Annotated in this window: 54 protein-coding genes, 1 pseudogene and 1 riboswitch (2 of these 56 only partly in view); of the genes and pseudogenes, 29 read left to right on the top strand and 26 right to left on the bottom strand. The window is 72.6% G+C overall.

Annotated features, from left to right (window positions below; genetic code table 11):
- The 3 genes in view from ACFY8W_RS14070 to ACFY8W_RS14060 are tightly spaced (at most 5 nt apart) and all read right to left on the bottom strand, a layout consistent with a single transcriptional unit that may run on beyond the window.
- On the bottom strand, window positions 1-251 hold the 5' portion of the coding sequence (locus ACFY8W_RS14070; protein ID WP_391104434.1) for a hypothetical protein. 175 nt of this gene lie to the left of the window's left edge; only the first 251 of its 426 coding nucleotides appear in the window; its start codon is at window positions 249-251; the stop codon falls past the left edge of the window.
- 5 nt (window positions 252-256) lie between these two features.
- Complete coding sequence (locus tag ACFY8W_RS14065) at window positions 257-523, bottom strand: DUF397 domain-containing protein (protein ID WP_391104431.1); 267 nt, start codon at window positions 521-523, stop codon at window positions 257-259.
- Window positions 498-1,334 (bottom strand): Scr1 family TA system antitoxin-like transcriptional regulator, encoded by an 837-nt coding sequence (locus ACFY8W_RS14060; RefSeq protein ID WP_391104428.1) that lies wholly within the window; start codon window positions 1,332-1,334, stop codon window positions 498-500. Before ACFY8W_RS14060 ends, ACFY8W_RS14065 begins: the two co-directional genes overlap by 26 nt.
- A gap of 190 nt (window positions 1,335-1,524) precedes the next feature.
- On the opposite strand from ACFY8W_RS14060, the gene ACFY8W_RS14055 reads away from it, so the two are divergent.
- On the top strand, window positions 1,525-1,953 hold the full coding sequence (locus ACFY8W_RS14055) for an ATP-binding protein (protein WP_391104425.1): 429 nt from the start codon (window positions 1,525-1,527) through the stop codon (window positions 1,951-1,953).
- Here the strand turns inward: ACFY8W_RS14055 and ACFY8W_RS14050 are convergent.
- Window positions 1,839-3,104: a hypothetical protein gene (locus ACFY8W_RS14050; RefSeq protein WP_391104422.1), complete on the bottom strand. Its 1,266-nt coding sequence runs from the start codon at window positions 3,102-3,104 to the stop codon at window positions 1,839-1,841. The genes ACFY8W_RS14055 and ACFY8W_RS14050 overlap by 115 nt on opposite strands.
- Window positions 3,101-4,144 (bottom strand): hypothetical protein, encoded by a 1,044-nt coding sequence (locus ACFY8W_RS14045; RefSeq protein WP_391104419.1) that lies wholly within the window; start codon window positions 4,142-4,144, stop codon window positions 3,101-3,103. The genes ACFY8W_RS14050 and ACFY8W_RS14045 overlap by 4 nt, the downstream gene beginning before the upstream one ends.
- A 137-nt stretch (window positions 4,145-4,281) precedes the next feature.
- Between ACFY8W_RS14045 and ACFY8W_RS14040 the strand changes: the two genes are divergently transcribed.
- Window positions 4,282-4,920, top strand: a complete 639-nt coding sequence (locus ACFY8W_RS14040; RefSeq protein WP_391104417.1) for a class I SAM-dependent methyltransferase — start codon at window positions 4,282-4,284, stop codon at window positions 4,918-4,920.
- Here the strand turns inward: ACFY8W_RS14040 and ACFY8W_RS14035 are convergent.
- Window positions 4,917-5,843 (bottom strand): alpha/beta fold hydrolase, encoded by a 927-nt coding sequence (locus tag ACFY8W_RS14035; protein ID WP_391104414.1) that lies wholly within the window; start codon window positions 5,841-5,843, stop codon window positions 4,917-4,919. The genes ACFY8W_RS14040 and ACFY8W_RS14035 overlap by 4 nt on opposite strands.
- Window positions 5,844-5,964: 121 nt before the next feature.
- Here ACFY8W_RS14035 and ACFY8W_RS14030 point away from each other — a divergent pair, with 121 nt between their 5' ends.
- Window positions 5,965-6,498, top strand: a complete 534-nt coding sequence (locus ACFY8W_RS14030; RefSeq protein ID WP_391104411.1) for a helix-turn-helix transcriptional regulator — start codon at window positions 5,965-5,967, stop codon at window positions 6,496-6,498.
- A 30-nt stretch (window positions 6,499-6,528) separates the two neighbouring features.
- Here the strand turns inward: ACFY8W_RS14030 and ACFY8W_RS14025 are convergent, their stop codons facing one another.
- Entirely contained in the window at window positions 6,529-7,131 is a 603-nt protein-coding gene (locus tag ACFY8W_RS14025) for an RICIN domain-containing protein (protein ID WP_391104408.1), read from the bottom strand.
- 159 nt (window positions 7,132-7,290) lie between these two features.
- Complete coding sequence (locus ACFY8W_RS14020) at window positions 7,291-9,096, bottom strand: hypothetical protein (RefSeq protein WP_391104405.1); 1,806 nt, start codon at window positions 9,094-9,096, stop codon at window positions 7,291-7,293.
- Between the two features lie 258 nt (window positions 9,097-9,354).
- Here ACFY8W_RS14020 and ACFY8W_RS14015 point away from each other — a divergent pair, with 258 nt between their 5' ends.
- The 3 genes from ACFY8W_RS14015 to ACFY8W_RS14005 all read left to right on the top strand — a co-directional run bounded on the left by ACFY8W_RS14015 (window position 9,355) and on the right by ACFY8W_RS14005 (window position 12,330).
- Complete coding sequence (locus ACFY8W_RS14015) at window positions 9,355-10,233, top strand: N-acetylmuramoyl-L-alanine amidase (protein ID WP_391104402.1); 879 nt, start codon at window positions 9,355-9,357, stop codon at window positions 10,231-10,233.
- 103 nt (window positions 10,234-10,336) lie between these two features.
- Complete coding sequence (locus ACFY8W_RS14010) at window positions 10,337-11,200, top strand: hypothetical protein (protein WP_391104400.1); 864 nt, start codon at window positions 10,337-10,339, stop codon at window positions 11,198-11,200.
- A gap of 119 nt (window positions 11,201-11,319) precedes the next feature.
- Window positions 11,320-12,330 (top strand): LLM class F420-dependent oxidoreductase, encoded by a 1,011-nt coding sequence (locus ACFY8W_RS14005; RefSeq protein WP_391104397.1) that lies wholly within the window; start codon window positions 11,320-11,322, stop codon window positions 12,328-12,330.
- Window positions 12,331-12,346: 16 nt separating this feature from the next.
- Here the strand turns inward: ACFY8W_RS14005 and ACFY8W_RS14000 are convergent, their stop codons facing one another.
- A complete protein-coding gene (locus ACFY8W_RS14000; protein ID WP_391104395.1) occupies window positions 12,347-12,907 on the bottom strand; it encodes a hypothetical protein in 561 nt (186 codons plus the stop codon).
- Between the two features lie 256 nt (window positions 12,908-13,163).
- On the opposite strand from ACFY8W_RS14000, the gene ACFY8W_RS13995 reads away from it, so the two are divergent.
- The gene (locus ACFY8W_RS13995) at window positions 13,164-13,994 is read left to right on the top strand and encodes a helix-turn-helix domain-containing protein (protein WP_391104393.1); all 831 of its coding nucleotides are present in this window, start codon (window positions 13,164-13,166) and stop codon (window positions 13,992-13,994) included.
- A 121-nt stretch (window positions 13,995-14,115) separates the two neighbouring features.
- Here ACFY8W_RS13995 and ACFY8W_RS13990 read toward each other — a convergent pair whose 3' ends face one another.
- From ACFY8W_RS13990 to ACFY8W_RS13975, 4 genes are all read right to left on the bottom strand, one after another.
- Window positions 14,116-14,970, bottom strand: a complete 855-nt coding sequence (locus ACFY8W_RS13990) for a DUF2690 domain-containing protein (protein ID WP_391104390.1) — start codon at window positions 14,968-14,970, stop codon at window positions 14,116-14,118.
- 98 nt (window positions 14,971-15,068) lie between these two features.
- On the bottom strand, window positions 15,069-16,127 hold the full coding sequence (locus tag ACFY8W_RS13985; RefSeq protein WP_391105522.1) for a prenyltransferase: 1,059 nt from the start codon (window positions 16,125-16,127) through the stop codon (window positions 15,069-15,071).
- A 14-nt stretch (window positions 16,128-16,141) separates the two neighbouring features.
- Window positions 16,142-16,966, bottom strand: a complete 825-nt coding sequence (locus ACFY8W_RS13980) for a methyltransferase domain-containing protein (protein WP_391104388.1) — start codon at window positions 16,964-16,966, stop codon at window positions 16,142-16,144.
- Between the two features lie 61 nt (window positions 16,967-17,027).
- The gene (locus tag ACFY8W_RS13975; RefSeq protein WP_391104385.1) at window positions 17,028-18,353 is read right to left on the bottom strand and encodes a glycosyltransferase; all 1,326 of its coding nucleotides are present in this window, start codon (window positions 18,351-18,353) and stop codon (window positions 17,028-17,030) included.
- Between the two features lie 274 nt (window positions 18,354-18,627).
- On the opposite strand from ACFY8W_RS13975, the gene ACFY8W_RS13970 reads away from it, so the two are divergent.
- Window positions 18,628-19,254 (top strand): TetR family transcriptional regulator, encoded by a 627-nt coding sequence (locus ACFY8W_RS13970; RefSeq protein ID WP_391104382.1) that lies wholly within the window; start codon window positions 18,628-18,630, stop codon window positions 19,252-19,254.
- 164 nt (window positions 19,255-19,418) lie between these two features.
- Here the strand turns inward: ACFY8W_RS13970 and ACFY8W_RS13965 are convergent, their stop codons facing one another.
- The 4 genes from ACFY8W_RS13965 to ACFY8W_RS13950 form a co-directional block, all read right to left on the bottom strand.
- Window positions 19,419-19,940: a hypothetical protein gene (locus ACFY8W_RS13965; protein ID WP_391104379.1), complete on the bottom strand. Its 522-nt coding sequence runs from the start codon at window positions 19,938-19,940 to the stop codon at window positions 19,419-19,421.
- 189 nt (window positions 19,941-20,129) lie between these two features.
- Window positions 20,130-20,759, bottom strand: coding sequence for a hypothetical protein (locus ACFY8W_RS13960; protein WP_391104376.1), 630 nt, complete (start codon window positions 20,757-20,759; stop codon window positions 20,130-20,132).
- 77 nt (window positions 20,760-20,836) lie between these two features.
- Window positions 20,837-21,070, bottom strand: coding sequence for a ferredoxin (locus tag ACFY8W_RS13955; protein ID WP_386865446.1), 234 nt, complete (start codon window positions 21,068-21,070; stop codon window positions 20,837-20,839).
- Window positions 21,070-22,539 (bottom strand): aldehyde dehydrogenase family protein, encoded by a 1,470-nt coding sequence (locus ACFY8W_RS13950; protein ID WP_391104373.1) that lies wholly within the window; start codon window positions 22,537-22,539, stop codon window positions 21,070-21,072. The genes ACFY8W_RS13955 and ACFY8W_RS13950 overlap by 1 nt, the downstream gene beginning before the upstream one ends.
- 120 nt (window positions 22,540-22,659) lie before the next feature.
- On the opposite strand from ACFY8W_RS13950, the gene ACFY8W_RS13945 reads away from it, so the two are divergent.
- The 7 genes from ACFY8W_RS13945 to ACFY8W_RS13915 all read left to right on the top strand — a co-directional run bounded on the left by ACFY8W_RS13945 (window position 22,660) and on the right by ACFY8W_RS13915 (window position 30,947).
- On the top strand, window positions 22,660-23,712 hold the full coding sequence (locus ACFY8W_RS13945; RefSeq protein WP_391104370.1) for an MBL fold metallo-hydrolase: 1,053 nt from the start codon (window positions 22,660-22,662) through the stop codon (window positions 23,710-23,712).
- A 200-nt stretch (window positions 23,713-23,912) separates the two neighbouring features.
- Window positions 23,913-23,984, top strand: a riboswitch (cobalamin riboswitch).
- Between the two features lie 94 nt (window positions 23,985-24,078).
- Window positions 24,079-25,374, top strand: coding sequence for a prenyltransferase/squalene oxidase repeat-containing protein (locus ACFY8W_RS13940; RefSeq protein WP_391104367.1), 1,296 nt, complete (start codon window positions 24,079-24,081; stop codon window positions 25,372-25,374).
- The gene (locus ACFY8W_RS13935; RefSeq protein WP_391104364.1) at window positions 25,371-26,072 is read left to right on the top strand and encodes an SCO2322 family protein; all 702 of its coding nucleotides are present in this window, start codon (window positions 25,371-25,373) and stop codon (window positions 26,070-26,072) included. Before ACFY8W_RS13940 ends, ACFY8W_RS13935 begins: the two co-directional genes overlap by 4 nt.
- Window positions 26,073-26,254: 182 nt before the next feature.
- On the top strand, window positions 26,255-27,526 hold the full coding sequence (locus ACFY8W_RS13930; protein WP_391105520.1) for a CbiQ family ECF transporter T component: 1,272 nt from the start codon (window positions 26,255-26,257) through the stop codon (window positions 27,524-27,526).
- Window positions 27,523-29,286 (top strand): ATP-binding cassette domain-containing protein, encoded by a 1,764-nt coding sequence (locus ACFY8W_RS13925; RefSeq protein ID WP_391104361.1) that lies wholly within the window; start codon window positions 27,523-27,525, stop codon window positions 29,284-29,286. The genes ACFY8W_RS13930 and ACFY8W_RS13925 overlap by 4 nt, the downstream gene beginning before the upstream one ends.
- 41 nt (window positions 29,287-29,327) lie before the next feature.
- On the top strand, window positions 29,328-30,239 hold the full coding sequence (locus ACFY8W_RS13920; protein ID WP_391104358.1) for an ECF transporter S component: 912 nt from the start codon (window positions 29,328-29,330) through the stop codon (window positions 30,237-30,239).
- Window positions 30,240-30,545: 306 nt separating this feature from the next.
- The gene (locus tag ACFY8W_RS13915; RefSeq protein ID WP_391104355.1) at window positions 30,546-30,947 is read left to right on the top strand and encodes a transglycosylase SLT domain-containing protein; all 402 of its coding nucleotides are present in this window, start codon (window positions 30,546-30,548) and stop codon (window positions 30,945-30,947) included.
- Window positions 30,948-31,522: 575 nt separating this feature from the next.
- Here the strand turns inward: ACFY8W_RS13915 and ACFY8W_RS13910 are convergent.
- Entirely contained in the window at window positions 31,523-32,119 is a 597-nt protein-coding gene (locus tag ACFY8W_RS13910; RefSeq protein ID WP_391104352.1) for a TetR family transcriptional regulator C-terminal domain-containing protein, read from the bottom strand.
- A 106-nt stretch (window positions 32,120-32,225) separates the two neighbouring features.
- Between ACFY8W_RS13910 and ACFY8W_RS13905 the strand changes: the two genes are divergently transcribed.
- A complete protein-coding gene (locus ACFY8W_RS13905; RefSeq protein WP_391104349.1) occupies window positions 32,226-33,455 on the top strand; it encodes a nitronate monooxygenase in 1,230 nt (409 codons plus the stop codon).
- 260 nt (window positions 33,456-33,715) lie between these two features.
- Here ACFY8W_RS13905 and ACFY8W_RS13900 read toward each other — a convergent pair whose 3' ends face one another.
- Window positions 33,716-34,885 carry a steroid 3-ketoacyl-CoA thiolase gene (locus ACFY8W_RS13900; protein ID WP_391104346.1) on the bottom strand — a complete coding sequence of 390 codons (1,170 nt, stop codon included), beginning with the start codon at window positions 34,883-34,885 and terminating at the stop codon, window positions 33,716-33,718.
- Window positions 34,886-35,112: 227 nt separating this feature from the next.
- Between ACFY8W_RS13900 and ACFY8W_RS13895 the strand changes: the two genes are divergently transcribed.
- The 3 genes from ACFY8W_RS13895 (at window position 35,113) to ACFY8W_RS13885 (ending at window position 38,503) form a co-directional block, all read left to right on the top strand.
- A complete protein-coding gene (locus ACFY8W_RS13895; protein WP_391104343.1) occupies window positions 35,113-36,357 on the top strand; it encodes a cytochrome P450 in 1,245 nt (414 codons plus the stop codon).
- A 356-nt stretch (window positions 36,358-36,713) separates the two neighbouring features.
- Window positions 36,714-37,826, top strand: coding sequence for a DUF2330 domain-containing protein (locus ACFY8W_RS13890; protein ID WP_391104340.1), 1,113 nt, complete (start codon window positions 36,714-36,716; stop codon window positions 37,824-37,826).
- Complete coding sequence (locus ACFY8W_RS13885; protein ID WP_391104337.1) at window positions 37,823-38,503, top strand: class I SAM-dependent methyltransferase; 681 nt, start codon at window positions 37,823-37,825, stop codon at window positions 38,501-38,503. The genes ACFY8W_RS13890 and ACFY8W_RS13885 overlap by 4 nt, the downstream gene beginning before the upstream one ends.
- A gap of 425 nt (window positions 38,504-38,928) precedes the next feature.
- On the opposite strand, the pseudogene ACFY8W_RS13880 reads toward ACFY8W_RS13885, so the two are convergent.
- Window positions 38,929-39,441 (bottom strand): annotated as a pseudogene (locus tag ACFY8W_RS13880) (IS5 family transposase); the annotation flags it as partial.
- A gap of 90 nt (window positions 39,442-39,531) precedes the next feature.
- Here ACFY8W_RS13880 and ACFY8W_RS13875 point away from each other — a divergent pair.
- On the top strand, window positions 39,532-39,948 hold the full coding sequence (locus ACFY8W_RS13875) for a hypothetical protein (protein WP_391104334.1): 417 nt from the start codon (window positions 39,532-39,534) through the stop codon (window positions 39,946-39,948).
- 137 nt (window positions 39,949-40,085) lie between these two features.
- Here ACFY8W_RS13875 and ACFY8W_RS13870 read toward each other — a convergent pair whose 3' ends face one another.
- Complete coding sequence (locus tag ACFY8W_RS13870; RefSeq protein WP_391104331.1) at window positions 40,086-41,510, bottom strand: recombinase family protein; 1,425 nt, start codon at window positions 41,508-41,510, stop codon at window positions 40,086-40,088.
- Between the two features lie 208 nt (window positions 41,511-41,718).
- Between ACFY8W_RS13870 and ACFY8W_RS13865 the strand changes: the two genes are divergently transcribed.
- Together ACFY8W_RS13865 and ACFY8W_RS13860 are read left to right on the top strand one after the other, a co-directional pair.
- A complete protein-coding gene (locus ACFY8W_RS13865) occupies window positions 41,719-42,060 on the top strand; it encodes an antibiotic biosynthesis monooxygenase (protein WP_391104328.1) in 342 nt (113 codons plus the stop codon).
- 29 nt (window positions 42,061-42,089) lie between these two features.
- Complete coding sequence (locus ACFY8W_RS13860; protein WP_391104325.1) at window positions 42,090-42,575, top strand: GNAT family N-acetyltransferase; 486 nt, start codon at window positions 42,090-42,092, stop codon at window positions 42,573-42,575.
- Window positions 42,576-42,887: 312 nt separating this feature from the next.
- Here the strand turns inward: ACFY8W_RS13860 and ACFY8W_RS13855 are convergent, their stop codons facing one another.
- A complete protein-coding gene (locus ACFY8W_RS13855) occupies window positions 42,888-44,396 on the bottom strand; it encodes a hypothetical protein (RefSeq protein WP_391104322.1) in 1,509 nt (502 codons plus the stop codon).
- A 327-nt stretch (window positions 44,397-44,723) separates the two neighbouring features.
- Here ACFY8W_RS13855 and ACFY8W_RS13850 point away from each other — a divergent pair, with 327 nt between their 5' ends.
- The gene (locus tag ACFY8W_RS13850; RefSeq protein WP_391104318.1) at window positions 44,724-45,080 is read left to right on the top strand and encodes a peptidase inhibitor family I36 protein; all 357 of its coding nucleotides are present in this window, start codon (window positions 44,724-44,726) and stop codon (window positions 45,078-45,080) included.
- 273 nt (window positions 45,081-45,353) lie between these two features.
- Here the strand turns inward: ACFY8W_RS13850 and ACFY8W_RS13845 are convergent, their stop codons facing one another.
- Window positions 45,354-47,408 (bottom strand): DHA2 family efflux MFS transporter permease subunit, encoded by a 2,055-nt coding sequence (locus ACFY8W_RS13845; protein WP_391104317.1) that lies wholly within the window; start codon window positions 47,406-47,408, stop codon window positions 45,354-45,356.
- A gap of 154 nt (window positions 47,409-47,562) precedes the next feature.
- Between ACFY8W_RS13845 and ACFY8W_RS13840 the strand changes: the two genes are divergently transcribed.
- From ACFY8W_RS13840 to ACFY8W_RS13820, 5 genes are all read left to right on the top strand, one after another.
- On the top strand, window positions 47,563-48,888 hold the full coding sequence (locus tag ACFY8W_RS13840) for a peptidoglycan-binding protein (protein WP_391104314.1): 1,326 nt from the start codon (window positions 47,563-47,565) through the stop codon (window positions 48,886-48,888).
- A gap of 182 nt (window positions 48,889-49,070) precedes the next feature.
- The gene (locus ACFY8W_RS13835) at window positions 49,071-49,742 is read left to right on the top strand and encodes an HAD-IA family hydrolase (RefSeq protein ID WP_391104311.1); all 672 of its coding nucleotides are present in this window, start codon (window positions 49,071-49,073) and stop codon (window positions 49,740-49,742) included.
- A 739-nt stretch (window positions 49,743-50,481) separates the two neighbouring features.
- Window positions 50,482-51,132, top strand: coding sequence for a DUF1524 domain-containing protein (locus ACFY8W_RS13830; protein ID WP_391104309.1), 651 nt, complete (start codon window positions 50,482-50,484; stop codon window positions 51,130-51,132).
- A gap of 213 nt (window positions 51,133-51,345) precedes the next feature.
- Window positions 51,346-51,810 carry a DoxX family membrane protein gene (locus ACFY8W_RS13825; RefSeq protein ID WP_391104306.1) on the top strand — a complete coding sequence of 155 codons (465 nt, stop codon included), beginning with the start codon at window positions 51,346-51,348 and terminating at the stop codon, window positions 51,808-51,810.
- 122 nt (window positions 51,811-51,932) lie between these two features.
- Window positions 51,933-52,619: a VTT domain-containing protein gene (locus tag ACFY8W_RS13820; protein ID WP_391104303.1), complete on the top strand. Its 687-nt coding sequence runs from the start codon at window positions 51,933-51,935 to the stop codon at window positions 52,617-52,619.
- Here ACFY8W_RS13820 and ACFY8W_RS13815 read toward each other — a convergent pair.
- On the bottom strand, window positions 52,579-52,836 hold the full coding sequence (locus tag ACFY8W_RS13815; protein ID WP_391104301.1) for a DUF2277 family protein: 258 nt from the start codon (window positions 52,834-52,836) through the stop codon (window positions 52,579-52,581). The genes ACFY8W_RS13820 and ACFY8W_RS13815 overlap by 41 nt on opposite strands.
- Before the next feature lie 370 nt (window positions 52,837-53,206).
- A complete protein-coding gene (locus ACFY8W_RS13810; protein ID WP_391104298.1) occupies window positions 53,207-53,431 on the bottom strand; it encodes a hypothetical protein in 225 nt (74 codons plus the stop codon).
- A gap of 243 nt (window positions 53,432-53,674) precedes the next feature.
- On the opposite strand from ACFY8W_RS13810, the gene ACFY8W_RS13805 reads away from it, so the two are divergent.
- Window positions 53,675-54,442, top strand: a complete 768-nt coding sequence (locus tag ACFY8W_RS13805; RefSeq protein WP_391104295.1) for a UTRA domain-containing protein — start codon at window positions 53,675-53,677, stop codon at window positions 54,440-54,442.
- A gap of 154 nt (window positions 54,443-54,596) precedes the next feature.
- Here the strand turns inward: ACFY8W_RS13805 and ACFY8W_RS13800 are convergent, their stop codons facing one another.
- Window positions 54,597-55,107, bottom strand: partial view of a DUF4231 domain-containing protein gene (locus ACFY8W_RS13800; RefSeq protein WP_391104292.1) — the 3' portion only. Its footprint extends 32 nt past the window's final position; 511 of the gene's 543 nt are visible here — the last part of the coding sequence; the start codon falls outside the window, past its right edge; the stop codon is at window positions 54,597-54,599.

Raw genomic sequence — 55,107 nt, 5'->3', positions numbered from 1 at the left:
CCCGCGTTGAACCAGCACGCGTCCTCGGGGAAGAGGAACGGCAGGTACGAAAGGCCGTACACGTGGACGGCCCCTCCCGCGAGGAAGGCCAGCACGGCGACGGCGACGGCCACCCTGGCGGGCGAGGGCCGGCTCCAGGACCCTCGTCCCGGCCGGTCGGCTCCACGGCCCCGTAACCACCCGACGACCGTGGCCCCCGCCCAGGCCGCGAGGGCCACGACGAGGACCACCATCCCGAAGAGCGCCGCCACGACCGTCAGCGCCCGAGGCGGCCCTCGGCGGCGGCGCTCACGAAGGCCGTGAAGGCCGCCGGGGAGGCGAGGAAAACGGGGCCTGCGGGGTTCTTGGAGTCGCGGACGGCGATGTGGGCGGCGAGGTCGGCGACTTCGATGCAGTCGCCGCCATTGGGGCCGCTGAAGGATGACTTACGCCAGGCGGCGGAGCCGAGGGGCGCGCATTCGATGCACTCGCCGCCGGTGTCGCTGCTGTACGACGACTTACGCCATCGCGTGTTGGTCCCCATAACGTTCCTCCATCACCCGGGCGATCAGTCGGGCTGAGTCCTCCACGGAGAGGCTGGCAGCCTGAATGTGATCGTAACGGAGCGAGCCCTCCCGGAAAGCGGCCGGATCGGCCGTCATATGTCCTCGGACGAAGTCCTCGGTGTAGACGAGGTCTGGGTTGTCCTCGAAGCGCAGCAGAGTGAACGAACCTGGCATGCCCGCGTGAGCGCCCGAGGTGAACGGCAAGATCTGGATCTTCACCCACTCTCGCTCCTGCATACGCAACAGGTGGGCCAGTTGGGCTCGCATGATCTCGCGCCCACCCACCTCCTGGTGCAGTACTGCCTCGCTCATCACCACCCAGATCAAGGGCGGCGTGTCCCGGTCCAAGATGCGCTGGCGTTCCATGCGGGCCGCCACCTTGGCGTCGAGGTCCACTCCCTCGTTCCGAGCGCCCAGGATTTCGCGGGCGTACTCCGGCGTCTGGAGCAGGCCATAGATGACCTGAGCCTGGAAGGTCGAGATGTACGTCGCCTTCGCTTCCATCTCGGCGTACGGCTGGAACCAGTTCGGCAGCTGGCTCTTCAGCACCAGCCCCACCAGCCGCGAGAACAGCCCTCCCGTCAGCAGCGCCGCGTCGACCCGTTCCGAGAACTCCCGCGTCGGGACCTTCCGCGCCGTCTCGATCTGGCCCACCAGCGAGCCCGTGCAGAAGAGAATCGCACCCAACTGGTCCTGGTTGAGTTTTGCCTCCTCCCTCAACCGGCGTAATTCGGAGCCGTAGTAGTCCAGCGGCGAGGCGCTGGGATCGAGGTTGCGGATGTTGGCCACGGCGAGGTCACCCCCCAAGCTGACGCGTGCGTGCGTTGCTTCCAGTCCGTAGCCGAGCGTAACGGGAGCGCTCCATTCTGGTGACGTGAATCACGCAACAGACCTCTGCCCTGCGGAAGTTACCGACAGCTACCGGATGGGCTTCACCGTCGGTGAGCACTCCGCCGGTCACATGCGTCGCATCCTCCGCATGTTCCTCACGCGTTGGCGGCTCGACCGCCTGGCCGATTCCGCCGCCCTCGCGCTGACCGAGCTCGTCGCCAACGTCGTCCGGCACGTGCCCGGCCGCCGCTGCACCGTCCTCATCCTCCGGGAGCCGTTCGGGCTGCGCGTGGAGGTCTCGGACGCGGTTCCGGGTCCGGTGATCGCCAAGGCGGCGGATCCGCTTGCGGAGGCGGGGCGAGGGCTCGTCCTCGTGGAGGCGGTGACGGACCGGTGGGGGTGCACGGAGACGGCCCTCGGGAAGACGGTGTGGTTCGAGTGCGACGCCCAGGCGGTGCCGGGTCAGCCGTGCGAGGAGTCCGCCTCCACCTTCTCCGGGCCGCAGCCGATGCGTTCCGCCTCGGCCGCCACGTACGCGGGCAGCAGCTCGCGCGTGAGCCGGGTCGCGTCGTCGTAGAGGGGGCGGTCCTGCTCCACCATGAACAGCACGCGCCCGGTCTGGCACTCCGCCTGGTACACCGCCCGGGTCGCGTTCACCCTTCCGTACCCCTTGGTGCCCTTGACTCCCGTTCCGCCGCGGAGCACGTCCTTCCCGAACACCTCGGTCAGCCCGCGGTCGACCACCGTCGTCAGCCGCATCGTGGGCCCCAGACTCCGGTAACCCGCCTCGCACACGCGCGCCGGGCCGCCGTCGCCGCTCGACCTGGACCACGTCAGTGCCTCGCGGGTGCCGGTCGGCGTCTTCAGCCCCTTGAGCCCGCAGAAGGAGGTGGCCGAGACGGGGCCGCGCTTGGGGAGGGCGGGCAGGCGGTCGGGGGTGCGGTAGGCGCCGGAGCAGCCGAAGTCGCGCATGACGCCGTTGGCGGCGGCGACGACCGCGCGGGTGAGGGCGGCGCGGTCCTCGTCCTCGTACTCCCACTCGACCTCGAGCGCCGCCCCGATCGAGACGTCGACCACGGTCGCCGCCTCGTTCTCCCCCACCGCGCCGGTGCAGCTCTCCGGCAGGGCCAGCCAGGCCCGTTCGGCCGAGGTCATGCCGGGCAGGCCCTCGCCGAGCGGGACCATCCTGGACGTGAGGAACTCCCCGGGCCAGCGGTGCGCGTCAGTGCCGTAGAGGCCGTCGAGGCGGTGGACGGCGACGTTCAGCCGGCGCCTGAGCATGTCGTCCTTGTAGCTGGTGACACGGCACTCGCCGTAGTTCATGCCCCGGACGTCGCGGTGGTCGCTCTCCAGGGCCTGCTCCTCGACCTTGGTCTCGCGGTCGCCGAACAGGGCCTTCATCGTTTCCTCGTCGAAGGAGTCCCAGCAGGGAGCGTGGCCGCTCACCAGCGGCAGCGTGTCGGTGCGCCAGGCGACGGTCCCGGCGCCGAGCAGGGCGCCGACGACGGCGGCGACGGTCGCGGTACGGGCGGTACGGCTCCGCAGCAGACGCCGCAGGCGGGAGGACGGGGCGGCGGCGGGAGTCTCGCCCGTGGCGTCGGTCTGCGCCGTCTTGTTCGCCGTCTCCTTCGCCGTCTCGTTCGCGTTCGCGTTCTCGTTCTCGTTCGCGTTCTCGTTCGCGTTCTCGTTCGCGTTCTCGTTCTCGTTCTCGTTCTCGTTCTCAGTCATCGTGCCTCTCCCCCGGTCGCGCATCCGATGCGCTTGCTCACGGACGTGACGAAGTTCCGGAACACCCGCTTGTCGTCCGGCTGTCCGTGTCCCTGCAGGCCGGGCCGCACGTCTCCGTAGAAGACCGTCTCCCGCCCGTCGCACGTGGCGCGCACCAGCCCCTTGTCGGCGCCCTCGGGCAGGCCCGCGAAGAGCGCCGCCAGGCGCGGCTCGCCGGCCATCACGAACTGGGCGGCGGGCTCGTCGGGAAGCCGGCGGGCGCTGAACCACGCCGAGCAGGTCTGGAGCCGGTCCCCGACCGTGCCCACCTGCTGCTCGTAGTGGGCGCTCCTGTCGTACGTGAAGGTCACGCCCGGTATCCGGCACAAGGGCGTATCAGCGGGGGAGCTCCGCTCCGCGACCCTCACCATCGGGGAGGTGAGGCGCATCGCTTCCTCCGGCGCGCAACCCGCCTTCTCCATCAGCAGGTTGGCGGCGTCGACGAGCAGGCGACCGACGGCCGACCGCGGTCCCATGGTCAAGCCCTCGCTCCGGACCGTCACCGTCACCGGCCTGCCGTCCGCGCCGTCCGCGCCGCACGCGGCGGGCAGGACGAGCATGCCCCGGTCGCCCGCGACGAGCCCCGGGAGGCCGTCGGGCAGCGGGGACGCGGAGCCGTGGAGGTACTCGGAGATCCAGCGGCGGCGTTCCTCGGCTCCGGCGGGGACGGCCCCGTACTCCAGCGTGACCGTGCTCTCGTCGTCTCCGCCGCCGTCCCCGTCGTCGGGCGCGACCACTTCCACCGTGCAGGTGGCGTACGGCCGGCCGGCGGCGGGCGGTGCGGACTCGGTGGCCCACCGCTCGGAACCGGCCTCGGCGAGCACCTCCCCGCCCAGGAAGTCCGCGCCGCTGTTCTCCTGCCAGGCGCCCCAGCAGTAGTCGTCCCGGAACGGCCCGGTGTCCGTGGCCCACAGTCCGATGCCCACGCCCGAGAAGATCATCGCGCCCGCGATCACGGTGACGAGCACTCCTCGCCGCCGTTTCCGCCTCTCGTCGTCCACGCCGTTCCCCCCTGCGAAGCGTCCACATCGAAGCAAACGCACCGATGCTACGGCTCCAGGGGCTCCGGGTGGGACGCCGGGCGGGCCATGGGGCACGATGGGCGCCCACACGTCGTACCCACCAGTAGGAGTGGTCCATGGCCGCCACGGAGCCCAGCCCCGAGATTCTCGCCGCCTTCGAGGCGGCCAAGGGCTTCATGCCCGTCAAGGAGGGGCTGGCCCTGTACGAGGCCGCCGCCGAGGCGGCGAAGCTGGGCCTGCCGCTCCTGGAGGTCGGTACGTACTGCGGACGCTCGACGATCCTGCTCGCGGACGTGGCGCGGCGGGCGGGCACGGTGGCGGTGACCGTGGACCACCACCGGGGCAGCGAGGAGCAGCAGCCGGGGTGGGAGTACCACGACCCGACCGTGGTCGACCCGGAGGTCGGCGTGATGGACACGCTGCCGACGTTCCGCCGGACCCTGCGGAAGGCCGGACTCGAGGAGCACGTGATCGCGGTCGTCGGCCGTTCCCCGCAGGTCGCCCGGGTGTGGGCCGGGCAGCTGGGCTTCGTGTTCGTCGACGGCGGTCACACGGACGAGCACGCCACGAACGACTACGAGGGCTGGGCCCCGAAGGTCGCGCCGGGCGGCGTCCTCGTCATCCACGACGTCTTCCCGAACCCGGAGGACGGCGGGCAGGCCCCGTACCGCATCTACCTCCGTGCGCTGGAGTCCGGCGACTTCGAGGAGATCTCGGTCACCGACTCCCTCCGCGTCCTGCGCCGCCGCTCCTAGACCGGGGCGCCCGCCGCCCCCGTGCCCGCCACCGCGCGCGTGAAGGCGTCGGGGTTGTCGAACATGACGTTGTGCCCGGCGCCGGGGACGGTCACCACGGCCACGCCGGCGGCCCTGAGGCCGTCGGCACCGGGGAGTTCGCCGCTGAGTTCGCCCTGGAGGTAGACCCGCTCGACGCGGGACTCCCGGAACATCTCCCGCATCACGGGTTCGGTGCCCAGCACCAGATGGGCCGCCGTGCGGTGGAGCGCGAGCGGGTCCGCCAGGCGCATGGTGGCCGCCCAGGCGGGGCCGACGCGCTCCAGGACGCGGGCGAAGCCGTCGCCCCTGACGAACTCCTCCTCCGTGTACGAGGCGATGCCGCTGCTGCCCGCCTTGGGCGGGGGGAACGGGTCGAGGTTGCCTTCGGTGACGACCAGGCGGGACACGAGGTCGGGCCTGCGGTGGGCGAGGACGATGGCGACCGCGCCGCCCATGCTGTGTCCCGCGATCACTCCGCCGCGCACCCCCGCCTCGTCGAGCGCGGCGGCCAGCGCGTCCGCGTGGTCCTCCAGGCTGTAGCCGAAGTCGGCGGGCCGGTCGCTGATGCCGTGCCCGGGCAGGTCCACGAAGAGGATCCTGCGCCCCGCGAGTTCCGGGCGGGCCGCGATGTGCGCGTGGTAGACGGTCGAGGCGGCGCCGAGGCCGTGCACGAAGACCGTCGCCGGCCTCTCGCCGGGTCCCGCCTCGGCCGTCACCGGCCCGCCCGGGACCGCCTCGCCCGTCTCCGACCTGCCCGGGACCGCCTCGGCCGTCACCGGCCCGCCCGGGACCGCCTCGCCCGTCTCCGACCTGCCCGGGACCGCCTCCCGCCGGCTCTCCTCGCCCTGCGCCTCGGTCCACCTGATCATGCTGCCCCGCGCGTCGAATCGTGCCTCACGCACCGTCCGCCCCCCGTTTCCGTGTCCACCTCGGTCTGCCACCGGCGTGGCGACGACGGGACCATACCTCGCTGACGCAGTACTACGCCACCGAGGTACAACGGTGATGCGGGAGAATGGGCCCATGCTGGAACTGTCGATCCTCGGATTCCTCCACGAAGCCCCGCTGCACGGCTACGAGCTGCGCAAGCGCATCACCGCGCTCACCGGTCACGTGCGCCCGGTCGGCGAGTCCACGCTGTACCCGGCGATCAAGCGCCTGGAGAAGGCCGGGCTCCTGGCGCGCGAGACCCGGCAGGGCCCCGCCGCCGCGCCGCGGCACGTCCTCAGCCTCACCGCGGACGGCGGGCGGGAGCTGCGTCGCCGGCTCACCGAGGCCGAGGGCACCGACATCACGGACGAGAACCGCTGGTTCACGCTGCTGGCGTTCCTGCGCCACCTGGACGACCCGGCCGCACAGGCCACCGTCCTGCGGCGCCGGCTGGCCTTCCTCGACGAGCCCGCGAGCTTCTTCTACGACGGCGAACGGCCGTTGCGGGCGGAGGAGTTGGACGATCCCTTCCGGCGCGGCGTGCTGACCGTGGCCCGGGCCACCAGCGAGGCGGAGCTCGCCTGGCTGCGGGCCACGGTCGCCGATCTGGAGGCCGCGCGGTCCTAGGGCGCGTCTCCTCCGGACACGCCCCGGCCGTCAGCCGTTCGGGGTGCCGCCCAAGCGGATCACCCAGCGGCGGGAGTTGTCGGAGTCGCAGGTGAACTGGACCATCCGCACGTTGTTCTCGGTCGACCGGCCACCGGCCACCGTGGCGCACTTGCCCGTCTGGACGTTCACCAGCTTGTAGGACGTGCCGCCCCAGTCCGCCAGGCGCCAGCGGCGCGAAGGGTCGGAGTCGCAGGTGAACTGGACGAGAGGAACGTTGTTCTCGGTCGACCGACCGCCTGCGACCGTGGCGCACTTGCCGCTCTTGGCATTCACCAACTGGTAGGAATCGCCGTTCCAGTTGGTGATCCGCCATCGGCGCGACGGGTCGGTGTCGCAGTCGAACTGGAGCAGCTCGAGGTTGTTCTGGGCGAGTGTGCCGCCGCTGAAGGTCATGCACTTGCCGGTCTGGAGGTTCCTGAACTGGAAGGTGCCGCCGGAGATCCGGGCCTCGGAGGAGGAGAGGGAGGAGTCGGCGGTGTTCGCCGCGGGGCGGGCCACCGCGGGTACCGGCAGGAGCAGGGTGCTTCCGGCCAGGAGGATCGTCGACGTCGTCAGAAGACGACGGGAGCGCGTTTCCTTGCGTGGACGCATGGGACCGCTCCTCTCTTGCAATCTTGGTCGCGCGTTCGAGTTCGTGCCTTCGAGGTCGCGCGTTCGAGGAGGGAGGGGACGACGGCGCCTTTACCACTATCAGCGGGTCCGGTGCCCCGCGCAAACGCGGGGCACCGGACCCGTTGCACGGTCAACTTGTCAGCCGAACAGCGAGGTCACGTAGAGGCAGTTGGTGTAGGTGTAGCCCGACTCGATCTTCGCCGTGCTGCCCTTCTTCACCTCCGCCGACGTGCGTGTGCTGTCGCGCTTCTGGAGCATCTGGTAGTTGCCCGGCGGGAGGGTCAGCGTCCGCTTCGGGTACTTCGACGACGGGCCCGAGCAGGCCTTGACCTTGCCGCCCACCGGCAGGATCCCCGGGTACGCCTTGCAGCCGCCGCAGGCCGGGAGGGTGATGCGACCGGTGACCGGCCCGGTGTAGAGGAGTTCGACCTCGCCGGGGCCGTCGTTGCTGACGACCATGACCATGCCGGAGCCGTCCGACGTGGCGCCCGAGGGGACCTTGTTGCCCGCGGCCGGCGTCTCCTCGGCGATCTCGGCCGCGATGGCGACGTTGCGGGCCTGGGCGGTCTGCGGGCTGTCCGGGTAGGCCTTGGCGTAGTCGTTCATCGTCGAGATGGCCTCGCTGTACTCCTTCTTCTTGAACTGGTCGATGCCGCACGCGAAGTCACCGCGCTGGATCGACCTGCCCACGTCCTTGCCGAGCGAGGCGAAGGCCGCGCCCGGCAGCGCGTCGACCGTCGTGTCGAAGCGGCGCAGGTCCTCGGCGGTGGCGCAGGGCGCGACGCCGACGGACTTGTCACGGGCGCGCAGGGCCTCGCGGAGGGTCGGCTCGACCTTCTGCGCGAAGGGCGACTGCGGGAAGGTCGTGAGCAGGGCGTTGAGGTGCTCGGCCGAGCTGGTCTCCTGCCCGGCGTTGCCGGCCGTGCCGGTGCCGCACTCGAACCACGACTCCGCCAGCGGCTCGTCGGCCCGGCCGACGATGGTGCCGAGCAGGGCGCGGTCGACGGTCCGCGGCAGGTCGCGCAGGTGCTTGAGGGCCGGGACGGCCTTGCAGTAGTCCTTCTTGCCGTACGCGGCCGCCACCGACGCGTAGTAGGTCTGGAGGCGGTCGGGGACGAGCTTGCCGGCCCGGGACCCGGAGTGCTTCGTGCCGATCCGCTGGTAGGTGTCGAGGGCCGAGCGGTAACCGGCCTCCGCGCTGGTGAACGCCTGCCCCTCGCCGTCCTTCACCTGCTTGTCGGCGGCGGCGAGCTGCTCCAGGAGCAGCTGCTCCTTCGCCTCGTCGCGGGCCGCGCCGTACGCGAGGCCGCCGCCCACGGGCACCGCGAACAGCACGAGCGCGAGCGGCACGACGAGGCCCTGGCGGGCCGAGGCCCAGGAGGCGAGCGGGGTGCGGCGGGCGCGGCGGGCCGCGTCCAGGGCGGCCAGGACCAGGAAGACGCCGTACGCGACGAGCACTCCGGCCGGAATGCCGTCGGGGTCGGCGGGCAGGGCCGTCACGAGCAGCGCGACGGTGGCCGCCCAGCAGACGACCGCGCCGATCCACTGGCGGAGCAGCACGTAACCGAGGCCAAGGCAGGACAGGTTCAGGAGGCCCGCGGCCACCGCGTTGGGCCAGGGCTGGGGCGGAGGCGGGGGCGCCGCGGGAGGCACGGCCCCGAACGCGGGTCCGGGCGCGGGTCCGGGCGCGGGCCCGAACGCCGCCGCCTGCGTGCCGGGCGGCGGCACCGCGTCGTACACCGGCGCGTGCGCGGGCGGCGGAGGCGGAAGCTGGGGCGCCTCGGGCGCCTGAGGCGGCTGCGGCGCTTGGGGCTGCTGCGGCACCTGAGGCGACTGCGATGCCTGGGTTGGCTGCGACGGCTGCGGCGCCTGGGGCTGCTGCGGCACGTGCGGCTGCTGCTGGGGCACCTCGGGTGCCTGGGGCGCCTGGGGCTGCTGCGGCACGTGCGGCGCCTGGGGCGACTGCTGCTGCGGCGTCTGGGGTGGTTGCTGCTGCGGCGGCTGAGGCGCCTGACCGCCCGTCCACTCCCAAGGTGATGGGTTTCTTCCGGTGGTGCCGTGGTCGTGTTCGTCCCCCGCCACAGGTCCCCCCTTGTGGTCGTCGTGGTTTTCCCCACTTACCCTTCACCCACCCCTCACACACGTGATGCCCGTACGGTTCCGGTGCGGGCATTCCGGCTCCGGACCGCCTACAGTCGCGGGGTGCCGTACGACCACCGGAAGCTCCTCGCGCTCGCCCTGCCCCTGGCCCTGCCGCTCGCCCTGACCGCCTGCGGCGGGCCCGCCGGGTCGGCCGCGCCCCAGTCGTCCCGTACCGCCGACGCCAAGGGCGCCACCACGTCGTCCGCCTCTTCGGCCGCCTCCTCGGGTGCCTCTCCGGCCACCACCCCGGCCACCGCCCCCGCGCTTCCGCTCGCCGGGCGGACCGTCGTCATCGACCCCGGCCACAATCCGGGAAACTTCCGGCATTCCTCGGAAATCAATCAGAAGGTGGATATCGGCTCCACTCGTAAGGAGTGCGACACCACCGGCACCTCCACGAACGCCGGCTACACCGAGGCGGCCTTCACCCTCGATGTTTCACACCGTCTTCGCGATCTCCTCAAGAAGCAGGGCGCCGAGGTGGTCCTCGTCCACGACGCCGAGCGCCCCTTCGGGCCCTGCATCGACGAGCGCGCCCGGATCGGCAACGCCGCGAAGGCCGATGCCGTCGTGTCCGTGCACGCGGACGGGTCGGCCACCGGCAACCGGGGCTTCCATGTGATCCTGCCCGCACGGGTGAGCGGCGGTTCCGCCGACACCGCGAAGATCGTGGGCCCGTCCCGTACCCTCGGCGAGAAGCTCGTCTCGCACTTCGCCCGCGCCACCGGCTCCGCGCCTTCCAACTACATCGGATCCGGTACCGGGTTGGACGTCCGTGACGATCTCGGGGGCCTCAATCTCTCGACCGTTCCCAAGGTCTTCCTCGAATGCGGCAATATGCGTGACCCGAAGGACGCCGCGCTGCTGACCGACGCCGCGTGGCGCCAGAAGGCGGCGCAGGGGATCGCGAACGGCATCGGCGCCTACCTGAAGGGGTAGGACCGGAGGGCGATCGGGCAACCGATAGATTCGCTCCGTACGATGGGGCGCCCCCCGTGCTTCCGCGCCACCCGACGAGACGAACCGACGAAGGACTTCTTACGTGAATATCCGCTCCCTCACCCGAGGCGATGGCGTGTTGATCGGTGCAGCGGTGGTGCTGTTCATCGCCTCGTTCCTCGACGTCGCCGGCTGTGACGCGCCGGACAACATCTGCGACCAGGTCGAGTCGGCGTTCTCCTGGGAGATGTCGCCGCTCGGCTGGGGCTCCTTCTTCCTGGGCATCGCCGGTGCCGCGCTCGTGATCGTCTCCCGCGCGCTGCCGCAGCCGCGCAAGGTGGCCGGTCTCGAGCTGGGCCAGGTGGGCGTCGCGTTCACCATCGCCTCCGCCTGGACGATGCTGATGTGGGTCTTCGAGTCCTCCAACGCCGGCGCCGGTCTGATCCTCGGCGTCATCGCCGCGCTGGTGCTGGCCGCCGCCGCGGTCGCCGGCCCGCTGGTCCCGGCCCTCCAGGGCCCGCTGCTCGGCGCGCCGAAGCCGCAGGCCCCGCAGCCGCCGTACGGCATGCAGCCCGGCCAGGGCGGCGTGCCCGGCGGCTACGGCTACCCGGGCGCCCAGCAGCAGCCGTACGGCGCCCAGCCCGACCCGTCGCTCGGCGGCCAGCCCTACGGCGCGCAGCCGCAGGCGCACCAGCCGCAGCCGGGCCCGGGTCCGCAGGACGCCGCCCAGCAGCACCAGCAGCCGCAGGCCGCGGCGGCTCCGGCCGGCGACTTCACCGCGTTCTGGTTCGCGGTCCCGGCCGCCCGTCCGCTGTACGCGGAGGACGGCTCGGCCGCGCCGATCGCCGAGCTGGCGCCGGGCACCTGGTACCTGGCGGTCGAGCAGCGCGGCCAGGCGCTGGTCGCGCAGACGCAGGACGGCCGCCGAGGTGTCCTCCAGGACACCACCGGCATCCAGCGCGGCTGACCCGCGGGACGCGCGCTCTTCCCCGACGGCCCCCCGCCCGGATCCCTTCCGGGCGGGGGGCCGTTGCCGTACAGTCCGAAACCGTCGTAACTGACACATCGTCAGAAAGGCTGCGCGGCATGCGACTCGGACTCGCCCTCGGCTATTGGGGCCGCGGCCCCTCCCCCGCCCACGTCGAACTCGCCCGCGAGGCCGAGCGGCTCGGCTACGACTCGGTGTGGACCGCCGAGGCCTGGGGCTCCGACGCCTTCACCGCGCTCACCTGGATCGCCGCCCACACCTCGCGGATCCGGCTCGGCACCGCCGTCGCGCAGATGGCCGCGCGCACGCCGACCGCCACCGCGATGCACGCGCTCACCCTCGACCACCTCTCCGGCGGGCGGATGACGCTCGGGCTCGGACTGTCCGGGCCGCAGGTCGTGGAGGGCTGGTACGGGCGGCCGTTCCCGCGCTCGCCGCTCACCGCGACCCGCGAGTACGTGGACGTGGTGCGGCAGGTGCTGCGCCGCGAGGCGCCCGTCGCGCTCGACGGGCGGTACCACCCGCACCCGTACACCGGCGCCGACGGCACCGGCCTCGGCAAGCCGCTCAAGGCCATCACCCATCCCCTCCGCGCCGACCTGCCCGTCCTCCTCGGCGCCGAGGGCCCCAAGAACATCGCGCAGACCCTCCGCATCGCCGACGGCTGGCTGCCGCTCTACTGGTCGCCGAGCCGCTGGGCCGAGGTCTACGCCCTCCCCGACGTCCTGCCGGAGGGCTTCCTGGTCGCGCCGATGGTCCGCGCCCAGGTGTGCGACGACGTCACCCAGGGGCTGCTGCCCGTCAAGGCGATGCTCGGCTTCTACATCGGCGGCATGGGGCACGCGGCCCGCAACTTCCACGCCGACCTGATGGCACGCATGGGCTACGAGGCCGAGGCCCGGCACATCCAGGAGCTCTTCGCCGCCGGGCGGCGCGAGGAGGCGGTGCTCGCGGTGCCGGACGCCTTCGCCGACGAGATCTCCCTCGTCGGACCACGGGAGCGGATCGCCGAACGCCTCGCGGCATGGCGGAAGGGCCCGGTGACCGACCTCCTGGTCACGGCACCGGACCCCGCCACGCTGCGGACGCTCGCCGAACTGGGCCTCTGAGGCCCGCCGGAAGGGATCAGCCGCCGCCCAGCTGCGCCGTGCTCGGCACCTTGTCGACGACCTCGGCGCCCGCGCTCTTCCCCGCGTCCTTGACGCTGTTGATGATGCCTTCGAAGGCGCCGACGTCGCCGGCGGTCGCCTCGCCCCTGCGGAGCTTCGTACCGAGGTCCTTCAGGGACTCGATGCCCGCGGGCAGCGGCGCCACCGCCTTGGAGAGCAGTGGATCGCCCTTGGCGTTGTTCACGGCCGCCTTGAGGCGGTTGTAGGTGAAGGCGCCGGCGAGGCCCGCCTTCACCAGGGCGAAGGTCCGCCCGTCCGCGCCCTTCTTGAACTTGCCCTCGCGGTACGGCTTGACGATCCACTGGTAGGTGGCGCCCGCCGCCAGCCCGGCGTTGGCGACGAACCGGGTCTTGGCCAGCTTCTGCTGCTCGAAGCTCGCCGAGGCCGTCGGCGTGCCGTCCGCGCTCGTCGTCATGCTCTGCGCGCTGTCGCCGCCGCACGCGGCGGTGGTCGCGAGGAGCGTGCCGGACAGGAAGAGCGCGACGACGGCGCGGCGCGCGCGTATGAAGCTGGGCACGAAGAGACCTCCCTGGGGCCCCGGGGAACCGTGGCGCCAGCCTCGCCGCGGGACCGGAAGCACGCCAGCGGAGGGCGGCCGTACGGGTTCGGCCGTCCCTGATCCCTAGCAGCCCCGCTCGCATTTCCGCAGGTCAGGGGCGCGGGACGTCCCTCGGCGTCCCTGGGACGGCGGCGCCTCTGGCCCGGGACCGCGGCCCGTCGGAGAGTGGATCACCGGCCCGGTACGGATCCGGGGGCGGGAGGTTCGGAGCGGGATGGTCAGAGGCCGTGTGTGCACCAGTGGCGGCCGGTGTCGGTGGTTCTACGGGAGGCCCGACGCCCGGCTGCGGCCGGGCGTCGGCACGTACCGGGGGTTCCGCTCGACGGCGGGCGTGCGGCAGGAGCGGCTCGTGGTGCCGAGCGGGCGGGTGTCGCTGCTCATCGGCTTCGGCGGCGGGATGCGGGTCCGGGGGGCCGCCGGGCGGCACACCTCGCTGGTGTCGGGGCTGCACACCCGTTCCCGGGTGCTGGGACACGACGGTGACGTGCACGGCGTGGAGCTGACCCTGGTGCCGTGGGCGGCCCACCGGCTCTTCGGCACCGCCTCGCTCGCCGAGCTCGCCGACACCCTGGCCGACCCGGCCGAGGTCCTGGGCCCCCGCGCCCGGGACCTGGCCGAGCGCCTGGCGGCCGCCGCCACCTGGCCCGAGCGCTTCGCGCTCCTCGACGAGACGCTGCTGCGGTGGACGGCCGGGGACACCGCAGGACCGTCCTCGCCCGTCCTGGAGGCCTGGCACGTGCTGGAGCGGTCCGCCGGCAGCCTGCCGATCCGCGAGGTCGCCGCCGTCACCGGCTGGAGCCTGCGGCACCTGGAGGCCCGCTTCCGCGAGCAGATCGGCATCACGCCGAAGCGGCTGGCCCGGATCCTGCGCCTGAACCGGGCGATCCGGGAGCTCACGCAGGGCACCGGGTCGGCCGACACGGCCGTGCGGTGCGGCTTCTACGACCAGGCGCACCTCAGCCGGGAGTTCACGTCGATGACGGGCCTGCCGCCGGGGCGCTTCCTGGCGGCGAGCGGTGGGGCGAGTGCGTGGCTGGCCGGCTGAACGGGCCGCCGCACGCACCGCGATTTCGTCCAATACGAGGCCGCGCGGCGGATGTCAGCCTGTCTGCGCGCGGTCCCGGGGCCCGGCGACACGGGGGTGTGCCGGGCCCCGGCCCCGCTCCCTACGGCTGGTGCGCCTTCTCCTGGCTCGGGACGAAGGGGCCGGTGCAGGTGGGCTTGGGGTTCTTCTTCACGGACGCGCAGGCCCAGACCTGGCCGTCGTCCGGGGCCGCGATCAGCGGGGTGTAGACGTCGCGGTCGTAGTGGACGACGTCGGCCTGGGCGGCGCCGTCGGAGTTGTTGACGACGACGGTGTCGCCGACCTGTGCGAAGGAGATCCGGCCCCAGGCGGCCTGACAGGCGTGGCTGTAACGGAGCTCGATGACGAGGTCCTTGGGGATGGAGCCCGTGCGTACGGTGACCGCGTCGGCGCCGCAGTTCATCTTCTTGGGGTCCCGGCCCTCGCACGCGGTCAGCGTGCAGCCGGTCGCCGGGACGCCCACCTTCGCCTTGGGCTTCGGGGGCGGCGGCGCGGACGGCTCGTCGGCGCGGGAGAGGGCGACGGCGGCGTACGTGGCCGCGCCCGCCACCAGGAGGACGGCGAGGGCGAGCGAGCCCCAGAGGGTGCGCCGCGAGCGGGGCTTCCCGGGCGCCGCGGTCTCCGTGGCGTGCGCGTCCGTGGCGTCCGGCTCCGGTGCTTCCGGCTCCTGCGCTGCCGGTGCCTCCGCCTCGGGCGCCGTGCGCCGGGCGTCCTCCTCGTCCCAGAGGGAGAGGAGGGGGGCCGGATCCGTCTCACAGAGCTTCGCGAGGCTCTCGACCGCGTCGCGCGGCGGGAACTGTTTCCCGTTGACCCACCGCTCCCAGGACGACTTGGCGTAGTGGGTCTTCTCGCTGAGCTGGGCGAAGCTCGCTCCTGACGCCTTCTTCAGCGCGAGCAGTTCGCCCGCAAGGTCCTTGACCGACCCCGCACGGTCCATCTTGACCGATTCTCCCTGTTATGCATGTCCATGCCAGTCATGGACGTGCACATCCTAGAGCGGGCTGACCAGCCGGTTTTACGTGCACCAGGCACGAATCAGCCGCAGCAGTCGGGCTCCAGACCGCGCGGCAGACGCTCGCCGCCGAAGACCGCGACCGTCGCCTCGTCGCCCCCGAGCGCCGCCACCGCGAGCAGCAGCGAACCGGCGGTCCAGGTGGTCTGCTCCTCCGGCCAGACGGCCTGGTTGCCCTCGAAGACGTAACCCGTCCAGTAGTTGCCGTTCGCGGCCCGCAGGTGGCCGATGGAGGTGAGGATGTCCAGGGCCCGGTCCGACTCGCCCATCGCCCACAGGGTGAGGGCGAGCTCGCAGCTCTCGCCGCCGGTCACCCACGGGTTGGGCAGCACGCAGCGCACACCGAGGCCCGGCACGACGAAGTCGTCCCACTTCGCGTCGATCCGGGCCTTCGCCGCGTCGCCGGTGACCGCGCCGCCGAGGACCGGGTAGTACCAGTCCATCGAGTAGCGGGACTTGTCGAGGAAGCGCTCGGGGTGGCTGCGGATCGCGTGGCCGAGCGCACCGGCCGCCAGCTCCCAGTCCGGCTGCGGCTCCTCGCGCTCCTCGGCGATGGCGAGGGCGCAGCGCAACGCCTGGTGGATGGAGGAGCTGCCGGTGAGCAGGGCGTCGGTCACGGGCGTGCCGTCGGCCTCGCGCTTCCAGCCGATCTCGCCGCCGGGCCGCTGGAGCCCGAGGACGAACTCGACGGCCGCGTAGACGACGGGCCACATCCGGTCGAGGAAGGCGTCGTCGCCGGTCGACAGGTAGTGGTGCCAGACGCCGACGGCTATGTAGGCGACGAAGTTGGACTCCAGGCCGCGGTCGGTGACGTCCTCGGGGTCGCCGTCGTGGTAGGCCGCGTACCAGGAGCCGTCGGCGTTCTGGTGCCGGGCCAGCCACTCGTAGGCGCGGCGCGCGGCCTCGTGCTCGCCGGCGGTGTCCAGGGCCATGGCGGCCTCGGTGTGGTCCCACGGGTCCAGGTGGTGGCCGCGGAACCACGGGATGGCGCCGTCCTCGCGCTGGACGGCGAGGATGCCGGCGACGGTCGCGGCGGCCTGTTCGGCGGTGAGGACCCCGGGCAGGACGAGGTGCTCCGCCATCCGCTCGGGAAGGGTCACTTGGCGTCGGCCTTCGCGGGCTCGGTCCCGGCGGCGTCGGCGTCGGCCTTCGCGGTCCCGGCGGCGTCGGCGTCGGCCTTCGCGGTCCCGGCGGCGTCGGCCTTCGGCAGGTGGGGCTTGGTCGCGTAGGCCACGAAGCTCTTGCCGACGACCGGGTTGAGCAGCTGCTCGGCGACCCGGGTCACGGCGGGCTTCTTCATGATGTCCCAGACCAGGAGCTTGTGGTACGCGCGGACCGGCAGCGCCTTGTCGTTGTCGACGCCGAAGGCGCACTTGAGCCACCAGTACGGCGCGTGCAGGGCGTGGGCGTGGTGGGTGCCGTACGGCCTGAGGCCGGCGCCGCGCATCTTGGCGAGCAGTTCGTCGGCCTTGTAGATGCGGATGTGGCCGCCCTCGACCTCGTGGTACTCGTCGGAGAGCGCCCAACAGATCTTCTCCGGGCCGTAGCGCGGGACGGTGACGGCGATCCGGCCGCCGGGCTTGAGGACCCGGACCATCTCGGCGAGCACGCCCTTGTCGTCCGGGATGTGCTCCATGACCTCGGAGATGATGACGACGTCGAAGGACTCGTCGGGGAAGGGCAGGTTGAGCGCGTCGCCCTCCATGGCGGTGGCGCTGGCGCCGGCCGGGGCCTCACCGGCCTCCTTCATCGCGGCGAACCACTTGGCGACCTCGCGGATCTCCTCGCCGTTCTGGTCGAGTGCGACGACCTGGGCGCCGCGCCGGTAGCACTCGAAGGCGTGCCGGCCCCCGCCGCAGCCCAGGTCGAGCACGCGGTCGCCGGGGGCGAGCGGGAAGCGGGTGAAGTCGACGGTCAGCACGGAGTCTGCCTTTCAGTGGCGTCGCGGGTCGCGGAGGTGAGGTGGCCGCGGTGTCGGTGGCTCAGTGGCGGGGTGCCGCGGCGCGGCCCTGGCGGGCGAGGGCCTCGCGGTAGAGGTCGGCGGTGCCCTGGGCGGCGCGGGCCCAGGTGAAGTTGGCGAGGACCCGGTCGCGGCCGGCCCGGCCGAGGCGGGCCCGCAGCTCCGCGTCGCCGAGCATCCGCCCGAGCGCGGCGGCGAGCGCTCCCGCGTCGCCCGTGGGGACGGCCAGGCAGGTCTCGCCGTCGGGTCCGGCGACCTCCGGGATGGCGCCGCCGGTGGTGGCGACCAGCGGGGTGCCGGTGGCCATGCCTTCGGCGGCGGGCAGCGAGAAGCCCTCGTAGAGGGAGGGGACGCAGGCGACCTGGGCGGAGCGGTAGAGGTCGACGAGCTCGGCGTCGCTGACGCCCTTGACGAACCGGACGGCGCCGTCGAGCCCGTACCGCTCGATGGCCTGGGCGACCGGCCCGTCCTCGGCGCGCTTGCCGACGACGACGAGGTGGGCGTCGGGGTGCTCGGTACGGAGCTTGGCGAGGGCCTCGATCAGGAAGACCAGGCCCTTGAGCGGCACGTCGGCGCTGGAGGTGGTGACGATCCGGCCGGGCACCTCGGCGACGGACGGGTCCGGGGACCACAGGTCGGTGTCGGCACCGATGTGGACGACCTCGATCCGGTCCTCGCGGACGCCGAGGTGCTCGACGATCTCCTGGCGGGAGGTGCCGGAGACGGTGAGGACGGACGGCAGCCGGCGGGCGACCCGCTTCTGCATGCGGGTGAAGGCGTACCAGCGGCGGACGGAGGCGCGGCGCTTCCAGTCGGCGGCGGCGTCGAGTTCGAGCTGCCGGTCGACGGTGATGGGGTGGTGGATCGTGGTCACCAGCGGGGCGCCGATCGCGCGCGGGCCGCCGAGGAGTCCGTAACCGAGGGTCTGGTTGTCGTGGACGACGTCGAAGTCGCCGCGGCGGGCGGCGAGCATGCGCCGGGCGCGCAGCGAGAAGGTGAGCGGCTCGGGGAAGCCGCCGGTCCACATGGTGGCGACCTCGAGGCCGTCGATCCAGTCCCGGTACTCGTCACGCCCGGGCGTGCGGAAGGGGTCGGGCTGGCGGTAGAGGTCGAGGCTGGCGATCTCGGTGAGCGGGACGCCCTCGTCGAGGGTGGGGTACGGCTGGGAGCCGATGACCTCGACGCTGTGGCCGAGGCGGGCGAGCTCGCGCGAGAGGTGGCGGACGTAGACGCCCTGGCCGCCGCAGAACGGGTTCCCCTTGTACGTGAGGAGAGCGATCCGCAACGGACGGTCACCGCCCGGGCCGGCTCCCTGTCGGGGGCTTGCCTCTATGGCCTCCGCGGTCAACTGCGACCCCCTTCGAGCGTGCTTTTCGCGGGAGCGTAACCGCCCGCGCTAATCTAGAACAAGTTACAGACTTGATCGCGAGACTTGATCGCTCATGATCTTCTTGATCTGCTTGACCGATCTGCTCGACCGATCTTCTTGATCCTTCGAGGAGCACAGAATCTACCGGCAGGTAGCTCCGTCGGGAGATCCGGAACAGGTGATTCGCGCCACGGCCGTCACCCGTCCATACTGTCGCTCCGCCACCGCACGGCACCGCACGGAACGGGACCCCATGAACGCGGAAGACAGACCTGCGTCGCCGCCCCTGACAGAGCGCCAGGAGGCACGCCGTCGGCGCATCCTGCACGCCAGTGCGCAGCTGGCCGGACGCGGCGGTTTCGACGCCGTACAGATGCGGGAGGTCGCCGAGGCGGCCGGAGTGGCGCTCGGCACGCTCTACCGCTACTTCCCGTCCAAGATCCATCTCCTGGTCGCCACGATGCAGGACCAGCTCCAGCACATGCACACCACGCTCCGCAAGCGCCCGCCCGCGGGCGAGGACCCGGCCGAGCGGGTGGCGGAGACCCTGATGCGGGCCTTCCGCGCGCTGCAGCGCGAACCGCAGCTCGCGGACGCGATGGTGCGGGCGCTGACCTTCGCCGACCGGAGCGTGAGCCCCGAGGTCGACACGGTGTCGCGGCTGACGACCGCGATCATCCTGGACGCGATGGGGACGGAGCACCCGACGCCGGAGCAGCTGTCGGCGGTGCGGGTGATCGAGCACACCTGGCACTCGGCGCTGATCACCTGGCTGTCGGGACGGGCCTCGATCGCACAGGTGAAGATCGACATCGAGACGGTGTGCCGGCTGATCGACCTGACCGCGCCCGGACCCGCGAAGGGGTCCGGACGCGGGTGACGTCGGTGGCGTCGGTGACGTCGGCGAGATGTCGGTGGCGTCGGTGGCCGGCCGGTTCGTGGCGCCGGCCGGGTCGGTGGCGCCTGCGACGCGAGTGACGGCCGGCGGGATGCCCGCGACGCGAGTGACGCCGACGAGACGTCGGTGGCGCCTGAAGTCCGTCGTCAGGACTGCTTGTTCTTCTCCAGGTCGGCCTTGAACAGCGCCTCGCACACGGGCGTGCTGTCGCTGGCGATGAACATCACCATCTTCACCGGGCCCATGCTGTGGTCGCTGGCCTTCAGCTGCCAGCTGCCCTTGGTCATCGTCTGGATCGTCGAGCCGCCCTGGGAGATGTTCTGGCCGGGCTTCCAGTCGCCCTTGCCGAGAGCCGCGACCGTGTCCGTGTAGGACTTCTTGGGGTCGGCGGCCTTCTTGGCGTCGGCGGTCCAGGAGACCATGCACTTCTCCAGGCCGGGCGGAATCTGCTCGCCGGTGGCGTCCTGCACGAAGCCCGCACCGGTCGCCGCGGTCTCGATCTCGGTCCTCACGGCGTCGGCCGTCAGGGCCTCGCCGCCACCGGCCTCCGAGCCGCCCGTCGTCGAACCGGCCGAGGAGGAACCGCCGTTGGCCGAACCGCCCTTGTCCGAGCCGCCGTTGCTCCCGCAGCCCGCGATCAGCAGCACCACACCGGCGGCCGCGGCCACCCTCCCCCAAGTTCTCGACTTCGCTCGAACAGGGGGTACCCCCATCGCCTTGCGCACAACACTCCCAAATCCGTGCGCACGAAGGCCTCTTGCCCTCGTGATCAAGGCAGTAGTTTTGCATATGGGAACCACCGTCTCCCGACCGAGAACGGGGCGTAGCGGGGTCCGGCGGGCACCCGGGCACGGCGATCAGTCGCGCCAGTACTGCCGGATGCCCGTGTCCGGATCGATACCCGACCGCTTGAGGCAGGCTTCGTCGAAGGCCGCCAGGCTCAGCGTCCCGGTCTGGGGCCAGCCACGGAACTCCGACACCAGGGTCCAGCCGCGCTTCTTGAACACCTGCTGGACCACGAAGACCGTCCCGTCCTTGGCCTTGCGCTCCTTCCGCCGGCCGGCCTGCTTCCAGTCGCGGTCGCGGAGCTCGCCGGCCACCGCGTCGTATCGAGGGATGTCGAGCCGCTCGCGGTCCGTTCCGTACGCCTTGTACATGACCGTGCAGCTGCCCAGCGAGCCGGGGGCAGCGGGTTCCTTCTCCGTCTCGGCCCAGTCCGGGTCCGTGGGCGGAGCCCCGGCTTCGGCGGCCGAGGCGTCGAGCTCCGCCCGCACCCGCTCCCTCGTGAACGGCCCGGAGTCCTCGGGCCGTGCCGTAGTGCTCCCGGTGGTGCTCCCCGCCGCGGCGGGGCCGCCGGCACCGGCGTGGGCACCGTTCTCGGCGCAGCCCCCGGCGCCCAGCACGACGGCCACGGCGGCGGCCGCGGCGGCCGCGGTGGCACGCAGCGGCCCCGATCTCCTCGCCATCGCCTTCACGTCCGCGTCCACTTCCACATTCGATCCCCTCCCTGGTCACGGGGGACCTTTCACCCCCGTGATCGAGGGAGAAGTGAACCACGCGGCCGCTACTCCTCCGGAGGGAACACCGGCTCGCCGCCGTCCGCCAGGGCGATCGAGATCGCCTCCACCGGGCAGCCCTCCGCCGCAGCGAGGATCCGCTCGTTCGCGTCGGACTCCGGGTCGCGCGGGTGGGACTGGCGGGCGGCGTCGAGGCGGAAGCCGTCCGGGGCGTGGTTGACGCACATGCCGGAGCCGATGCAGACGCCTCGGTCGACCTCCACGTGCCAGCGGTCGCCCATCACGCCCCACCCGGCCCCTCGTAACCGGCGGGCAGGTGGATCATCTTGTGCTCCAGGTACTCGGACAGGCCCTCGGGGCCGAACTCCCGGCCGAGGCCGGAGTTCTTGTAGCCGCCGAACGGGCCGAGCATGTCGAGGCTGAAGGTGTTGACGTTGAAGGTGCCGGTGCGGACCCGGCGGGCGAAGTCGACGCCGTGCTCGACGTCGCCGGTCCAGACGCTGCCGGAGAGGCCGTAGTCGGAGTCGTTCGCGATCCGCAGGGCCTCGTCCTCGTCCTCGTACGGCAGGAGACAGATGACCGGCCCGAAGATCTCCTCGCGGGCGATCCGCATCGAGTTGTCGACGCCGCCGAAGAGGGTCGGCTCGACGTACCAGCCGCGGTCCAGGCCCTCCGGACGGCCGCCGCCGGCGAGGACCTTGGCGCCCTCGGCCTGGCCGATGCCGATGTAGTCGAGGGAGCGCTGCTGCTGGCGGCGTGCCACGAGCGGGCCTACCTGGGTGGCCGGGTCGAGCGGGTCGCCGACCACGAGCGCGCCGGCCGCCGCCGCGAAGGCCTCGGCGATCTCCTCGTAACGGGAGCGCGGGGCGAGGATGCGGGTCTGGGCGACGCAGGCCTGGCCGTTGTTCATCCACGCGGCGGGCACGATCCCGGCGACGGCGGCCGCCACGTCGGCGTCGGGCAGGACGACGGCGGCGGACTTGCCGCCGAGTTCGAGCGTGACGCGGGTGAGGTTGCGGGCGGCGACCTCCATCACGCGCCGGCCGGCCGCGACCGAGCCGGTGAAGGAGACCTTGTCGACGCCGGGATGCCCGACCAGGTACTCGCTGACCTCCCGGTCGGCGGGCAGGATGGAGAGGACGCCCTCCGGCAGGCCGGCCTCGGCCGCGATCTCGCCGAGGATGTACGAGTCGAGCGGCGACTCCGGCGAGGGCTTGAGGATCACCGCGCAGCCGGCGAGCAGCGCGGGGCCGAGCTTGGCGGCGGCGGTGAACTGCGGCACGTTCCACGGCACGACGGCGGCCACCACGCCGACCGGCTCGCGCCGCACGAGCAGCGGCCCGAGGACTCCGGAGCGCCGCTCCTCGAACGCGTACTGCCTGGCCACGGTGATGGCCGAGTCCCACACCATCATCGCGCCGAGCGCCTGCGCGAGGACGGACCAGGAGTAGGGGGACCCGTTCTGGGAGCTGATGGAGCGGGCGATCTCCTCGTGCCGTACGGCGATGGCGTCCTTGATCCGCCCGACGACCTCGATCCGCTCCTCCAGCGTGGCCCGCGGCCAGGGCCCCTGGTCGAAGGCGCGCCGCGCGGCGGCGACGGCCCGGTCGACGTCGGCCTCGGAGGCGTGCGGGACCCGGCCGATGACCTCCTCGGTGTGCGGGGAGACCACCTCGATGACCTCGCTGCCGAGCGGGTCGGTCAACTCGCCGCCGATGAACAGTTTTCCGTGCTCCACAAGCTCGGTCATGACCGACTGCCTCCCGGAACCACGCAGTATCTGACTGTGTTTCAGAACTGATACCAGTTCTAGTTATAGTGGGCAATGGTCGAGCAAGTGCCTTGCCGGTAAGCAGAGATGAGGACGCTCATGACGCAGGTGACCGACGCGGTGACCGAGCACGGCGGGGGCGTCTGGTCGCTGCGGGTGCCGATTCCGGACAACCCGCTCGGGCACACCCTGGTGCACGTCCTCGACACCGACCGCGGGCCCGTGCTCGTCGACACCGGCTGGGACGATCCCGACTCGTGGACCGAACTAACCGCCGGCCTCGGCGCGTTGGGACTCTCCCCGGCCGACGTCCACGGGGTGGTCGTCACCCACCACCATCCCGACCACCACGGCCTCTCCGGCAGGGTGCGCGAGGAGTCCGGCGCCTGGATCGCCATGCACGCCGCCGACATCGCCGTCGTCCGCCGCACCCGCGACGCCGAGCCCGGGACCTGGCTCGACTACCTGGCCCGCAAGCTCGCCGCAGTCGGCGCGCCCGAGGAGCACACCGCGCCGCTGCTCGCCGCCCGCGCCGCCGGCGGGCGGATGCGGACGCTGCCCGGACTGCGCTCCGCCCTGCCCGACCGCGAGATCGTGCCCGGCGAGCTCCTCGACCTGGCCGGCCGACGGCTGCGCGCCGTGTGGACGCCCGGCCACACACCAGGCCACGTCTGCCTCCACCTGGAGGAGGCCCACCCGGCCGGGCTGCCCGGCCACGGCAGGCTGTTCTCCGGCGACCACCTGCTGCCCGGGATCAGCCCGCACATCGGTCTCTACGAGGACCCCGACGACTCCACCGTCACCGATCCCCTGGGCGACTACCTCGACTCGCTGGAGCGGATCGGCCGGCTCGGCGTCGCCGAGGTGCTCCCGGCCCACCAGTACGCCTTCGCCGACGCCGCCGGCCGGGTCCGCGAGCTCCTCGCCCACCACGAGGACCGTCTCACCGGTCTCCTCGCGCTGCTCGCCGTGCCTCTCACGCCCTGGCAGCTCGCCGAGCGCATGGAGTGGAACCGCCCCTGGGACCGCATCCCGTACGGCTCCCGCAACATCGCCGTCAGCGAGGCCGAGGCCCACGTCCGCCGCCTGGTGAAGCTGGGCCGCGCCGAGCCGGTGCCGGGCACGGACCCCGTGACGTACGTGGCCGTGTGACGTGCGTGGCCGTGTGACGCACGAGGCCGTGCGACGCACGAGGCCTTGCGACGGCGGGGCCGCATGACGCGCGTGGCCGTGCGACGACGCGGCCGTACGACGCCCGAGGCCGTGTGACGCACGAGGCCGTGTGACGTACGGCTCCGGGAGCGGCCCGGGCCCGGCCGGTAAAGTGGGCGGTCGTCGTCATGCCCGTACTGGGGGAAGCCGGTGGGAATCCGGCACTGACCCGCAGCCGTGAGCCACCGCAGTGGTGGCGAGTCGGAATGCCCGGTACGGGACGTGAGCGCCGGCACCGTCGAGGAATACGGCGCCGGAGGCTGGCCCCCCGGGGTGCCGGTGTCCGGTGCCCGCAGAGAGGGACCCATGATCAGCGTTCGCCGCGCCGCCGCCGCACTCGCGGCCGGTGCCGTGCTCAGCACCACCGTCGCCGGAGTGGCCGCCGCCGCGCCCTCGCCGACCCCCTCGCCCGTCAAGATCCCGGCCGGGCTCTACGGCAAGACCGACCCGACCTACGACGGCGTCTGGCGCCAGTCGCTCGCCTTCCTCGCCCAGCGCACCTCCGGCATCCAGCCCGCCGACCAGGCCGTGGACTGGCTGCTCGGCCAGCAGTGCGCCAACGGCGGCTTCGCCGCGTACCGCCCCGAGCCGGCGAAGGCCTGCGACGCCAAGACGATGCTGGACAGCAACTCCACCGCCGTCGCCGTCCAGGCGCTCGGCGCGGTGAAGCGCCAGTCCGCCGACCCGGCGAAGACCGACAAGGCCGTCAAGGCGGGCGTCGAGTGGCTGAAGAGCGTCCAGAACAAGGACGGCGGCTGGAGCTACCTGCCCGGCGGCCCCAGCGACGCCAACTCCACCTCGATCGTCATCGGCTCCCTCGCCGCGTCCAGCGTCCGGCCCGGCGGCGTGAAGTCCGCCGACGGCAGGACCCCGTACGACGCGCTCCTCACCTTCGCCCTGCCGTGCACGGGCGAGGCGGCCAAGGGCGCGGGCAGCGAGGCGGCCAAGGGCGCGGCCGGCAGCGCCGGGGCCTTCGCCTACCAGCCCGACAAGGACGGCAAGCTCCTCGCCAACGCGGACGCCACCGCCGCCGCCACCCTGGCCGGCCTCGGCAAGGGCATCACCGCCCGCGGCGCGCAGCCCGAGCAGAAGCCGGTCTGCACGGACCAGAGCGCCAAGCCGACGCCCGAGCGGGCCGCCCTCAACGGCGCCTCCTACCTCGCCGCGCAGCTCGCGGGGACCGGCCACCTCACCGCGCCTCCGATGCCCGGCGCCTCCGGGCCCGCCGAACTGCCCGACTACGGCAACACCGCCGACGCCGTCGTGGCGCTCGCCGCCTCCGGCGCGAAGAAGGAGGCCACCGGCGCGCTGGCCTGGCTGGAGAAGAACTCCGCGAACTGGGCCGAGACCAGCGGCCCGGCCGCCTACGCCCAGCTCGTCTTCGCCGCGCACGCGATGGACACCGACCCGCGCAGCTTCGGCACCGTCGACCTCCTGGAGAAGCTGAACGCCACCGGCCCCGCTCCCAAGGCCCCCGACAACTCGCAGGCGTCCGCGGGCGCCGACGAGGACGAGGGCGGCTTCGACGTGTGGTGGATCATCGGGATCGGCACGGTCGTCGGCGTCGGCATCGGCTTCCTCCTGAGCGGCCGCAAGAAGTGAGGACCCGGCTCGCCGCGGGCGTCGGCGCCGCGATCCTGACGCTCGCCGTCGCGGCGCCCGCCGGTGCCGAGTCCGGCTACCGCTACTGGTCCTTCTGGGAGGACCAGGGCGCGGGCGCGGGCGCGAAGTGGGGCTACGCCTCGCAGGGCCCGGCGACCGCCCGGCCCGCCGACGGCGACGTCGTCGGCTTCCGCTTCGCCGTCAGCCGTGACGCCGCCGACGCGACGCAGCCCTCCGCCGTCCCCGACTTCACCAGGATCTGCTCGGGCGTCGAGCAGAAGGCCGGCACGAAGCGGGTCGCCGTGGTCGTCGACTTCGGCGGCGCCGAGGACGCGCCGCCCGGCGAGGCCCCGCCGCGACCGGCGGTGCGGACGCACTGTCCGCAGGTGCGGGAGGACGCCACCGCCGCGGAGGCGCTCGCGGCGGTCGCCAAGCCGCTCCGGTACGACAGCAACGCACTGCTGTGCGGGATCTCCGGCTATCCGCGGCAGGGCTGCGGCGAGCAGGTGGCCCTGCCGGAGACCACCCCGGGGACGAAGCCGTCGGGGACACCCGCGGGCCCGGCCTCGGCGGCCTCGGCGAACCCGCCCGCCCCGTCGGACACCGGCGGTCCGTCCCTCGGCCTCGTCGCGGGCGGAGCCGCCGTGCTCCTCCTCGGCGCCGCGGGCGTCTGGCAGGCCCGCCGCCGCGGTCGATGACGGCGGATCGCGGGCAGGACCCCCGGCGCGTCGCGAACTCGCGACCGGCCGGGGCCGGCCGGTCGGTCGCACCGGCCGGACCGGTCGGACCGGTCGGGTCGGTCGGGTCGGTCGGGTCGGTCGGGTCGGTCGGGTCGGTCGGGTCGGTCGCACCAGTCGCACCGGCCGGGCCGGTCGCCCGGCTGCGGGCGCCGGTGGCGACGCGGTCCAACGCCCTGCATCCCGGCGCCTGGTGGCTCTGGGCCCTCGGGCTCGCCGTGGCCGCCTCGCGGACCACCAATCCGCTCCTCCTCGGCCTGGTCGTCGGCGTCGCCGGCTACGTCGTCGCCGCCCGCCGTACCGACGCGCCCTGGGCCCGCTCGTACGGCGCGTTCGTGAAGCTCGGCCTCTTCGTCGTCGGGCTCCGCGTCCTCTTCTCGCTGCTCCTCGGCTCGCCGATCCCGGGCACGCACCTGCTGTTCACGCTGCCCGAGGTGCCGCTGCCCGACTGGGCACAGGGCATCCGGGTCGGCGGCCGGGTCACGGCCGAGCAGCTGGTGTTCGCGCTGTACGACGGGCTGAAGCTGGCCACGCTGCTGATCTGCGTGGGCGCGGCGAACGCGCTCGCCAACCCCTCCCGGCTGCTGAAGTCGCTGCCGGGGGCGCTGTACGAGGCGGGGGTCGCCGTCGTCGTGGCGATGACGTTCGCGCCCAACCTCGTCGCGGACGTGGTGCGGCTGCGCACCGCCCGCCGGCTCCGCGGCCGCCCGACCGGCGGTGTGCGGGCGCTGCTGCAGATCGGACTGCCGGTCCTCGAGGGCGCCCTGGAGCGTTCGGTGGCGGTGGCCGCGTCGATGGACGCGCGCGGGTACGGCCGTACGGCGCAGGTGCCGCCCGCCGTCCGGCGCACGACCAACGTGCTGACGCTCGGCGGGCTGCTCGGCGTGTGCGCCGGCTCGTACGGCCTGCTCGCAGCGCAGGGCGCCGGGTACGGGCTGCCGCTGTTCGTGGCGGGGCTCGCCGCGGCGGTCGCCGGGCTGCGGCTCGGCGGGCGGAGGACGGTGCGCACCCGGTACCGGCCGGACCGCTGGGGCGTGCGGGCGTGGCTGGTCGCGGGTTCCGGCGTGGCGGTGGCGGTGCTCGTGATCCTTACCGGAGCGGCCGCGCCGGAGGCGCTGCACCCCGGGGTCGTACCGCTGGAGGCCCCCGCACTGCCGCTGTGGCCGGCCGCCTCCGTGCTGGTCGGCCTGCTGCCGGCCTTCGTGGCGCCCGTCGTGCCCGTGGCACCTGGCGCGCCCGCCGCACCAGTCCCACCCGCCGCTCCAGTCACACCCTCTGCACCCGTCGCGCCAGTCATGTCCGCCGTGCCAGTCACGTCCGGCGTGTCAGTCACACCGGCCACACCCGTCACATCCGTCACATCCGTCACATCCGTCACACCTAAGGACGCAGCCAAGGAGGGTCCGCGCCCGTGATCCGCTTCGAGAACGTGTCGGTCACGTACGACGGCGAGGCCGAACCCACCCTCAGGAACGTCGACCTGACGGTGCCCGAGGGCGAGCTCGTGCTGCTCGTCGGCCCTTCGGGAGTCGGCAAGTCGACCCTGCTGGGTGCCGTCTCCGGCCTCGTCCCGCACTTCACGGGCGGCACGCTCAGCGGCCGGGTCACGGTCGACGGACGGGACACGCGGACGCATCCGCCGCGGGAACTGGCGGATCTGGTGGGCACGGTCGGGCAGGACCCGCTCGCGCACTTCGTCACCGACACGGTCGAGGACGAGCTGGCGTACGGCATGGAGTCGCTCGGGCTCGCGCCGTCGGTGATGCGGCGGCGCGTCGAGGAGACGCTCGACCTGCTCGGCCTCGCGGAGCTGCGCGACCGTCCGATCGCCACCCTCTCCGGCGGGCAGCAGCAGCGGGTCGCGATCGGCTCGGTGCTCACGCCGCACCCGAAGGTCCTCGTCCTCGACGAGCCGACCTCGGCGCTCGACCCGTCGGCCGCCGAGGACGTCCTGGCCGTCCTCCAGCGACTGGTCCACGATCTCGGCACCACGGTCCTGATGGCGGAGCACCGTCTGGAGCGGGTGGTGCAGTACGCGGACCAGGTCCTGCTGCTGCCGGAGGCGGTCCTCGGCCCGCCCGCCGAGATCATGTCCGTCTCCCCGGTCCACCCTCCGGTCGTCGGCCTCGGCCGCCTGGCCGGCTGGTACCCGCTCCCCCTGTCCGTCCGCGACGCCCGCCGCGCGGCCGGCCCGCTGAAGTCCCGCCTCACGGGCCTCCTCCCCCACGCCGCGCCGCTGCCGGGCGTGGCGGACGGCACGCACCCGCGCACCGCACCCGACACCGGAGCCGCCGAGCCCGGGAAGCCTGCCCCGGCCGAAGCCGGGCGGGGCGGGTGGAACTCCCTGTTCAGGCGGCGGCGCGCCCTCCCCGCCACCGCGGCTCCCACCGGCCCCCTCGTCGCCGTCGACCGCCTCGCCGTCCGCCGCGGACGCGTCGAGGCGCTGCGACAGGTGACGGTGCAGGTCGCGGCCGGGGAGACGGTCGCGCTCATGGGGCGCAACGGGGCCGGGAAGTCCACGCTGCTCGGGGCGCTCGTCGGGATGGTCGCGCCCACGGGCGGCAGGGTCCGGGTGGCGGGGCTCGTCCCGCACACCACCGATCCGCGTGAGCTGATCCGGCAGGTGGGTCTCGTGCCGCAGGAGCCGCGGGACCTGCTGTACGCGGACACCGTCGCGGCGGAGTGCGCCGCGGCCGACGCCGACGCGGGCGCCGCACCCGGAAGCTGCCGGCAGCTGGTGTCCGCGCTGCTGCCGGGCGTCGCGGACGGCACGCACCCGCGCGACCTGTCCGAGGGCCAGCGGCTCGCGCTCGCGCTCGCCGTGGTCCTGACCGCCCGCCCACCGCTCCTGCTGCTCGACGAGCCCACCCGCGGCCTGGACTACGCGGCGAAGGCCCGCCTGGTGACGCACCTGCGGGCGCTCGCCGCCGAAGGGCACGCCATCGTGCTCGCCACGCACGACGTGGAGCTGGCGGCGGAGCTCGCACACCGTGTCGTGGTCGTCGCGGGCGGTGAGGTGGTCGCCGACGGTCCGACCGCCGAGGTCGTGGTCTCCTCGCCGGCCTTCTCCCCACAGGTCGCGAAGATCCTCGCGCCCGAGCCGTGGCTCACGGTCGAACAGGTGGAGGAGGCGCTCCGCCCGTGCACCGCTCCCCAGCGAACGACTCGCCCGTGAACCACTCCCCCGCGAACGACTCCCCTGTGAACGACTCGCCCATGCGCGACCACCCCCTGAAGGACTCCCCCGTCCCGCGCACCGCACGACCCGTCCGGCTCGGGCCCCGCTCCGTGGCCGCGCTCGTGCTCGTCTCGTTCGTCGGTCTCGTCGGCATCTGCTGGCCGCTGTTCGCCGACGCGGACTCCGCCGTCACCGACCACGCCGCCGACGCCCCCTGGCTCTTCGCCCTCATCCTGCCGCTGCTCATCGCGGTCGTCGTGGCGACCATCGCCGACTGCGGCCTGGACGCGAAGGCGGTGGCGATGCTGGGTGTGCTCGCCGCCGTCGGGGCGGCGCTGCGGCCGATCGGCGCCGGGACGGCCGGCCTGGAGCCGATGTTCTTCCTGATGGTGCTGAGCGGCCGGGTCCTCGGCCCGGGATTCGGCTTCATCCTGGGCGCGGTGACGATGTTCGCCTCCGCGCTGCTCACCGGTGGCGTGGGGCCGTGGATGCCGACGCAGATGCTGGCGATGGGCTGGTTCGCGATGGGCGCGGGCCTGCTGCCGGCCCCGGCGGGCCTGCGGGGCCGGCGCGAGCTCCTGGTGCTCTCCGCATACGGCTTCCTGGCGGCGTTCGCGTACGGCACGGTCACCAATCTCTACGGATGGGTGACGGTCGGCAGCGGGCAGAACCCGGACGCGTGCGGGATCTGCTTCGCCCCGGGTGCACCGACCGCCGAGAACCTGGTGCGCTTCCTCGCCTACGTCCTCGCCACCTCCCTCGGCTGGGACCTCGGCCGCGCCCTGCTCACCGTCGTCCTCACCCTGACCGTCGGCGGCCCGCTCCTGCGCGCCCTCCGGCGGGCCACACGGCGCGCGAACTTCGAGGCCCAGGTCACATTCGAGGGCACTGAGAGGGCCTCCCGGGGTGAGGCCCCTCATAGGACCCAGGTCACGTACGAGCCGGAGTAGTAGCCCGGACGAGCCACCCAAATCACCCCATACACGTACGTGACCTGCGGAAACGGGGCGGGACGCTCGCCCCTGCGCGACCCGGGACCCCCCGTCCGGGTCCGAATCCCCCTCGTACAGGGGGTCGTTGCATCGCCGCCGCGGGCCTGTTTGTCTGGTGGACGTCGCCAGGCAGCCGGTGCTCAGCGAGGTTCGTGAAGCACCACGGCAGGCCGGTTCCCCGCCAGCTCCCGGATCCCCGGGCTCTGGTTCCGGCATGCCGAAAACGCCCGGCGCGACCATGTCCCCGACGTTAGGTATGACGCTTTGTTCCGCTCGATCGCCACTCGCGCCGTCTCCCGCAAGAAGACCTTCGCCGTCTCCGCCGCCGTGCTCATCGGCGCCTCGGGTGCGGTCCTCGGCAACACGGGTACGGCCTCTGCCGCCACCCCGCAGGAGATCGCCCGACAGATCGTGCCGCCGTCGCAGTACGCGTCCTTCAGCAAGATCGTCGAGCACGAGTCCGGCTGGAACCACACCGCCACCAACTCCTCCAGCGGCGCCTACGGCCTGGTCCAGGCCCTGCCCGGCTCCAAGATGGCCTCCGCCGGCTCCGACTGGAAGACGAACCCCGCCACCCAGATCAAGTGGGGTCTCGACTACATGAACGAGCGCTACGGCTCCCCGAACGGCGCCTGGAACTTCTGGCAGACCCACGGCTGGTACTAAGAGTCACCACGCCGCAGCGCGCACGTACCCGCAAGGCCCCGCCCTCCGCTCGGAGGGGCGGGGCCTGCGGCGTTTCACCGCGGGATGGGGCGGGCTCGGGGGAGGCGCGGTGGGCTTCCATGGCGCGCGGCGGGCTTCCGTGATGCGCGGCGGGCTTCCGTGAGGCCGTCGACTTTCCTGAGGTGATCGGCTTGCCTGAGGTGATCGGCTTGCCTGAGGCGGTCAGCCTCCGGGAGGCGAGTGGCCTCCCGGAGGCAAGCGGTTTCCCTGAGGCGGCCGGGCCCTGAGGCGGTCGGGCTCCCTACGGCGAGGTCTCCCTGAGGCGAGCGGCCTCCCTGAGGCAGTCGGGCTCCCTGCGGCGAGGTCTCCCTGCGGCGGTCGGCTTCTCTCACGCCGCCGACTCCCGGCCGGTGGCCGCCTTCGGCCAGCCGCCCACTCCGGCCGGTGGGGGCCAGGCCGCCACCCGGCCGGCGGCCGCCTCGGTCAAGCCGCCCACCCTGGCCGGTGGCCGCCTCGGTCAGCCGCCACCCCAGCCGGGGGGCCAGGCCGACGACCCCGGCCGATGACCGCCTCGGTCAGGCCGCCGACAGCAGCAGCCGGACCTGCGGCCACAGCCCGTCCAGGACCGCCGGGTCGTTCTTGAGCTTGGCCAGCAGCACCAGGCCCTCCAGCTGGGCGACGACCGCCCGCGCGACGTCCGGCCCTGACCGGTCGGCCGGGACGGCGCCCTCCGTGGCGGCCTCGGCGAGGACCGCCGCGACCGTCGCGATCTGCTCGTCGAAGATCTCGTCGAGCCTGGCCCGTACGTCCGGCTCCTGGGTGCTGAGCTCCAGGGCGAGGTTGCCGAGGAGGCAGCCGTCGACGCTGCCGGTGGTCTCCTTGACCCGCCGCTGGAGCTCGGCGGGGCCGGCGAGCAGCCGCCGCAACCGGTCGAGGGCGGGCCCGGGGCCGGTCACGGCCTCGGTCCAGCAGGGCCGCTCGGCGGCCCAGTAGGCGTCGACGACCTCGACGGTCAGGGCCTGCTTCGACTCGAAGAAGTGGTAGAAGCTGCCCTTCTTCACCTCGGCCTTCGCGCAGATCTCCGCGACGCCCACGGCGGCGTAGCCGCGGCCGCGCATGAGCTCGCCGGTGGCGTCGAGAAGCCGTTCACGTGCCGTGCTGGTGCGTCCCATGACCGTGACTATAAAGGATTCCGGCGTTTTAGTTGACCGGTCATCTAGGTCGTCTACCCTTCTCGACGGCGGCGGGCACGAGGCCCGCCACGACCGAGGAGGCTGTATGCGGCCGGGCCGTCTTGGGGAGCTGCTCTCCGTCGAACTTCCCGTCGTCCAAGGTCCGTTCGGCGGAGGCCTGTCCTCCGTGGAGCTGACCGTCGCGGTCTCGGAGGGCGGTGGCCTCGGCTCGTACGGGGCGCACCACCTCGCCCCGGACGGCATCACCGCCCTGGTGGCCCGCCTGAAGGCGGCCACGGACCGGCCCTTCGCCGTCAACCTGTGGGTGCCACAGGAGGGCGAACCCCGCCCCGACGGCCACCACGGCCACGAGGGCCATGGCGGCGGCGCAAGCTCCGGCAGCTCCGGCGACTCCGGCGACTCCGGCGACTCCATTGACCTCACCGGCCCTACCAGCCCCGCCAGGCCCGCCAGCCCCACCGACCCCACCAGCCCCCCAGAGCTCGCCGCCCTTCCCGGCCTCGCCGCCCACGTCGAACGGCTCCGGCCGTACTACGCCGAGCTCGGCGTCGCCGCGCCGACCGCCGCCGAGCTCGCAGCCCGGCCGGACTTCGACGAGCAGCTCGACGCGCTGATCGCCGCCGCCCCGCCGGCGATCAGCCTGGTCATGGGCCTGCCGCCGCGCCGCCTCGTGACGGAGGCGCGCAGGCGCGGCATCGCGCTGATCGGTACGGCGACCACGGTCGCGGAGGCCGTGGCCCTGGAGGCCTCCGGCGTGGACGCGGTGGTCGCCTCGGGCAGTGACGCGGGCGGCCACCGGGGCGCCTTCCTCCGGCCGGTACGGGAGTCCCTCGTCGGTACGTTCTCCCTGGTCCCGCAGGTGGCGGACGCGGTCGCGGTGCCGGTGGTCGCGGCGGGCGGCATCGCCGACGGCCGCGGGATCGCGGCAGCGCTGGCGCTCGGCGCGGACGCGGTGCAGATCGGCACCGCCTTCCTCGCCGCCCGCGAGTCCGGCGCGAGCCCGGTCCACCGCCGGGCACTGGGCGGCCCCGAGGCCCGTACGACGGTTCTGACCCGGCTGTTCTCGGGCCGCACGGCGCGCGGCATCCCCAACCGTTTCGTGCGGGACATGGCCGCCCACGAGGACCTCGTACCGCCGTACCCGCTGCAGAACGCACTGATGCTGCCGATCAGACGGGCGGCGGCGGAGCAGGAGCGCGCCGATTACGTGAACCTGTGGGCCGGCCAGGCCGCCGGACTCAGCCGCCCGGACGTAAGGGCGGCGGAGCTCCTGGCGGCGCTGGTCGCGGACGCGGACGCGGTGGCGGACGCGTGAGCGGGCTCGCTGCCCCGGCGCCGTGAGCGGGCTCGCTGCCGCGGCGCCGTAAGCGGGCGGACGCGGCCCGCGACCTACAGGTGCCACGGAGGCCGTAGGGCCACAGAGGCTGGAGGGGCCGCGCAGGCCGTAGGGCCCTGGTAGGCCGCAGGCCACGGAGGTGGCGGAGGCGACCGAGTGGCGGAAGGCGGCGGAGACGGCCGAGTCGGCGGAGGGCGGCGGAGACCGCGGAGGCCTCATGGGCCGGAGCCCGCGGAGCCCTACAGCCGCTGGATGATCGTGCCGGTCGCCAGCGCCCCGCCCGCGCACATCGTGATCAGCGCGAACTCCTTGTCGGTGCGCTCCAGTTCGTGAAGGGCCGTGGTGATGAGCCGCGCGCCCGTGGCGCCCACGGGGTGGCCGAGGGCGATGGCGCCGCCGTTGACGTTGACCTTCTCCAGATCCTGGTCGAAGACCTGCGCCCAGCTCAGCACCACGGACGCGAAGGCCTCGTTGATCTCGACCAGGTCGATGTCCTTGAGCGACATCCCGGCCTTGCCGAGCACGGCCCTGGTCGCGTCGACCGGCCCGTCGAGGTGGAAGTGCGGGTCGGCCCCCACCAGGGCCTGGGCGACGATCCGGGCGCGCGGCCGGAGCTTGAGGGCGCGGGCCATGCGCTTGGAGGCCCACATGATCGCGGCGGCGCCGTCGGAGATCTGGGAGGAGTTGCCGGCGGTGTGGATCGCGGTCGGCATGACCGGCTTGAGCCGGACCAGGGCCTCCATGCTGGTGTCGCGCAGGCCCTCGTCGCGGTCGACGAGCCGCCACATGCCCTGCCCGGCGGCCTGCTCCTCCTCGGTCGTCGGGACCTGGACGGCGAAGGTCTCGCGCTTGAAGCGTTCCTCCGCCCAGGCGACGGCGGCGCGCTCCTGGGAGAGCAGGCCGAGTGAGTCCACGCGTTCGCGGGTGAGGCCGCGCTTGCGGGCGATGCGCTCGGCGGCCTCGAACTGGTTGGGCAGGTCGACGTTCCACTCGTCGGGCCAGGGTTTGCCGGGCCCGTGCTTGGATCCGGAGCCGAGCGGGACCCGGGACATCGCCTCGACGCCGCAGCTGATCCCGATGTCGATGACGCCCGCCGCGACCATGTTGGCCACCATGTGGCTCGCCTGCTGGGAGGAGCCGCACTGGCAGTCGACGGTGGTGGCGGCGGTCTCGTACGGAAGGCCCATGGTGAGCCAGGCGGTGCGGGCGGGGTTCATGGACTGCTCGCCGGCGTGGGTGACGGTGCCGCCGACGATCTGCTCGACGCAGTCGGCGTGGATGCCGGTGCGGCCGAGGAGTTCGCGGTAGGTCTCGCCGAGGAGGTAGGCGGGATGGAGGTTGGCGAGCGCGCCTCCGCGCTTGCCGATCGGAGTGCGTACGGCTTCGACGATGACGGGTTCCGCGGCCATGAGCTCGTCCTCTCCTCGCCCGGGGGGTGTCCCGGCACCCTCGCCGGTCGACGTCACGTAGAACTAGTACGCGTTCTAGTTCTGAGTGCAGTCTTATGACTGCTACCGCCGGTACGCAAGGGTCCGGGACGCAACAGTTCCCACCTCTTCTCTTGCCACTTGTAGAACTCGTTACTACCTTTCCCGGCAACTTCTGATGGGCCATCAGATAATGGAGTGTGTTGCCGATGCCCTGTCCCCATCTCTCCGAAGGGTTCGACGCCACCGACCCCGATCTGCTCCAGAGCCGCGTCCCGCACCCCGAGTTCGCGCAGCTCCGGCAGACCGCTCCCGTCTGGTGGTGCGCCCAGCCCCCCGGCATCACCGGTTTCGCCGACGAGGGCTACTGGGCCGTGACCCGGCACGCCGACGTCAAGTACGTCTCCACGCACCCCGAGTTGTTCTCCTCGAACGAGAACACCGCCGTCATCCGCTTCAACGAGCACATCAACCGGGACCAGATCGAGGTCCAGAAGCTGATCATGCTCAATATGGACCCGCCCGAACACACCCGGGTCCGCCAGATCGTCCAGCGCGGCTTCACCCCCCGCGCCATCCGCAGCCTGGAGACCGCGCTGCGCGACCGGGCCCGCGCCATCGTCGCCGAGGCCAGATCCGGTGCGGGACCCGACGGCGCCTTCGACTTCGTCACCAGGGTCGCCGTCGAACTGCCGCTCCAGGCGATCGCCGAACTCATCGGCGTACCGCAGGAGGACCGGGCCCGGATCTTCGACTGGTCGAACAAGATGGTCGCGTACGACGATCCCGAGTACGCGATCACCGAGGAGATCGGCGCCGAGGCCGCCATGGAGCTCATCGGCTACTCCATGAACCTCGCCGCCGCCCGCAAGGAGTGCCCGGCCAGGGACATCGTGTCCCAGCTCGTCGCCGCCGAGGGCCAGGGCAACCTCTCCTCGGACGAGTTCGGCTTCTTCGTCCTGCTGCTCGCCGTCGCCGGCAACGAGACCACCCGCAACGCCATCAGCCACGGCATGCACGCCTTCCTCACCCACCCCGACCAGTGGGAGCTCTACAAGCGGGAGCGGCCGGCGACCGCCGCCGAGGAGATCGTCCGCTGGGCGACGCCCGTGGTCTCCTTCCAGCGGACCGCCACGCAGGACACCGAACTCGGCGGCCAGAAGATCCGCCGCGGCGACCGCGTCGGCCTCTTCTACTCCTCCGCCAACAACGACCCCGAGGTCTTCGGGAGCCCCGAGGTCTTCGACATCACCCGCGACCCGAACCCGCACCTCGGCTTCGGCGGCGGCGGCCCGCACTTCTGCCTCGGCAAGTCCCTCGCCATCAAGGAGATCGAGCTGATCTTCGAGGCGCTCGCCGACGAACTGCCCGACCTCAGCCTCGCGGGCGACCCGCGCCGACTGCGGGCCGCCTGGCTCAACGGCATCAAGGAGCTCCAGGTCAGGGTGGGCTAGGACTCGCCGGGCAGGGTCTGTCCGGCGGGCCGGCCCTGGCCGGCCGGACAGTCCCCAAGCCGCCGGACGCGTCCCTGTCAGCCGGAGGCCCTGGCCGGCCGGACAGACCCCGGTCCGCCGGACGGGCCTTGGTCCGCCGGACGGGCCCCGGTCCGCCGAACAGGCCCCCGGTCCGCTGAACAGGCCTTGGTCCGCCGGGCGGGCCCCGGTCCGCCGAACAGGCCTTGGTCCGCCGGGCGGGCCCTGGGTAGCCCGCGTACGCCCGGGAGGCGGGGCGCACTTCCACGCCCGCGCCCCGCCTCCCGCACGCGCCACGGGAGTGGAACCGGAAGATCCGTTCCTGCGTCGGAGCAGGCATGCGGGGGACACACAGACTTCTCACGACGATCGTCGCGCTGCTCGCGCTCCAGCTCGGCTCGCTCGTCGCGCCGGCCTACGCCTGCGGCTGCGGCGCCATGGTCACCAACCGGATGGACCGGATCGGCGTCGACCGGGAGACCTCGGCTGTGCACTGGGACGAGCGCACCGGCACCGAGCGGATCGTCATGCGCTTCACCGTGCACGGCGACGCGGAGAAGGCAGCCTGGATCATGCCGGTGCCGCACCGCGCCGAGGTCGAGCTCGGCGACCCGAAGCTCTTCGACGAGCTCGACCGGCTCACCGCCCCCGAGCACCGCGACCGGGACTACTTCTGGCCGCGCGGCGGCGACTGGCCCTTCTCGTGGGGCGAGCTGGACGGCGCGGGCGCCGCACCGCCCGGGCGGGCCGGCGGCGTCGGAGTCGTCGGCCGTGAGCGCCTCGGCCCCTTCGACGTGGCCCGGCTCACCGCCACCGACCCGACCGCGCTCGGCGACTGGCTGCACCGCAACGGCTTCGAGCTCTCCGACCGGCTGGAGGAAGGACTGCGGCCGTACGTGGAGCGGAAGTGGGAGTACGTCGCCGTCCGCCTCGCACCGGAGAAGCCCGGCGAGAAGCTCTACGGCGAACTCGACCCGCTCCGGATCACGTTCGCGAACGACCGGCCCGTCTACCCGATGCGGCTCTCCCGCCTCGCCACCACCCCGCAGTCCCTCGGCCTGTACGTGCTCGCGGGCCACCGCACCGAACCGAAGGACGCCATCGGCGGCGACCGCCCCGAGGTGCTCTTCGCCGGCACGATCGACAGGCCGACCGGGGCCGTCGCCGAACTCACCGGACCAGGACGGGTGTTCCTCACCGCCGTCGACCAGTCCTTCCCCGAGCCCGCCCGCATCGACGGCGACCACGAACTCGTCCGCGCGCCCGCCGACACCCCGTACCGCGAGGTGATCTGGGACGACCGGCTGTGGACGGTCGGCGACGGCGTCCCGGTCTGGCTGCTGACCGTGGCCGGCACGCTCGTGCTGCTCGTGGCGGGCGGGTTCACCGTGGCGCGGGCGCGAAACGCGCGACCCGCCGCGGCGTCCGGCGGTGTACGTTCGGCTGCATGAGCAACGATCAGGCCCAATGGACCACCGTCGACCACTACTTCACCGAGCTGCTGGCCCCGGCCGACGAGGCGCTGACCGCCGCGCTCGCCGACTCCACGGCCGCCGGTCTGCCCGAGATCGCCGTCGCCGCCAACCAGGGCAAGCTGCTCCACCTGCTCGTGGCCGCGCAGGGCGCCAGGAACGTCCTCGAGATCGGCACCCTCGGCGGCTACAGCACCATCTGGCTGGCCCGCGCCCTGCCCGCCGACGGCCGGCTCGTCACCCTGGAGTACGACCCGAAGCACGCGGACGTGGCCCGCGGCAACCTCGCCCGGGCCGGCCTCGACAAGACCGTCGAGGTGCGGGTCGGCCCCGCCCTGGACACCCTGCCGCTCCTCGAGCAGGAGGGCGTGGGCCCGTTCGACTTCGTCTTCATCGACGCCGACAAGGTCAACAACCCGCACTACGTCAGCTGGGCGCTGAAGCTGTCACGGCCGGGCGCGCTCATCGTCGTCGACAACGTCGTGCGCGGCGGCAAGATCGCCAGCGAACACCCGGACGACCCGGCGGTCACCGGCACCCGCGAGATGTTCGACCTGGTCGCGGCCGAGCCGAGGCTGGACGCCACGGCCTTCCAGACGGTCGGCACGAAGGGCTACGACGGTCTGCTGATCGCCCGGGTGGTGGACCCCGCGTAGGCGGCGGACGCCGCCTATCCTGCTCTTCATGAGCTGCCCCGCCCGCTGGTCTGTCGGCCCCGCCGCGGGCGCAGCAAAGCCCCGGCGGTCCCTGAGGGACTACCGGGGCTTTTCTTGGGCGACCCGTGAACCGGCGAGGCTCAGGAACGTCACGCTTTCTGTAGCGGCCCTTGTCGAAGCCGGGTGGACGCCCGCCGCGTGAGCCTTTGCGTAGGCGGGCGGCCTGGCTGTCGGTCTTCTCCGGGATCGTGTGCCGGATGCCCCGCCGTCGCAGGTACTCGCGGATCGGACCGTTGCTGTAAGCCCTGTCGGCCGCAAGGCTGTCCGGCTTCTTGCGTGGTCGTCCCAGGCCAGATCTGGGCACCCGGATCTTCTCCCAGGACCGGCTTGAACTGGGTACAGTCAGCCCGCTGACCTGGAGTGACGATGAGGGACAGTGGGCGGCGGCGACCGTACGCGCTCAGGTGGAGCTTGCTGGTGAACCCGCCGCGCGAGCGGCCCAGGCCCTCGCTTCCCGCACCATCCACCAGGCGGGCGACCAGGCTCTGCCACGGCGTCTCGTCCTGGTGTTCCACCTCGTCGGCCCCTTTTGACACGGGTGCCGGTGGCGGGTCGGTGGGGACGCCGGCCGCATGCTGATGCGCGCGGACGATGGTGGAGCCTACCGAGATGTTCCAGTCCATCTCGCCCGCCGCGTCGGCTGCTGCCTGGACCTGCTGGAGCAGTCGCTCCCAGGTGCCGTCGGCGGACCAGAGCCGGTGGCGTTGATAGACGGTTTTCCACGGGCCGAACCGTTCGGGCAGGTCACGCCACTGAACCCCGGTTCGCACCCGGTGCAGAATCCCGTCGATCACCTGCCGGTAATCCCGCCACCTGCCACAACGCCGGTTGCTGACCGGGAGGAACGGCCGCAGTCGTTCCCACTCGGCATCCGTCAGATCACCCGCCCCATGCCCGCACTAACGCCCTGGCGGCGGAGCAGTCACTCGGTCGTGCTCCCGGGTACCAAGACATGCCAAAATCAGCGGATGGTGCTTGTAGGAGAGTTCTTCCTAGCTGAAGACGACGAGTCAGCAGTGCGGGTAGGGCCGCGCAAGAGCCATGATTTTCCTGCCGTGCTGTGTGACGGCATCTATCCGGATGACGCAGTTCCGAGGTGGGAAGCTCTGTTGACGGGGGCGGAGAGTCCGCTCCGGTACGTGGTGCCCATGGCCAACGATGGCTTCACTGTCTTCGCTGTTCCGCAGGCGCTCTCGACGGCCTTGGCCAGGGCAAGAACGGATCAGCTCAGAACTACCGCTCTCACGTGGGCCAAGACCGCCTCCGAGATGGGCGATGAGATTGGGCCGAGCAGTGCCGTCGACCTCCTTGAGCGTCTGTCAGCCCTAGTCATGAGTCGTGCGGAGAGAGGCCCGAGCCTGTACTGCTGGTACTTCGCGCCCTGACCTCATCCCGCTGACATTCCTGTAGTCGTGGTCCCATCCCTCACCGGGACAGCACGAGCGGCTACTCGCCCCGACACAGCTGGAGTGATCGGCCGGACAGGTCCTAGCGGCGGACCGTACAGCAACTCTCAAGCAGCTCAGGCTCCCGCAGAATCAGGCGCCTCAGCCCACCGCACGATCACACGGTCGCGCGTGTTCGCGTTCCGGCCCCTACCGACGGACTTGGTGATCCTCACGGAGTCGACGAAAAGCGCCAGGAACTCCCGTTTCTTCTTCAGGTCCCACGCCGCCCATGTCGACCCCTCCCCGATGGGGTCTCCGTCCACGCTCGTCCAATCGTTGGGAATCTGGATGCTTCGGTTGCCGGTCGCCTCCAGCTCCGCCAGCCGTTCGGCCGTCCGCTCCTCGTGGGCAGCCAACCGCGCCATGGACTCCCTGAACATCTGCGCACCGGTCTCGTCGGCGTAGACGCCGGCCAGCCGGTCCACGTGGAGGATGCGGCGGGACTCCCGTACGTGTTCCAACTCGGCTCGTACCGCCGCGCGTTCCGCGTCTGGCTGGGACGTGTCCTGTTGGCGGGCGAAGCGCCGCGACGCCTCGGCCAGCCACTCAAGGTCTTCTGGGTCATCGGGGTCCATGGCCGTGAGACGTGCCCACACCCGGCCGGCGGTCTCGCTGTCTGCCGCGTCCTGGCCGATGACGAGACCACCGTGGCCCGGGACCACTCCCCCGGCCCGGTTGCACTTGTAGTAGAACTTCCCAGCCCGCCGGTCGGTCACCATCACGGAACCGCAGACGTCACAGAACAGCAGGCCGTGTCCGGCCAGCAGGGTCGGGATGCGTCGGCCCGCTCGTACGACCACCTGCGTCCGGCCGTCCAGCACGTGCTGAAGCTTCCACCACTCATCCGTGGGGATCAGCGCTTCGTGTGACTGGACGGGCTGCCCTTCGTCGTCACGCAGGATGACGCGCTTCCCCGTCTTGCCGGGGACGGGGTTGCCATCGGCGTCCTTGGTCGCCTGTACCCGTCCCTGCCACTCGATCGCGTGCCCCGCAAGGCGCGGGTCCCGCAGGATGCGCAGGACGGTGGACGACACCCACGCGGGCCGCTCCACGGCTTCCGAGACTCCGCGTGCACGGCGCGAGGCGAGGCGCTTGGCCCCCGACTCCCCCAGGGACTCCGCCTTCGTGGGTACGCCGTCCTCATTGAACCGCTTGGCGATCTGCGAGGCGGAGATGCCTTCCGCCGCCCACTTGGCCATGTCACGGACGTGCGGGGCTTCCACCGGGTCCGGGACGAGTCGGACGACCGACAGCTTGCCGCTGGTCGCCCTCTCCGCCGTGAAGCCGTACGGAGCGACGCCGGAGACATGGCTACCGGCCCGCCGCAGCGTGCCCTTGGTGGCGGAGACGTACGCCGACTTCATGTCGGACTCCTGCTGCGCCAGACCCGCGATGATGGCGAGGATGCCGACCCCGACCGGGGTGGACGTGTCGAGGTACGGCTCCTCGACGCTCACCAGCCGGACGCCGTGCGTCTCCAGCTCCTCGATGATCCGCATGGTCCCACCCCGACTTGCCCACGTCCTCGAAGTGGCCCGCGTCGCTCCACCCCTTCGACGCGATCAGCGAGGCGCACCGTTCGCGCTGCGCCACGGGCGATGCCTGCGAGTCGTCCTCACGCCGCTTTGACTGGCGGATGTACGAGACTGCTCGTACGTGATCAAGGCTCGGCGCAGCGCCCGGCCTGTGCTTCCTGAGAGGTGTCATGTGCCTAGTGTGGTAAAGATCAACGTCCTGACCGTGCCCGCCGAGCAGCGCGAGGTCCTGGAGCAGCGCTTCGCCTCGCGCGCCGGCGCCGTCGAGGGCTCGGACGGCTTCGAGTGGTTCGAGCTGCTGCGCCCGCTGGAGGGCACCGACCAGTACCTGGTGTACACCCGCTGGCGCAGCGAGGAGGACTTCCAGAACTGGATGAACGGTTCCATGAAGGCCGCGCACCAGGGCACCCCGGCGGGCGAGGGCGGCGCGGAGGGCGGGCGGCCCAAGCCGGCCGCGACCGGATCGACCCTGTGGTCGTTCGAAGTCGTCCAGCAGGCGTCGCCCAGGAATTGAGCTGCGTCCCGGGTCGTGCGCGCCGCAGAATGGCGCGCATGACCTGGTCCTTCTCTCCCGAGCGCGCCGACGCTCCCGACGCCACCGTCCTGCGCCGCGACTACTACGGCGACGTCGCCGGCCGCTACTTCCAGCGCGTCCTGACCGAGGACGAGTACGACCAGGAGATGATCGACGACGGGCTCGACCTGCTCGCCCCGCCCACCGGTGCCTTCCTCGTCGGCCGCTACGAGGGCGAGCCGGCCGCCTGCGGCGGCCTCGTACTGCTCGACGCCGAACGCGCCGAGCTGACCCGCGTGTTCATCCGCCCCTCCTTCCGCGGCACCGGCGGCGCGGACCTCCTCCTGCACGGCCTGGAGGACGCGGCGCGCGCACTGGGCGCCCGCCGCACGGTCCTCAACACCCGCCTGGACCTGGTGGAGGCGCGGGCGCTGTACACGCGCAACGGCTACGCGGAGATCCCGGCGTACTGCTCGGGCCCGTACATGGAGATCTGGTACGGCAAGGAGCTCTAGGCGGCGCCTTCAAATGATCTTGCCAGTCGTGCTCGATCCGCCACCGCATCTTCGCCCACCGCAGCACGGCTTCGACGGGCGTGTCCGGCGGCAGCTTGGAGATCCAGCAGCAGGCCGGGGGCGGTCTCCTCGGCGGGCCACCGGGAGAGCGCGACGACACATCAGCCGGTCCAGGTCCCGGATGGTCTGATCAGGTGGAGATCCGCTGCAGGCCGGGCTCGGCCGAAACGGGACGGCGTCGGCCGGCCGCGACGACGACGGGGCCCCGGCCCGGGCACCCGCAGGCGCTCTGAACCGGGGCCCCCGCTTCGCTCAGAAGCTGAACCGACCCGTGATCGGGTAGTGGTCGGACTGGCCCGCGTCGGTCGTCACCGCGCACGACACGACGGTGCCCGACGGGGGACCGAACAGGTAGTCGATCTTGATGCTGCGGGTCGCCAGCGGCTTCGTCGACCGGCCGTCACGCGGCCGCGTGCTCGACAGGCCCTCGTCGCACTCCTCGTCCGCCGCGTAGGCGGACGTCATGATGTCCTTGGGGGTGTCCGGCGAGGCGGAGTCCGGAGGGACGGAGTTGAAGTCGCCACCGTAGACGGTGCGGTAGCCGGCCATCGTGTACGAGCGGACCATCCTCTGCATCTCCGCGGCCTGCTCGGCGCGCTTCGTGCCGTCCGCGTCGTCCGTCGGCAGGCCGGCGCTGAAGTGGGCGGTGCAGAACTGCAGGGCCTGCGCCGGGAGGACGGCGCACATGCCGGCCCGCTGCTCCATGCGCACCCACGTGCCGTCGATGGTCTGGTTCTGCGGGGACGGCAGGTCGTACGAGTGGTACCACTCGTTGGCGTCCGGCAGGGCGAGTCCGATGCCGTAGGAGCCGCGGTCCTTCCAGGCGCCCGACGAACCGGCGTTGTCACAGGTCCTCGCGGCCTCCAGCGAGGAGCCGTCGACGGTGAACTTGATGGGCGCGAAGCGCACGTCCCATCCGGTGCCCGTCTTCGCCTCGAGGGCGGTCTCGATGGACTTGGCGTGCGACTCGCACATCTCCTGGAGGAAGACGGCGCGGTACGTGCGTGCCTCCGCGTCGGTGCCCATCCGGCCGATGATCTGCGAGGCCAGGGACGGGCCTTCCACGCGATGGTTGGCGCAGGCGGAGTTGTGGTTCGCGCAGACGTTCCACGACATCACGCGGAAGTCGGCGGCCGGAGCGGGGGAGGCGGGGGCGGGGCGGCCTCCCAGGTCGCTCGCGTTCTCCTCGGCGAGGTAGACGAGCTGGAACTTCTGCCAGGAACCGACGGAGGTGCCGCGGGCGCGCAGCAGCCCCGCGTCCGCGCCGGGGTCCTGGACCTCGGCGGTCACGTACCGGTAGCCGTCGTTCGTTGCGGCCTTCAGGGCGTACGTGCCGTCGGTCTGCTTCTCCAGGCGGAGCTTCTCCCATTCGCCGGAAGTGGTGCCCCGGGCGCGCAGCAGGTTCTGGTAGCTGCCCGTATAGCTGCGCTCGGTCGTGACGTAGTTCCCGTTCGCCTCCGAACGCAGGGTGGCGGTCACCCCCTTGTCGTCGGTGTGCAGGGTGAACTTCTCCCAGGACCCCAGATCGGCCGGCGAGGCGGCAGAGGTGCGCGCGCGGAGCATGGCCTCCCCGCTGCCGGTCTTGGAAATCTCCACCGACACGTAGAGATTCCCGGCGCCCACGGACCTGAGCGCGTACTTGTCGCTCGCCGTGACGGGCACGGACCGGCTCTCCACCGCCTGGGCCTGCGCCGGTGTCATCGCTATCACCGCGAACAGAGCGGAACACAGCACCGCCAGGCGGCGCGCTGCCTGTCTCATTCTCGTACCTCGCTTGGGGCGGAAACGCTCGGAAGATCAAACGAGGCACAGTAATGATCCACTGATCCGTCGGCAAGGATCATCAGGAGAGTCCGTCGGATCCCATCGCCGCGGCTGCGGTGCTGTGCCTTCGACGACGCCGACCGTTCACGCACCACCGGCCGCATGCAGGAACTGACCCTAAGAGACGGACGGATTTCGCGCCGGTGTTCGTGCGGAGCACATTCGGGCTCGAACGCTCCTCCCTTTATGGCTGACGTGCAGGGAGGAGGCGCATGGGAATTGGGTGAGCGGGATACTCCTGGAGAAAATCACACGGAGGTTTGCGTGCGCACGAAACTTGTCCTCGCTGCTGCGACGGCTCTGCTCACCGCCACGGTGACACTCCCTGCCTCCGCCGGCGCCGCCGCGGCGCCTCGGGGCATCCCCGACTGCCCGCAGGAAAGGATGTGCATGTACACCGCCCTCTTCTTCGAGGGCGGCCGAACGGAGATGCAGCTTCCTCGGCCGGGAGAGTGCCGTTGGGGCGACTACATCGAAGGCCAGTCCTTTCACAACAACAGCCAGTCGTTGGCGGTCGTCGTCTGGGAACACGAGGACTGCTCGGGCCAACACGAGCGCTTCGGCTGGGGTGAGTATGACAGCGCCCGTACCTTCCTCTACCGCGGCATCACCCTGGCATGAGCGGGCCGGTACTGCGCGGTGTGCCCAGGCGGACAACGTCTCGAGGGGTTTCGCGGATCTCCGTCTGGTCTTGTCGTGGTGGGTGTGCGGCAGTTCGCCGGCTGTACGAGGGCTGGGGAGCTCGCCGCGGTGCGGGGCCGGTTGGAGGAGTTCGCGGCGGAGGTGTTCGCGCCGTTGGTGCGTCGGGATGCCGGCCTCGCCCAGGGCACGGCAGCGGGCGGCCCACCGCCGGGCGGTGGTGGGCGATTCATGGAAACGTTCGGCGGCACGGCCCTAGGCGTGGTGGTCGCGCGGCGGCTCCGGTGAGCGGGGCCGTTCCGCGTCGGAGCCGCCCAGCTCGGCCGTCAGCTCCTCGACCAGCTTCACCAGGTCGGTGGGCCGGTCCGGCCCCCACCAGTCGCCGAGCAGCTCGGACAGCGAGTCCTCACGCGCCTTGGCGAGCCGTACCGCCGTCCGGGCCCCGTCCTCGGTGAGCACCAGCTGGAGCCCTTCCCTGGTCACCAGCCGCCGCTCCTCCAGCTGCCGGGCGGCCTCGGTGATCGCCCTCAGCGGTACGGGCGTGGCGTCGGCGAGCCGGGCGGGCTCGACGGCGCCGTGGCGGCGGACCCGCAGCAGCAGCCAGCTCGACGCGGGCAGCAGGTCGAGCCCGGCGCGGGCGGTGATCTTCTCGTAGACGGCCTTGCGGCCCTCCCGCGACCCGAGCACCGACAGGGCGCGGGCGCACTCGTCGTACGAGGAGCGCTCGACCGGGTTGGAGGCGAGGGTCTGGCTGGTGTCGGGCGCGGTGACGGAGCCGCGCAGCGGGTCCTCTTTGAGGAACCAGGCGACGACGAAGGCGACGAGGACGACCGGCGCCGCGTACAGGAACACGTCGGTGATGGACGTGGCGTAGGCGTGCAGGACGGCGGGCTGCAGCCCGGGCGGGAGCCCGGCGAGGGCGCGCGGGTCGGCGGCGAGCTGGTCGGGGCCGGTGCCGGGCGGGACGTCCTGGCCGGCGAGGGCGTCCTCCAGCTTGTGGGTGAGCCGGCTGGTGAAGATCGTGCCGAAGATCGCGACGCCGAAGGAGGCGCCGATGGAGCGGAAGAAGGTGGCTCCGGAGGTGGCGACGCCGAGGTCCTCGTAGGAGACGGCGTTCTGCACGACGAGGACCAGGACCTGCATGACGAGACCGAGTCCGGCGCCGAAGACGAAGAAGCAGACGCTCATCTCCCAGGTGGAGCTGGTCTCGGTGAGCCGGTGGAGGAGCAGCAGACCGAGCGCGGTGACGGCGGTCCCGGCGATCGGGAACACCTTCCAGCGGCCGGTGCGGGACACGATCTGCCCGGAGGCGGTCGAGGTGAGCAGCATGCCGACGACCATGGGCAGCATGTGCACGCCGGACATCGTGGGGCTGACGCCCTGGACGACCTGGAGGAAGGTCGGCAGATAGGTCATCGCGCCGAACATGGCGAAGCCGACGACGAAGCTGATGACGGAGACCAGGGTGAAGGTGCGGATCCGGAACAGCTTGAGCGGGAGGACCGGTTCGGCGGCGCGCCGCTCGACGTACACGAACCAGGCGAGGAGCACGGCGCCGAGGACGACGAGGCCGACGATCTGCGGCGAGCCCCAGTCCCACGTGGTGCCGCCGAGCGAGGCGACCAGGACCAGACAGGTCGCGACCGAGGCGATGAGGAAGGTGCCGAGGTAGTCGATGCGGTGGCGGGTCGCGCGGGCCGGGATGTGCAGGACGGCGGCGATGACGAAGAGGGCGACGATCCCGATCGGCAGGTTGACGTAGAAGACCCACCGCCACGAGAGGTGCTCGGTGAACAGGCCGCCGAGCAGCGGGCCGAGGACGCTGGTGGCGCCGAAGACCGCGCCGAAGAGGCCCTGGTAGCGGCCGCGTTCGCGGGGCGGGACGAGGTCGCCGACGATCGCCATGGACAGGACCATGAGTCCGCCGCCGCCGAGGCCCTGGAGCGCGCGGAAGCCGATGAGCTGGGGCATGTTCTGGGCGATGCCGCAGAGTGCCGAGCCGGCGAGGAAGATGACGATGGCGCCCTGGAAGAGCTTCTTGCGCCCGTACTGGTCGCCGAGTTTGCCCCAGAGGGGCGTGGCGGCGGTCGAGGCCAGCATGTAGGCGGTGACGACCCAGGACAGGTGCTCCATGCCGCCGAGCTCGCTGACGATGGTCGGCAGAGCGGTGGAGACGATGGTCTGGTCCAGGGCGGCGAGGAGCATGCCGAGCAGCAGCGCGCCGATCGCGACGATGACGGTGCGGTGGCTCTGCCCCTCCCCCGGCACGGGGCCGCCACCGGCGTGCGGCGCGCGTACTTCCTGGGCCATGGGCGTCTCCTCCGGTCCGGGCCGTGGGGCTCCGACACCTCACCATCCTGGGGTGTTTGCCCCGTTCTGGCCTGCGGAGGAGCACAGCTGTTCACCCTGTGGCAGTGACCGGCCTGCATAATCGCTCGGAGTTGACCGGGGAGGGGACCCATCGATGTCCGGACACGTCTGTCTCGAATGCGGTGTACACAGACCTGGCTGCGCCTGCGAGCGCGCGCAGGCGCAGGCCGCCGAGCTGGCCGCGGCGGAGGACTTCGACCCGCTGCGCATCCGGCCGTACGTGACGCTGAGCGCCACGGAGGGCGAGCCGTCGGTACCGCCGGAGGCGGGCGGGGCCGCGGCGCCGGAGGCGGGCGGTGGTCCGTCGGCGGCCGGCGGGCCCATGCAGACGGCGGGCGGGCCCATGCCGGCGGCGGGGTCGATGGCGGCGGGTGGGGCGATGCCCGGGGTCGGACCGATGCCGGGTGCATGGTCGATGCCGGGGGGTGGGTCGATGCCCGCTGAAGCGCCGGTGCAGGGGCAGGTGCGCGCGCAGGAGGTGCGGGGCGGGGCGGAGCCGGCCGGAGGGCCGGAGACGATGGAGCTTCTGCTGCCCGGGGCCGCGGGCGGGGTGACGCCGGTCGGGGTGGCGCCGAACGGGATGGCGCCGAACGGGATGGGGCCGGCGGGGGCGGCGTCGACCGCGGCGTACGAGAACCCGTACGGCGGGCACGAGGCCGACCACGCGGGTGACCGCCCCGACGGCCACCTGAGCGGATATCCGGGCGGCCACCCGGACAGCTACCCGGACGGCCGCGCAGATGGACATGCGGACGGATATGCGGACCGATACGCGGACGGACATGCGGACGACGGTCCCGCGCTGACCCTCGCTTACGCCCCCGAGGGGCGTGGGGCCGGGCGGCGGCGCGGGCGCGGCGCCGTGATCGCGGGCGCGGTCGCGGCGGCCGTGGTCGGCACGGCCGTCCTGGCCGCCGCGCTGATCGGCGGTGACGACGGCACGGACGACCGGGCCGCCGTCCCGGAGGTCACCACCAGCGCGTCCGAGAACGTGGCCGTGTCCGAGGCCCCGACCACCACCCCCTCCGGATCGGCTTCGGCCTCGGCCGACCCGTCCCCGTCGTCCGGATCCGGGTCGGCGTCACCGGCGGCCATCCGGACCGGGGCCTCCGGCACCGGCGCCTCCACCCCGCCGAGGACGACGGCCGCGCCGACGCGCCCGAGCGCGACGGCCGCGCCCACGAACGGCCCCGCCGAGGAGCCGACGCTCAGCCTCGGCTCCTCGGGCGCGGAGGTGTCGGAGCTCCAGCGGCGCCTGCGTGAGCTGTGGCTCTACGACGGCCCGATCAACGGCTCGTACAACCGGAAGGTCGAACGGGCGGTCGAGCGCTACCAGTCGTACAAGCACATCGAGGAGGACCCGCAGGGCGTCTACGGCCCGTACACGCGGGAGGCGCTGGAGGCGGAGACGGACGGCTGACCCCCGCGGCCGGACCCGCCGCCGGGCGAGGCCGGTCCCGCGATGCGGACGGGATTGGCGGGGCGCCGACACGTTTTGTATCGTGGAGGAACAAAGTGGCCCCGCTCGCACTCCCTGACCGGCGGGCGGGACCACTTCGTACCGTCACGCCTCATCTCCGACACCCCTCCTGGAGATCCCCGATGGCCGCCAGCACCCCGGCGTCGCTCACCGCACGTGCCCTCCTGCTCGACATGGACGGCACGCTCGTCAACTCCGACGCCGTCGTGGAACGCTGCTGGCGGCGCTGGGCGGAGCGGCAGGGCCTGGACCCGGCCGAGGTCCTGACGGTGGTGCACGGGCGCCAGGGCTACGCCACCATGGCCGTGCTGCTCCCGGACCGCCCGATGGCGGAGAACCACGCCGACAACCGGGTGATGCTGGCCGAGGAGACCGCCGACCTCGACGGCGTCGTGCCGGTCCCGGGCGCGCCCGCGTTCATGGCCGCACTCGCAGGACTGCCGCACGCCCTGGTGACCTCGGCCGACGAGGCACTGGCCCGGGCCCGGATGGGCGCGGCGGGCCTGTCGCTGCCGGAGACCCGGGTCACCGCCGAGAGCGTCGGCGCGAGCAAGCCGGCCCCGGAGGGCTTCCTGAAGGGCGCGGCGGCGCTGGGCTTCGAGCCGGCGGACTGCGTGGTCTTCGAGGACTCCGAAGCGGGCATCCAGGCGGGCCGCGCGGCGGGCATGCGCGTGGTCGGCGTCGGACCGCGGGCCGCGGCCCTCGCGCCCGACGTCCACGTCGCCGACCTCACGGGCGTACGGATCGAGCCGACGGCGGACGGCGCGCTCACCCTGACGTTCGCGCAGGCCTGAGAGGCCACGCCCCCTCGGCGCTCTCGGGCCGAGGCAGCAGCCTTCCCGGCCACGGAACCTCGCCGACCGAGCTGGCGGGCCCGTCTTGGCCGACCGACCTGGCCGACCCGACCTCGGCGCGCAACCGTCCTGGCCGGCCCGGCCTCGGCACCTGACCTGGCCGACCCGACCTCGGCGCCTGACCTGGCCGACCCGACCTCGGTGCCTGACCTGGCTGACCGGCCTGAGGCAACCGTCCTGGCCGACCCGACCTCGGCGCCTGACCTGGCCGACCCGACCTCGGTGTCTGACCTGGCCGACCGACCTGAGGCAGCCGCCCTGGCCGACCCGACCTGCGGCAACCGTCCCGGCCGGCCCGGCCTCGGCGCCTGACCTGGCCGACCGACCCGAGGCAACCGTCCTGGCCGACCCGACCTGCGGCAACCGTCCTGGCCGGCCCGGCCTCGGCACCGGCCACCGACTCCGTGGCGACGCGTCCACCGTGACGCGCCGCCGCGGAGTCGTCTGCGCGCCCGCGCACCCACTCCTCGCCACGCGCGCTCCCCCGGACGCACCCAATTCCCGCACGCCCGGGGCACGTCACACCCCTTGATGTGACGTGTGCATGTCGCCACTCTGTTACCTGGCGCACCCCTCACGGAAACCAGGCGCCGCCACGATGACCGGGCCACCCGGCGCCCGGGGCCAGCCCCGGTGGGCCGGAATCCGGTCAAGGTCCCCCCACTTCAAGGGAGTTCGCATGCCCGTCGCCAATGTCTACGCGCGTCGCATAGCAGTCCTCGCCGCCTCCGCCGCCCTGACCGTCACCGGCCTCCTCGCCACCGCCCCGGCGGCCCAGGCCTCCCCGCCGACCCCTGTCAGCGCCTCCACCGCCCGCACGTACCTCGCCTCCCTCACGGTGAAGGCGGAAGGTTCCTCCACCGGCTACAGCCGGGACCTCTTCCCCCACTGGATCACCCAGTCCGGCACCTGCAACACCCGCGAGGTGGTCCTCAAGCGCGACGGCGTCAACGTCGTCCAGGACTCCAGTTGTGCGGCGGTCAGCGGCAGTTGGTTCTCCGAGTACGACGGCGCCACGTGGACCGTCGCCTCCGACCTGGACATCGACCACGTGGTCCCGCTCGCGGAGGCCTGGCGCTCGGGCGCCAACTCCTGGACCACCAGCAAGCGTCAGGGCTTCGCCAACGACCTGACCCGCCCGCAGCTGATCGCGGTCACGGACAACGTGAACCAGTCGAAGGGCGACCAGGACCCGGGCGAGTGGATGCCGCCGCGCACGTCGTACCACTGCATGTACGCCCGGATGTGGGTCCAGGTGAAGTACTACTACGGCCTCAGCGTCGACTCGGCGGAGAAGAGCGCGCTGCAGTCGGTCCTCAACGGCTGCTGACCCGGGCACCCGGCGCCCGGCTCGCGGGCTACGGGCTACGGGCTACGGGCTACGGGCTACGGGCTACGGGCTACGGGCTACGGGCTACGGGCTACGAAATCAGTTGTTGAACTTGCAAGCAATAGTGAGGGGTGCCTAACCTAAGGACCTCGGTTCCCGTCCCCCACGGCCCGCGCCCCCGGGCACGGGCCAGACCGAAGGAGTCCTTCCCCCATGAACTCGCTTGCGAACCGCCTGAACCAGGCCCAGCCCTACGCGCTCGGCCTCTTCCGGATCGTCGTCGGCCTGCTCTTCGCCTGCCACGGCGTCGCCTCCCTCTTCGGATGGATCGGCGGCGCCGGCGGCAGCGGCGGCACGATCCCGAGCGGCACCTGGCCGGGCTGGTACGCGGCGGTCATCCAGCTCGTCGCGGGCGGCCTGGTCCTGCTGGGCCTGGGTACGCGCGGCGCGGCGTTCATCGCGTCCGGCTCGATGGCGTACGCGTACTTCGACGTGCACCAGTCCCAGGCGCTGTTCCCGCTCCAGAACGGCGGCGAGTCCGCGGCTCTGTTCGCCTGGGCCTTCCTGCTGCTCGTCTTCACCGGGCCGGGCGCGCTCGCGCTCGGCGGCCTCTTCGGTGCGCGCGGCACGGCCGCGGAGGGCTCGGAGGAGAAGCGGGCGACGACGGTCGCCGCGTAGGACGCGCGCGGCCGGGTCGAAGCCTGCCGAAGCCCGTTCACCGACCGGGGCCGGGGACCGCGAGGGCGGATTCCGGCCCCGGTCGGCGTCCGGGCACGGGCCGCCGCGTAGGCTCTGGCCCCGTGAACGTGCTCGACGGCACGGGGTGGTCACTGCAGTCGCTGACCGCGGGCCCGTGGATCTACGCGGCGGTGACGACGTCGATCCTCCTCGACGTCTTCCTGCCGGTGCTGCCGAGCGGCATCCTGGTGGTCACGGCCGCCACCGCCGCCTCGGCGACGGCGGCCGGCGCCCTGGGCACGCCGGGGACCACCGGCATCACGGGCACGGCCGGGGCGGAAGCCGCCGCGTACGCCCCCGCCCTGCTGCCGCTGCTGATCTGCGCGGCCACCGCCTCGATGCTCGGCGACCTCGCCGCGTACCACCTGGCCCGCCGCGGGGGCACCCGGTTCGGGCACGCCGTGGCCCGCTCGCGCCGCCTGACGGCGGCGCAGGAACGTCTCGGCGAGACCCTGGCACGGGGCGGCGGACTGCTCGTCGTCCTCGCCCGCTTCGCGCCCGCCGGCCGCTCCGTCGTCTCTCTCGGCGCGGGCGCGACCGGGCGCCGGCTGCGCGACTTCCTGCCGTGGTCGGCGCTGGCGGCCGTGGTGTGGGCGACGTACGGCGTGGGGCTCGGCTGGCTCGGCGGCCGCTGGCTGGGCGCGACCTGGCTCGGCGCCTGCGTCCCGGTCCTGGCGCTCTTCCTGGCGGGCTCGCTCGCGGCCTATGTCATACGGCGTCCGGCTGCGGCTCCGGCGCCGGCGGCCTGACCGGGTGCGCCCCGCGGACCTCCAGGTCCGCGAGGAGGCGTGCGGTTGCCTCCGCGACCTCTTCCACGGCGCGGTCGAACACCTCGCGGTTGTGGGCGGCGGGCGCGCGGAAGCCGGAGACCTTGCGGACGAACTGCAACGCGGCGGCGTGGATGTCGTCGCCGGTGGCCTCGTGGGGCAGGGCGGGCGGGCGAAGGGTCTTGATGCTGCGGCACATGCCTCCAGTGTGACGCGCCCCACTGACAACGAGCCGCTCCCGGACGGACCGCCCGCGGCTGGGCCGGACCGCCGCACGGGCCAGTACCCCCGACCCCCGCACGGGCCAGTACCCCCGACCGCCGCACGGGCCAGACCTCCCGACCGTCGCACGGGCGGCCACCGACCAGGCCGCCGTCGCGGATCAGCTCGCCGAACCGACCAAGTCCCCGTGGCGGATGAGGTCACCGGACCGACCAGGTGGCCGTCGCGGATCAGGTCACCGGACCGCTTGGGCCCTTGGACCGACCACCCTGGACCGACCAGGTCGCCGTCGCGGATCAGGCGCCGTCGCACATCAGGTCGCCGTCGCGTATCAGCACCCGAGCCGGTCAGGTCCCCAGCCCCCGGCGGCTGCGCGCGTTGATCTCGGCGGCTCGGGCGCGCAGCTCCCGCATGGGCGTGGCGAGCTGGACGTCGGCGGGGTCGGCCTCCCACTCGCCGCCGCCGTTGACGGGCCGGATGAGGAAGCGCCCGGCGACGCTCGCGACGTAGAAGCCGACCCGTCCGCTGGCGGTGTCGCGGACGAGGTCACCTTTCTCGGGCACTGATTGCACGCAGCCCTCCGTCCATCGGTCCGTCCATCCCTTCCGTCGCCCGCTCCGTACGACGCGGAGACCGGTACGACGCGGAGATCAGATAGATACACCCAGCGAAGCCTCGAGATCGCACTCTGTCAACGCATCTCTAGAGATGTCCCCCGAAGGATGGATCGCCCGCGCGGGACGGCCCACCGGTGTCCGCTGCCTCCGAGAGGCGCGCCGTAGGGTGTCCCGCAGACGGAAGGGAGTGGTCCACTCATGACTGACCCGGAAAGCGGTCGTCGGCCCAAGTACCAGCGGATCGCCGACGAGTTGAGAACCGCGATCCAGGCGGGCACCTTCGCGCCGGGCGACCGGCTCCCCGGCGAGAACGACCTCATGTCCACCTACGACGTCGCCCGGATGACCGCCCGCCAGGCCCTGTCCGTGCTGCGCAACGAAGGCCTCGCCGAGGCGCGGAAGGGCGCCGGCGTGTTCGTCCGCTCCTTCCGCCCGCTGCGCCGCCGCGGCATCCCGCGGCTCGCCCAGGGCCACTGGGGCAGCGGCCGCTCCGTGTGGTCGGCGGACGTCGCCGAGGACCGCGCGCTCGTGGTCGACCGGATCGAGGTGACCGCCGCCACCCCGGCGGGCGCGCGGGTGGCCCGGATCCTCGGCCTGGACTCCCCGGACGATCCGGTGTGCGTCCGCAGCCGCCGCTTCGTCCTCGACGACCGGCCGGTGCTGTTCTCCGTCTCGTACCTGCCGGCCGCGCTCGCCGAGGGCACCGCCATCACGGAACCGGACACGGGCCCGGGCGGCACGTACGCGCGCCTCACCGAACTGGGCCACCGCCCGGTGCACTTCCGCGAGGAGATCCGCTGCCGCATGCCGACGGCCGAGGAAACGGCCCGGCTCTCCCTCGAGTTCGGCACACCGGTCATCCTGATCGCCCGAACGGCCCTGACGGAGGCGGGAGTCGCGGTCGAACTCAACGAGATGACGCTGGACTCGGCGTCGTACGTCCTGGAGTACGACTTCGACGCTTGACCTCCTGGACGGTGAACGCCCGCCCGGGCCGTGCCTACGCGGCGGCCCCGCCGGACGACGCGGCCGCCTGCCGCCCGGCGGCCTCGGGCGGGTTCCCGCTCACGTCCCGCGCACGTCCTGCCTGCTTCCCGCCCGCTGCCCGCCCGCTTCCCGGTCACTTCCCGCCGGCGTCCGCCTCCCCCTGGCGCTGCGCGGGGATCCCGTACTGCTGCAGCTCGGCGTTGACCTGCCCGCCGAGGGTCATGACGTTGAGCGTCGCCGAGTTCTCGCTGGCGATCGCCTTCTCCACGCGCGCGACGAGCGTCGTGAACGCGTCCCGGTCGGACTGCCCGTGGTACGGCCCGACGCGCGCGGAGAAGTACACCCGCTCGTGCCCGAGGAGTTGCTCGGTCGACCGGTAGTTCTTCCACTGCTCGCGATAGCGGTACACGCTCTCCAGCGACACCGAGGCCACCACGACCAGGCTGAGCACGGTCGCGGTGATCCGCGCGAACCCCAGGTCCAGGTTCACGAGCACGGGCACGAGCGCGCCCCCGACCACGGAGACGGTCCGCATCCGCAGATGCATCGCCTTCATCCTGGTCGCCTTGCGGTCGTACCACTCCTGATACTGCGCGAGCCGTTCGTCGATGTACGTTTGCGCGGTCATCCCACTGCTGGGCGCC

The sequence above is a fragment of the Streptomyces sp. NPDC012637 genome (genome assembly GCF_042954805.1).
Taxonomy (GTDB): Bacteria; Actinomycetota; Actinomycetes; order Streptomycetales; family Streptomycetaceae; genus Streptomyces.
This window is presented reverse-complemented; position numbering and strand designations above follow the sequence as displayed.

Excerpts from the sequence above, each read along its gene's own strand:
- ACFY8W_RS13920 (WP_391104358.1), top strand. The coding sequence starts at position 29,328 with ATGCGCGACCACCCCCTGAAGGACTCCCCCGTCCCGCGCACCGCACGA.
- ACFY8W_RS13900 (WP_391104346.1), bottom strand. The coding sequence starts at position 34,885 with ATGGCCGCGGAACCCGTCATCGTCGAAGCCGTACGCACTCCGATCGGC.
- ACFY8W_RS14025 (WP_391104408.1), bottom strand. The coding sequence starts at position 7,131 with ATGCGTCCACGCAAGGAAACGCGCTCCCGTCGTCTTCTGACGACGTCG.
- ACFY8W_RS13955 (WP_386865446.1), bottom strand. The coding sequence starts at position 21,070 with ATGGGCGACCGCTGGCACGTGGAGGTCGACCGAGGCGTCTGCATCGGC.
- ACFY8W_RS13830 (WP_391104309.1), top strand. The coding sequence starts at position 50,482 with ATGCCCGTCGCCAATGTCTACGCGCGTCGCATAGCAGTCCTCGCCGCC.
- ACFY8W_RS13905 (WP_391104349.1), top strand. The coding sequence starts at position 32,226 with ATGCGGCCGGGCCGTCTTGGGGAGCTGCTCTCCGTCGAACTTCCCGTC.
- ACFY8W_RS13815 (WP_391104301.1), bottom strand. The coding sequence starts at position 52,836 with ATGTGCCGCAGCATCAAGACCCTTCGCCCGCCCGCCCTGCCCCACGAG.
- ACFY8W_RS13985 (WP_391105522.1), bottom strand. The coding sequence starts at position 16,127 with ATGGCGGAGCACCTCGTCCTGCCCGGGGTCCTCACCGCCGAACAGGCC.
- ACFY8W_RS13855 (WP_391104322.1), bottom strand. The coding sequence starts at position 44,396 with ATGAGACAGGCAGCGCGCCGCCTGGCGGTGCTGTGTTCCGCTCTGTTC.
- ACFY8W_RS14040 (WP_391104417.1), top strand. The coding sequence starts at position 4,282 with ATGGCCGCCACGGAGCCCAGCCCCGAGATTCTCGCCGCCTTCGAGGCG.
- ACFY8W_RS13990 (WP_391104390.1), bottom strand. The coding sequence starts at position 14,970 with ATGGACCGTGCGGGGTCGGTCAAGGACCTTGCGGGCGAACTGCTCGCG.
- ACFY8W_RS13835 (WP_391104311.1), top strand. The coding sequence starts at position 49,071 with ATGGCCGCCAGCACCCCGGCGTCGCTCACCGCACGTGCCCTCCTGCTC.
- ACFY8W_RS13995 (WP_391104393.1), top strand. The coding sequence starts at position 13,164 with ATGGTCAGAGGCCGTGTGTGCACCAGTGGCGGCCGGTGTCGGTGGTTC.
- ACFY8W_RS14005 (WP_391104397.1), top strand. The coding sequence starts at position 11,320 with ATGCGACTCGGACTCGCCCTCGGCTATTGGGGCCGCGGCCCCTCCCCC.
- ACFY8W_RS13845 (WP_391104317.1), bottom strand. The coding sequence starts at position 47,408 with ATGGCCCAGGAAGTACGCGCGCCGCACGCCGGTGGCGGCCCCGTGCCG.
- ACFY8W_RS13870 (WP_391104331.1), bottom strand. The coding sequence starts at position 41,510 with ATGCGGATCATCGAGGAGCTGGAGACGCACGGCGTCCGGCTGGTGAGC.
- ACFY8W_RS13840 (WP_391104314.1), top strand. The coding sequence starts at position 47,563 with ATGTCCGGACACGTCTGTCTCGAATGCGGTGTACACAGACCTGGCTGC.
- ACFY8W_RS13860 (WP_391104325.1), top strand. The coding sequence starts at position 42,090 with ATGGCGCGCATGACCTGGTCCTTCTCTCCCGAGCGCGCCGACGCTCCC.
- ACFY8W_RS13885 (WP_391104337.1), top strand. The coding sequence starts at position 37,823 with ATGAGCAACGATCAGGCCCAATGGACCACCGTCGACCACTACTTCACC.
- ACFY8W_RS13970 (WP_391104382.1), top strand. The coding sequence starts at position 18,628 with ATGAACGCGGAAGACAGACCTGCGTCGCCGCCCCTGACAGAGCGCCAG.
- ACFY8W_RS14055 (WP_391104425.1), top strand. The coding sequence starts at position 1,525 with ATGTTCCTCACGCGTTGGCGGCTCGACCGCCTGGCCGATTCCGCCGCC.
- ACFY8W_RS13910 (WP_391104352.1), bottom strand. The coding sequence starts at position 32,119 with ATGGGACGCACCAGCACGGCACGTGAACGGCTTCTCGACGCCACCGGC.
- ACFY8W_RS14050 (WP_391104422.1), bottom strand. The coding sequence starts at position 3,104 with ATGACTGAGAACGAGAACGAGAACGAGAACGAGAACGCGAACGAGAAC.
- ACFY8W_RS13895 (WP_391104343.1), top strand. The coding sequence starts at position 35,113 with ATGCCCTGTCCCCATCTCTCCGAAGGGTTCGACGCCACCGACCCCGAT.
- ACFY8W_RS13940 (WP_391104367.1), top strand. The coding sequence starts at position 24,079 with ATGATCAGCGTTCGCCGCGCCGCCGCCGCACTCGCGGCCGGTGCCGTG.
- ACFY8W_RS13950 (WP_391104373.1), bottom strand. The coding sequence starts at position 22,539 with ATGACCGAGCTTGTGGAGCACGGAAAACTGTTCATCGGCGGCGAGTTG.
- ACFY8W_RS14030 (WP_391104411.1), top strand. The coding sequence starts at position 5,965 with ATGCTGGAACTGTCGATCCTCGGATTCCTCCACGAAGCCCCGCTGCAC.
- ACFY8W_RS13805 (WP_391104295.1), top strand. The coding sequence starts at position 53,675 with ATGACTGACCCGGAAAGCGGTCGTCGGCCCAAGTACCAGCGGATCGCC.
- ACFY8W_RS13890 (WP_391104340.1), top strand. The coding sequence starts at position 36,714 with ATGCGGGGGACACACAGACTTCTCACGACGATCGTCGCGCTGCTCGCG.
- ACFY8W_RS13825 (WP_391104306.1), top strand. The coding sequence starts at position 51,346 with ATGAACTCGCTTGCGAACCGCCTGAACCAGGCCCAGCCCTACGCGCTC.
- ACFY8W_RS14065 (WP_391104431.1), bottom strand. The coding sequence starts at position 523 with ATGGGGACCAACACGCGATGGCGTAAGTCGTCGTACAGCAGCGACACC.
- ACFY8W_RS13875 (WP_391104334.1), top strand. The coding sequence starts at position 39,532 with ATGGTGCTTGTAGGAGAGTTCTTCCTAGCTGAAGACGACGAGTCAGCA.
- ACFY8W_RS13945 (WP_391104370.1), top strand. The coding sequence starts at position 22,660 with ATGACGCAGGTGACCGACGCGGTGACCGAGCACGGCGGGGGCGTCTGG.